At 35.8% G+C, this 57671-nt stretch carries 54 protein-coding genes, 8 tRNA genes, 1 rRNA gene and 3 riboswitches; of the genes, 18 read left to right on the top strand and 45 right to left on the bottom strand.

From position 1 onward, the window contains the following. Window positions 1-168: 168 nt before the first annotated feature. Window positions 169-1818, top strand: a complete 1650-nt coding sequence (locus tag DT250_RS30110; protein WP_149214270.1) for a DUF2334 domain-containing protein — start codon at window positions 169-171, stop codon at window positions 1816-1818. Window positions 1819-1853: 35 nt separating this feature from the next. Here the strand turns inward: DT250_RS30110 and DT250_RS30105 are convergent, their stop codons facing one another. The 6 genes from DT250_RS30105 to DT250_RS30080 form a co-directional block, all read right to left on the bottom strand. Further along, window positions 1854-3359, bottom strand: coding sequence for a DL-endopeptidase inhibitor IseA family protein (locus DT250_RS30105; RefSeq protein ID WP_149214276.1), 1506 nt, complete (start codon window positions 3357-3359; stop codon window positions 1854-1856). 95 nt (window positions 3360-3454) lie between these two features. Further along, window positions 3455-4219, bottom strand: coding sequence for a TatD family hydrolase (locus tag DT250_RS30100; protein ID WP_149214269.1), 765 nt, complete (start codon window positions 4217-4219; stop codon window positions 3455-3457). Between the two features lie 847 nt (window positions 4220-5066). Further along, on the bottom strand, window positions 5067-5423 hold the full coding sequence (locus tag DT250_RS30095; RefSeq protein WP_149214268.1) for a YxeA family protein: 357 nt from the start codon (window positions 5421-5423) through the stop codon (window positions 5067-5069). Between the two features lie 138 nt (window positions 5424-5561). Then, entirely contained in the window at window positions 5562-6398 is an 837-nt protein-coding gene (locus DT250_RS30090) for a YitT family protein (RefSeq protein ID WP_000248044.1), read from the bottom strand. A 117-nt stretch (window positions 6399-6515) separates the two neighbouring features. Then, window positions 6516-6845, bottom strand: coding sequence for a PH domain-containing protein (locus DT250_RS30085; protein ID WP_060486406.1), 330 nt, complete (start codon window positions 6843-6845; stop codon window positions 6516-6518). 147 nt (window positions 6846-6992) lie between these two features. Beyond that, window positions 6993-7970 (bottom strand): LacI family DNA-binding transcriptional regulator, encoded by a 978-nt coding sequence (locus DT250_RS30080; protein WP_149214267.1) that lies wholly within the window; start codon window positions 7968-7970, stop codon window positions 6993-6995. Window positions 7971-8275: 305 nt separating this feature from the next. On the opposite strand from DT250_RS30080, the gene DT250_RS30075 reads away from it, so the two are divergent. Beyond that, the gene (locus DT250_RS30075) at window positions 8276-8371 is read left to right on the top strand and encodes a DUF3948 family protein (protein WP_001060007.1); all 96 of its coding nucleotides are present in this window, start codon (window positions 8276-8278) and stop codon (window positions 8369-8371) included. A gap of 73 nt (window positions 8372-8444) precedes the next feature. Here the strand turns inward: DT250_RS30075 and DT250_RS30070 are convergent, their stop codons facing one another. After that, window positions 8445-9050 (bottom strand): lysophospholipid acyltransferase family protein, encoded by a 606-nt coding sequence (locus DT250_RS30070; protein ID WP_000277788.1) that lies wholly within the window; start codon window positions 9048-9050, stop codon window positions 8445-8447. A gap of 336 nt (window positions 9051-9386) precedes the next feature. Here DT250_RS30070 and DT250_RS30065 point away from each other — a divergent pair, with 336 nt between their 5' ends. Continuing rightward, on the top strand, window positions 9387-9482 hold the full coding sequence (locus DT250_RS30065) for a DUF3948 family protein (RefSeq protein ID WP_001060007.1): 96 nt from the start codon (window positions 9387-9389) through the stop codon (window positions 9480-9482). 60 nt (window positions 9483-9542) lie between these two features. Here DT250_RS30065 and DT250_RS30060 read toward each other — a convergent pair whose 3' ends face one another. After that, complete coding sequence (locus tag DT250_RS30060) at window positions 9543-9683, bottom strand: YrzO family protein (protein WP_000894064.1); 141 nt, start codon at window positions 9681-9683, stop codon at window positions 9543-9545. Window positions 9684-9704: 21 nt separating this feature from the next. Continuing rightward, window positions 9705-10673: a DMT family transporter gene (locus DT250_RS30055; protein ID WP_142954002.1), complete on the bottom strand. Its 969-nt coding sequence runs from the start codon at window positions 10671-10673 to the stop codon at window positions 9705-9707. A 127-nt stretch (window positions 10674-10800) separates the two neighbouring features. Between DT250_RS30055 and DT250_RS30050 the strand changes: the two genes are divergently transcribed. After that, window positions 10801-11667, top strand: coding sequence for a LysR family transcriptional regulator (locus tag DT250_RS30050; protein ID WP_048542928.1), 867 nt, complete (start codon window positions 10801-10803; stop codon window positions 11665-11667). Between the two features lie 255 nt (window positions 11668-11922). After that, entirely contained in the window at window positions 11923-12024 is a 102-nt protein-coding gene (locus DT250_RS30045; RefSeq protein ID WP_001060018.1) for a DUF3948 family protein, read from the top strand. A 218-nt stretch (window positions 12025-12242) separates the two neighbouring features. Here DT250_RS30045 and DT250_RS30040 read toward each other — a convergent pair whose 3' ends face one another. Continuing rightward, window positions 12243-13190, bottom strand: a complete 948-nt coding sequence (locus tag DT250_RS30040) for a helix-turn-helix transcriptional regulator (RefSeq protein ID WP_087984958.1) — start codon at window positions 13188-13190, stop codon at window positions 12243-12245. Window positions 13191-13333: 143 nt separating this feature from the next. Here DT250_RS30040 and modA point away from each other — a divergent pair, with 143 nt between their 5' ends. From modA to DT250_RS30025, 3 genes are all read left to right on the top strand, one after another. Further along, window positions 13334-14140 (top strand): molybdate ABC transporter substrate-binding protein, encoded by an 807-nt coding sequence (gene modA, locus DT250_RS30035; protein WP_149214266.1) that lies wholly within the window; start codon window positions 13334-13336, stop codon window positions 14138-14140. 5 nt (window positions 14141-14145) lie between these two features. Then, entirely contained in the window at window positions 14146-14820 is a 675-nt protein-coding gene (gene modB, locus DT250_RS30030; RefSeq protein WP_149214265.1) for a molybdate ABC transporter permease subunit, read from the top strand. Between the two features lie 300 nt (window positions 14821-15120). Continuing rightward, window positions 15121-15972: a GRP family sugar transporter gene (locus DT250_RS30025; RefSeq protein ID WP_000353549.1), complete on the top strand. Its 852-nt coding sequence runs from the start codon at window positions 15121-15123 to the stop codon at window positions 15970-15972. A gap of 238 nt (window positions 15973-16210) precedes the next feature. Here DT250_RS30025 and pnuC read toward each other — a convergent pair whose 3' ends face one another. Further along, window positions 16211-16843, bottom strand: coding sequence for a nicotinamide riboside transporter PnuC (pnuC, locus tag DT250_RS30020; RefSeq protein ID WP_098856583.1), 633 nt, complete (start codon window positions 16841-16843; stop codon window positions 16211-16213). A gap of 187 nt (window positions 16844-17030) precedes the next feature. Here pnuC and proC point away from each other — a divergent pair, with 187 nt between their 5' ends. The 4 genes from proC to DT250_RS30000 all read left to right on the top strand — a co-directional run bounded on the left by proC (window position 17031) and on the right by DT250_RS30000 (window position 22749). Next, entirely contained in the window at window positions 17031-17834 is an 804-nt protein-coding gene (gene proC / locus DT250_RS30015; RefSeq protein WP_149214264.1) for a pyrroline-5-carboxylate reductase, read from the top strand. Window position 17835: 1 nt separating this feature from the next. Continuing rightward, entirely contained in the window at window positions 17836-18669 is an 834-nt protein-coding gene (locus DT250_RS30010; RefSeq protein WP_088609475.1) for an aldo/keto reductase, read from the top strand. 153 nt (window positions 18670-18822) lie between these two features. Beyond that, window positions 18823-18927, top strand: a riboswitch (SAM riboswitch). Between the two features lie 132 nt (window positions 18928-19059). Then, window positions 19060-20700 (top strand): peptide ABC transporter substrate-binding protein, encoded by a 1641-nt coding sequence (locus DT250_RS30005; RefSeq protein WP_149214263.1) that lies wholly within the window; start codon window positions 19060-19062, stop codon window positions 20698-20700. A gap of 408 nt (window positions 20701-21108) precedes the next feature. Further along, window positions 21109-22749: a peptide ABC transporter substrate-binding protein gene (locus DT250_RS30000; RefSeq protein WP_147786519.1), complete on the top strand. Its 1641-nt coding sequence runs from the start codon at window positions 21109-21111 to the stop codon at window positions 22747-22749. A gap of 42 nt (window positions 22750-22791) precedes the next feature. Here the strand turns inward: DT250_RS30000 and DT250_RS29995 are convergent, their stop codons facing one another. The 4 genes from DT250_RS29995 to DT250_RS29980 form a co-directional block, all read right to left on the bottom strand. Further along, window positions 22792-23931, bottom strand: a complete 1140-nt coding sequence (locus DT250_RS29995; RefSeq protein WP_149214262.1) for a YhgE/Pip domain-containing protein — start codon at window positions 23929-23931, stop codon at window positions 22792-22794. A gap of 58 nt (window positions 23932-23989) precedes the next feature. Beyond that, complete coding sequence (locus DT250_RS29990) at window positions 23990-24571, bottom strand: TetR/AcrR family transcriptional regulator (RefSeq protein WP_149214261.1); 582 nt, start codon at window positions 24569-24571, stop codon at window positions 23990-23992. A 65-nt stretch (window positions 24572-24636) separates the two neighbouring features. Next, window positions 24637-24828, bottom strand: a complete 192-nt coding sequence (locus DT250_RS29985; protein WP_075312858.1) for a hypothetical protein — start codon at window positions 24826-24828, stop codon at window positions 24637-24639. Window positions 24829-24839: 11 nt separating this feature from the next. Continuing rightward, complete coding sequence (locus DT250_RS29980) at window positions 24840-25739, bottom strand: helix-turn-helix domain-containing protein (protein WP_149214260.1); 900 nt, start codon at window positions 25737-25739, stop codon at window positions 24840-24842. Between the two features lie 172 nt (window positions 25740-25911). Here DT250_RS29980 and DT250_RS29975 point away from each other — a divergent pair, with 172 nt between their 5' ends. Continuing rightward, entirely contained in the window at window positions 25912-26379 is a 468-nt protein-coding gene (locus DT250_RS29975) for a YusW family protein (RefSeq protein WP_088061704.1), read from the top strand. Window positions 26380-26408: 29 nt separating this feature from the next. On the opposite strand, the gene DT250_RS29970 is transcribed toward DT250_RS29975, so the two are convergent. From DT250_RS29970 to DT250_RS29950, 5 genes are read right to left on the bottom strand one after another with little or no spacing between them, the layout of a single operon-like run. Next, the gene (locus DT250_RS29970) at window positions 26409-27998 is read right to left on the bottom strand and encodes a peptide ABC transporter substrate-binding protein (protein ID WP_149214259.1); all 1590 of its coding nucleotides are present in this window, start codon (window positions 27996-27998) and stop codon (window positions 26409-26411) included. Between the two features lie 13 nt (window positions 27999-28011). Continuing rightward, complete coding sequence (locus DT250_RS29965) at window positions 28012-28785, bottom strand: ABC transporter ATP-binding protein (protein WP_149214258.1); 774 nt, start codon at window positions 28783-28785, stop codon at window positions 28012-28014. After that, complete coding sequence (locus DT250_RS29960; protein ID WP_149214257.1) at window positions 28782-29792, bottom strand: ABC transporter ATP-binding protein; 1011 nt, start codon at window positions 29790-29792, stop codon at window positions 28782-28784. The genes DT250_RS29965 and DT250_RS29960 overlap by 4 nt, the downstream gene beginning before the upstream one ends. Further along, window positions 29749-30753: an ABC transporter permease gene (locus tag DT250_RS29955; RefSeq protein ID WP_149214256.1), complete on the bottom strand. Its 1005-nt coding sequence runs from the start codon at window positions 30751-30753 to the stop codon at window positions 29749-29751. Before DT250_RS29955 ends, DT250_RS29960 begins: the two co-directional genes overlap by 44 nt. Before the next feature lie 16 nt (window positions 30754-30769). After that, window positions 30770-31687, bottom strand: a complete 918-nt coding sequence (locus DT250_RS29950; RefSeq protein ID WP_149214255.1) for an ABC transporter permease — start codon at window positions 31685-31687, stop codon at window positions 30770-30772. Between the two features lie 136 nt (window positions 31688-31823). After that, window positions 31824-31929, bottom strand: a riboswitch (SAM riboswitch). A 397-nt stretch (window positions 31930-32326) separates the two neighbouring features. Here DT250_RS29950 and DT250_RS29945 point away from each other — a divergent pair. Then, window positions 32327-32461 (top strand): DUF3951 domain-containing protein, encoded by a 135-nt coding sequence (locus DT250_RS29945; protein WP_149214275.1) that lies wholly within the window; start codon window positions 32327-32329, stop codon window positions 32459-32461. Between the two features lie 18 nt (window positions 32462-32479). On the opposite strand, the gene DT250_RS29940 is transcribed toward DT250_RS29945, so the two are convergent. The 6 genes from DT250_RS29940 to DT250_RS29915 form a co-directional block, all read right to left on the bottom strand. After that, window positions 32480-32983: a hypothetical protein gene (locus DT250_RS29940; RefSeq protein ID WP_149214254.1), complete on the bottom strand. Its 504-nt coding sequence runs from the start codon at window positions 32981-32983 to the stop codon at window positions 32480-32482. Window positions 32984-33232: 249 nt separating this feature from the next. Next, window positions 33233-34483: a multidrug effflux MFS transporter gene (locus DT250_RS29935; RefSeq protein ID WP_001014693.1), complete on the bottom strand. Its 1251-nt coding sequence runs from the start codon at window positions 34481-34483 to the stop codon at window positions 33233-33235. Between the two features lie 126 nt (window positions 34484-34609). Further along, window positions 34610-36328, bottom strand: a complete 1719-nt coding sequence (locus tag DT250_RS29930; RefSeq protein WP_070169275.1) for a DUF3981 domain-containing protein — start codon at window positions 36326-36328, stop codon at window positions 34610-34612. 78 nt (window positions 36329-36406) lie between these two features. After that, entirely contained in the window at window positions 36407-36940 is a 534-nt protein-coding gene (locus tag DT250_RS29925) for an MFS transporter (protein WP_048567287.1), read from the bottom strand. After that, window positions 36937-38373: an FAD-binding oxidoreductase gene (locus DT250_RS29920; RefSeq protein WP_149214253.1), complete on the bottom strand. Its 1437-nt coding sequence runs from the start codon at window positions 38371-38373 to the stop codon at window positions 36937-36939. Before DT250_RS29920 ends, DT250_RS29925 begins: the two co-directional genes overlap by 4 nt. A 112-nt stretch (window positions 38374-38485) precedes the next feature. Next, the gene (locus DT250_RS29915; protein ID WP_149214252.1) at window positions 38486-39250 is read right to left on the bottom strand and encodes a hypothetical protein; all 765 of its coding nucleotides are present in this window, start codon (window positions 39248-39250) and stop codon (window positions 38486-38488) included. A gap of 145 nt (window positions 39251-39395) precedes the next feature. On the opposite strand from DT250_RS29915, the gene DT250_RS29910 reads away from it, so the two are divergent. From DT250_RS29910 to DT250_RS29895, 4 genes are all read left to right on the top strand, one after another. Then, on the top strand, window positions 39396-40304 hold the full coding sequence (locus DT250_RS29910) for an NAD(P)-dependent alcohol dehydrogenase (RefSeq protein WP_149214251.1): 909 nt from the start codon (window positions 39396-39398) through the stop codon (window positions 40302-40304). 80 nt (window positions 40305-40384) lie between these two features. Next, a riboswitch (SAM riboswitch) is annotated at window positions 40385-40499 on the top strand. An 85-nt stretch (window positions 40500-40584) separates the two neighbouring features. Next, a complete protein-coding gene (locus DT250_RS29905) occupies window positions 40585-41397 on the top strand; it encodes a MetQ/NlpA family ABC transporter substrate-binding protein (RefSeq protein WP_149214250.1) in 813 nt (270 codons plus the stop codon). Between the two features lie 12 nt (window positions 41398-41409). Next, window positions 41410-42450 carry a methionine ABC transporter ATP-binding protein gene (locus DT250_RS29900; RefSeq protein WP_149214249.1) on the top strand — a complete coding sequence of 347 codons (1041 nt, stop codon included), beginning with the start codon at window positions 41410-41412 and terminating at the stop codon, window positions 42448-42450. Next, the gene (locus tag DT250_RS29895; protein WP_088061690.1) at window positions 42425-43093 is read left to right on the top strand and encodes a methionine ABC transporter permease; all 669 of its coding nucleotides are present in this window, start codon (window positions 42425-42427) and stop codon (window positions 43091-43093) included. The genes DT250_RS29900 and DT250_RS29895 overlap by 26 nt, the downstream gene beginning before the upstream one ends. 102 nt (window positions 43094-43195) lie before the next feature. Here the strand turns inward: DT250_RS29895 and DT250_RS29890 are convergent, their stop codons facing one another. The 19 genes from DT250_RS29890 to rrf all read right to left on the bottom strand — a co-directional run bounded on the left by DT250_RS29890 (window position 43196) and on the right by rrf (window position 57635). Continuing rightward, window positions 43196-44815, bottom strand: a complete 1620-nt coding sequence (locus DT250_RS29890) for an S-layer homology domain-containing protein (protein ID WP_149214248.1) — start codon at window positions 44813-44815, stop codon at window positions 43196-43198. A 389-nt stretch (window positions 44816-45204) separates the two neighbouring features. Further along, complete coding sequence (locus DT250_RS29885) at window positions 45205-45771, bottom strand: DUF4256 domain-containing protein (protein ID WP_149214247.1); 567 nt, start codon at window positions 45769-45771, stop codon at window positions 45205-45207. Between the two features lie 151 nt (window positions 45772-45922). Next, entirely contained in the window at window positions 45923-47887 is a 1965-nt protein-coding gene (locus DT250_RS29880; RefSeq protein ID WP_149214246.1) for a S9 family peptidase, read from the bottom strand. A 286-nt stretch (window positions 47888-48173) separates the two neighbouring features. Then, complete coding sequence (gene glmS / locus DT250_RS29875; protein ID WP_000334153.1) at window positions 48174-49976, bottom strand: glutamine--fructose-6-phosphate transaminase (isomerizing); 1803 nt, start codon at window positions 49974-49976, stop codon at window positions 48174-48176. A gap of 12 nt (window positions 49977-49988) precedes the next feature. Continuing rightward, window positions 49989-50174 carry a hypothetical protein gene (locus DT250_RS29870; protein WP_001208183.1) on the bottom strand — a complete coding sequence of 62 codons (186 nt, stop codon included), beginning with the start codon at window positions 50172-50174 and terminating at the stop codon, window positions 49989-49991. A 286-nt stretch (window positions 50175-50460) separates the two neighbouring features. Then, window positions 50461-51807 (bottom strand): phosphoglucosamine mutase, encoded by a 1347-nt coding sequence (gene glmM, locus DT250_RS29865; protein ID WP_000521485.1) that lies wholly within the window; start codon window positions 51805-51807, stop codon window positions 50461-50463. Further along, window positions 51800-53275 carry a CdaR family protein gene (locus tag DT250_RS29860; protein WP_149214245.1) on the bottom strand — a complete coding sequence of 492 codons (1476 nt, stop codon included), beginning with the start codon at window positions 53273-53275 and terminating at the stop codon, window positions 51800-51802. Before DT250_RS29860 ends, glmM begins: the two co-directional genes overlap by 8 nt. Next, window positions 53268-54089: a diadenylate cyclase CdaA gene (cdaA, locus tag DT250_RS29855; RefSeq protein ID WP_097907823.1), complete on the bottom strand. Its 822-nt coding sequence runs from the start codon at window positions 54087-54089 to the stop codon at window positions 53268-53270. The genes DT250_RS29860 and cdaA overlap by 8 nt, the downstream gene beginning before the upstream one ends. Before the next feature lie 249 nt (window positions 54090-54338). Next, window positions 54339-55232, bottom strand: coding sequence for an arginase (gene rocF / locus DT250_RS29850; RefSeq protein ID WP_088061671.1), 894 nt, complete (start codon window positions 55230-55232; stop codon window positions 54339-54341). A gap of 209 nt (window positions 55233-55441) precedes the next feature. Beyond that, window positions 55442-56587 carry a glycerate kinase gene (locus tag DT250_RS29845; RefSeq protein ID WP_097891812.1) on the bottom strand — a complete coding sequence of 382 codons (1146 nt, stop codon included), beginning with the start codon at window positions 56585-56587 and terminating at the stop codon, window positions 55442-55444. A gap of 109 nt (window positions 56588-56696) precedes the next feature. Continuing rightward, window positions 56697-56772, bottom strand: a tRNA-Ala gene (locus DT250_RS29840). An 86-nt stretch (window positions 56773-56858) separates the two neighbouring features. Then, window positions 56859-56934: transfer RNA gene (locus tag DT250_RS29835), tRNA-Lys, on the bottom strand. Between the two features lie 5 nt (window positions 56935-56939). Then, a tRNA-Gln gene (locus tag DT250_RS29830) sits at window positions 56940-57014 on the bottom strand. 65 nt (window positions 57015-57079) lie between these two features. Further along, window positions 57080-57163: transfer RNA gene (locus DT250_RS29825), tRNA-Tyr, on the bottom strand. A 17-nt stretch (window positions 57164-57180) separates the two neighbouring features. Beyond that, window positions 57181-57256, bottom strand: a tRNA-Val gene (locus DT250_RS29820). A gap of 5 nt (window positions 57257-57261) precedes the next feature. After that, a tRNA-Glu gene (locus DT250_RS29815) sits at window positions 57262-57336 on the bottom strand. Window positions 57337-57358: 22 nt separating this feature from the next. Further along, window positions 57359-57431, bottom strand: a tRNA-Thr gene (locus DT250_RS29810). Window positions 57432-57435: 4 nt separating this feature from the next. Then, window positions 57436-57510 (bottom strand) — tRNA-Asn (locus tag DT250_RS29805). Window positions 57511-57519: 9 nt separating this feature from the next. Next, window positions 57520-57635, bottom strand: a 5S ribosomal RNA gene (gene rrf, locus DT250_RS29800). Window positions 57636-57671 lie beyond the last annotated feature (36 nt).

The following is a 57671-nucleotide window of genomic DNA, read 5'->3' as shown; positions in this document are numbered from 1 at the left end:
ACCCTTTTATCATAGCAAATAACTATATATATTATCATCATGCTTTAGACCGATTTTGTGAAAAAACAGCTGGTAAATACGTGCAAAAATGTAACTTTCATAGACTACAACGTATTTTTTGTATATAATTTTAAATTGAACTCTACATATAGAATAGGAGCAGACCAAATGAAAAAGTGCATCATACTCTTGTTCAGCATTTTACTACTTATCCCTATCCACACCTCTGCACAAACATCATCAAAACCAAAAGTACTTGTTTTATACAGTACACAAGACGATAAAATTACAAATAATATTCAAATCCTTAATACTCAATTAGGACATTTTACAAACGATATAACTACGAAAAGTTTAAAAAAGGCTAATGAAATTACTAATTCATCTTCTTATACACATATTGTTTATATCGGTGAACAAAAAGAAGAGTTTCCTATTGAAACAAAGCAACTTCTAGAAAATTTCTCAGGCCCAATATTAGTTTTAGGACAAAATGTTGAACAATTATCTCATCGCTTTTCTTTCATTACCCTAAAGGCTGATGATATACGAGTTAATAAAATCGAATATCCAAGCCATAAGCTTAAAAACACTTTAGAAGAGGAACGATTGATTCAATCTTTTGATACAAATGGAACTGTTCTTGCTAACGCTGTAAGTTCAAATAGCAAGAACCCACTAATCGTTCAGCATGAAACATCTTATTACGTCGCAACGCCACACCTCTTTGACTGGATGTCTCATTACGTTGGTGAAATGTTATTTTCTTACTTTGGACAAAAGCCAACGACAAATAAAGTAGAGGCTTATTTGCGTCTTGAGGACGTTCATCCGGCCGCAGATATAAATCAATTAAAAGAAATTGCTGAATTACTAAAAGAGAAAAAGATTCCTTACATGATCACTGTTATTCCTGTATATAAAGATCCTGATACAGGAATAACACTGCATTTAAAAGATAAACCCGAACTAGTCGATCTTTTACGCTATATGCAAGATGATGGTGCAGCAATTATTATGCATGGTTATACGCATCAATTTTATGATAGTGAAACTGGGGAAGGTTTTGAATTTTGGGACGTAAAAACAGATCAACCAATTCGTCAACCGAAGCATGAAAAACCAAAAACAAAAGATGACTTCCCTAATATCGAAACATATAATGCATATGTAAAAAAAGGGGAAGAGTTTGAAGAAAAATATACGACCGATCATATTGAAAAAGGTATTCAAGAACTTGTAGATGCCAAACTATATCCTGTCGCATTTGAAGCACCTCATTACACGATGTCTCAAAAAGGATATGAAATATTATCAAGGTACTTTTCAACTTATGTAGGACAACTACAGTTAAGTGATACAACTTGGAAATCCATGCACTCACCATTCTATACAAGTACCCCATCATTTTTACACGGAATGAAATTAATGCCTGAAACAGTTGGCTTTATTGAAGAAGATAAGCCACATGCTATTGCAAAGATGAAAGAACGTGCTGTATCTGTTGCTAAATTATCCGATGGAGTTATTGGTGCATTCTATCATCCTTACTTAGGTGTGAAACCATTAAAAGAAGTATTAAAGGATCTAGAAAGCATTCCAAATATAGAATGGATTGATTTACAAAAAGAAGCAAATGAAGTGAAAATGCAACATATTCATATTACTACTAATAAAGACGGCATTCACGTTGAAAAACCAACAAGCGCAAGCGATGTAATGGATTATATAAAACAATATGGATTCTTCCTTATACTTGGTTTCTTCATCATTGTCTTTCTATTGTTATTAAGACGTGGGAAAAAATTAGAATCTTAATACAAAACCACCAAGCATTTTGCTTGGTGGTTTTTTTAACTTAAACTAAAACGTGGCATATTATTAATAACCCATTGATTATTTTCATAAATAAATTCAACTTCTACTTTTTCCGTTACATTATCATAGTCATTATACGTTTCTACCTGCGCTTTTATTTTTCCATCCTTTAACTCGGCAGAAATAATTTTTGTAAACTTAGTTGCTGCTTTTGATCCTGGATCTCCAATAGCATAGTGCATTTTTCCATTTAACTCTTTAATATACTTACTCTTCATATACTCTGCTATAAATGGTTTTGAGAAGTACGTAGATAGCGTAGTTTCTAAAGTATCCTTCGTATTATAAATAGGATTCACTAATTCCCCGTATGAAAAATCCCCTACTCGTTTTGGATTTCCTGTTAGTGCAGCCATTTGAACATTAGTAAGTTCCTTCTGTGCATTCCATACTTTCTGTAACATAACATCATCTGCTAATTTCTTATCTTTTTCTTCATTTGATTTCTTTGTATCTAGATTTAAAATAGTTCCATTATCCGTATAGAGATACATATCTCCTGCTACAAAATATAAATAGGATTTAGTTGGTTCAACCGCTTTATTATAAATTACTTTTTCATTCCCACCATTCATTTTCTTCTTATATACTCCATCCTTTTTTAAATAATAAAAAGTATCCCCTTTCACATTCATCTGCAAAGCATCCTTTACCAATAACTTTTCGTTATTTTGTTGAATGTCTATTTCATATATGCCATGCTCAGCTTCATTTGTTTCAAAAGGTAACGAAAAGTCGACAACAGCATATAATTTTTCATTATTATAAGTAGCACTAGATATTGTTGCATAATTTTCTTTTGACCAAGTTTTATTATCTTTTGTCACTTGCGTTCCACGATTTTTATTCCAATGTAGAATACTATCGTCTATCGTTTGAGACCAACCTGAGTTTTTAAATGCCGCTTCTTCTTCCTGCCCCGTTTTCAAATCCATTTTTACTATCCCTACAATATCAAAACCACCATGCTCAGAATATTTTTTCGGATAAAATAAAGTTTGATCTTTTATATAAACATAATTTGTATCCGCTTTTAACGTGTCTAGCTTTTTGTTAGATATATCATACTTCATTAAAGAAGATAATCCCGCATTCTTATCTTCATCCGTATGAATAAAATATAAAGCTTTGTTTTTTATATTTATGTAAGAAGCATTTACACCTTCCACTACACGTTCCGAAGTCTGAAATTGATCTTTCGTACGATAAATGCCTCCTGTATTTTTATCACTATTTACCGCATAGTAAATCCATCCATTACTCTCTACCATCTTCCCTTTATTAGAACTGTTTCCAACCGCATTCCCATTTTTCTCATTTTCTTTCATCTGTTTTTCAACTACTGGATCAATTTGTTCTTCCTTCTTTTCCTGTGTTGTGTTTGGATTTATAACCTTTTTTTCTGCCTCACACCCAAACGCTACAAGTGAAAGTGCACCGACCATCATTGTAATAGCTATTTTTTTATACGCTCTCCCCATTTTCTTCCCTACTTCCTTCATCAAATTAAACACATCATAAATTATAGAAAACATTAGAAAAAATATCCATAATAAAAAGAATAAGAGTAACTCTCCTATCCTTTCAAGTAAAATTGAATCGTATTTTCATATATCGTTTTCGCAACCTTATTAACAGATACGTTTTTTATAACACTAATTTCCTTTAATACCTCTCGAATCATTCTCGGATGCGTCATAACATCCTCGTGAAATTCCCACGGTCCATCTGTTTCTACCATCATATATTCAAGTGGATAATACGAAACAATTTTTCTAATTTTGTCCTTATGTAAAACATCTGGTGTGATAGAAATATAATAACCGTTCCTCATCATCCGTTTCATTGTTGTTTCACTTCCTTTAAACCAATGAAAGTGTGCACATGAAACTTTATATTTCTCTAGTAAATCACATACAATATCAGCATCTTCATACACTGCATGCAATATAATGGGTAAATCATATTTACTAGCTAGTTCAACAAATCGTTGTAACACTGATATATATGATTTGATAGTAATACGCTCATCTTCTTTTCTTAAATAATACGGTAAGCCTACTTCACCAATCGCAACTATGTCTTCTACATGCCCTTCAATTAATTTATAAATTTGCTCACATTCTTCTTTATGAATCGGTTGCTCCGGATGAAAACCTATTGCTGGATGTACAAAAGGATATCGCTTTGCTAAAGATAAAGTTTCTTTACATGATTGATAATTCATAGATACCGCGATAAGCCCCTGTATCTCTTTACTATGTTCCACATCTTTAAGTAATCTACTTTTTTCTTCATCCTTATATTGGTCAACATGTATATGACTATCAATCCATTTCATCTTTATTCCCCCATAAAAAAAACAAGAAAGGATCTCCCTTCTTGTTTTATCATCTATATTATTTAACAATTAAGTTTGTTATGATATCAAATAATCCAATACATACTACGGCAACAGTAAAGTAGCTACAGAAATCTTTAATTGGAAACTTCACTACTTCTTCTTTACGCATCCCAGTTTTCTCCCTTCTTACTATATCCCTAATTATTTTATCTATTTGTATCTATTATGCAAAAAATATGACAAATTTACTATCGAATTAACTTACGTAAACCTTACAATGTTGTAAGGTTTATAAAAAGAGCCTCATCTAAATACAGATGAGGGCTATTAAAAAGTAGTTGGTTTTTCATTCTTCATTAATATTACAAACAGAAAGTAATACAGTGAGACTTTCTAATTACACTATATGAAATGCACTATCTTTTAACCATCGAATTACATTACAGAAGACTTACATGTTTGTAAGCTATGTGTAATGTAATTCGATAGTTTCTCTTACCTATATCTCGTACACTAAAGTTAGAAAGCAAGCCAAATAAGAAGAACACTCACATAACCAAATTACATTGCTAGTAGCTACTCTTCTTATACCTTTCACTCATGCTACTACAATGTACCCCCTTCCCCTTTATATAACAAAAAGAGCCCTAGTCCATATGGACTAGGGCTCTTTCATGAACCCAAAAATACCCCTACCTAGTATTTGCTACTACAATGTACCCCCTTCCCCTTTATATAACAAAAAGAGCCCTAGTCCATATGGACTAGGGCTCTTTCATGAACCCAAAAATACCCCTACCTAGTATTTTTATTTTCGACAAAAAATAGGTGGGGGTATAATCTGCTATCTCATCGTTAAAAGTTTACTCTTCGCATTAATAGGAATATTTACAGCTTCAATTTCTTCAATCGCCTCTCCGTAGCGTCCTTTTGCATACACCTTTAACGCTTCATCCCTCTTTAACATATACTTAACAGTCTTCTTTATTTTTTGTTCTCTTCCACGTTCGTCAAATGCAATAAATTCATATTCATACCACTCATCACCAATATGCTGGCCAATTGTATTCACGACCGTATAGTATTCTTTCGTCTTATAAAGTGGATTATATTTATCGATAACTGGTCCAAGTTTCGTAGGCAGTAACATTACTACTATCACTATCATCGCTATTATAGTAGTGATCATTTTTTTCTTCATAATCAATCTTCCTCCTCTGCAGGATATATATACATCCATTTTAAAAAGAAGGAATAAAATCTACTATTGAATCTCATTACATTACACTTACATTATTGTAAGAATTAAAAAAGGTGAACGAATTTACTCGTTCACCTTTTAGCTCGCTTTAAAGCCACCGCCAAGTACATCGCGTACATCATGAATAACAACGAAAGCATCTTCATCTACTCGACTAATAACCTGCTTTAACTTAACAAGCTCTTGTTTATTTATAACAACATATAACACTTCTTTATTTTTACCAGTATATCCGCCGCGTCCTTCTAATACAGTGACACCGCGTGTCATGTTTTTCGTAATAGTTTCACGGATTAAATCCGGTTGATTTGAAATGATTGTAACAGCTGTTTTTGTATCCATTCCTTCTACAATGAAATCAATCACTTTCGCTCCGATGAATACTGCAACAAGTGTGTACATTGCTTTTTCTTGCCCTATTATAAATACAGAACCAGCAATTACCACAATATCAATAATAAGTACGCCTTTACCAACGCTCCACCCTAAATATTGATTGGCTAACCGAGCTAAAATTGCCGATCCTCCTGATGTACCTCCAGCTTTGAACATACAGCCTAATCCGACACCGACAAATAAGCCAGCGAATAGGGCTGCTAATAACGTATCACTATTTACATGATACTCAATATGTTCCGTAACATATAAAAACAAGGATGTTTCTACAATCCCTAAAATTGTATAAACCATCGTTTTCTTATCAAAAAATTTATAACCAATAGCTAGTAAAATTGCATTTATAGCAAAGTTTACAATCCCCGGTGACCAATCAAATAAATAGTACGTAACAACCGTTAAACCAATAATTCCACCCTCTGATAAACGGTTTGGAATTGCAAAGTAATTAATACCAATTGCGAATAATAATGAACCAATTGTAATTAGTGTTATTTCCTTTATACGTTGATTAACCATAGTTCATACCTCCCCCCATTTGACATTGTATCACTATCTCCTAGAGGTTTAGAAGTTGTTTTTATTGCGCATTTTTACTCTTACAGATCGGGATATTATGTTTAAACAAAGGGGTGATTAATTATTCATATTCGCTCTAACTGTACGGACAAATCGCTCCACATTCCCCTTCTGAATATACTTAGCTCGAATGGTTTCATGATTACAAGTACATTCGAAATGCGGACGAAAATCTATGCTATCTATATGCAAATATGAATAATCTTTAAATGTTGCAGGATAGTATGGAAATTTCCCATAAAAGAGAAGACGTCTAGTAGTAGCAGCAAAAATCCCTTGTTGATACGATAGCGTAAAATTATCCTTCTCAAATATCCCTACGACAAAAGCCAAAATCTTTTCATCATCCTCTATATGCTTTTTCATACTCAATAAAAGTTCATTCATGCATATCCCTCCAAATACTATTCTTGAAAAGAATCCATGGATTATTACAGACCGGTGTAACTCCTTTATAAAGTATGAAACGCGTTTCCTGTCAAAGATATTTCAAAAAAATAATCCGTTATGCAATTTACACATAACGGATTAAAACTAAACAGTAGAGCGTTCCACAAGTTCGTATGGAATTTCCACCTTTTCTTGTTTAGAACCCTCACCACTTATTTGCCTATAAAACATTTCAAAAGCCTTTTTACCTATCTCCTTTAAATTTTGATCAATGGTTGTAAGTTGTAACACTTGCGAAATAGGTTGATTATCAAAGCCAATAATCGCTAAATCCTCAGGAACTTGAATACCTAATTTTTCAGCTTCTGTCATAACCCCAATCGCAACTTCATCTCCTGCTACTATTAATGCTTCGGGAAGATGCTGCATCCCCTTTAATTTATGAGCCACTTTCACACCATCTTCTAATGTAAAACATTCTGTAAAAATCCATTCTTCATTCACTTCTTCATCTATAGATTGCAATTGCTGTTTATAAACATCAAAACGCTTTTGACTACTCGGACCTAATTTCCTCCCCGTACAATAACCAATTTTTTTATAACTTTTCTCAATCAAATAATCCATTCCTAATTGAAAAGCTGCCGAATGATTCGTATATACACTTGAGATATTTGAAATATCATTATCTTCACAAGCAACGATTGTCCCATAGGAAGCATACGGCTCTATCGTTTCCCAATCATTCGCACGAGAACAAATAATAAGGCCATCCAATTGTTTTGTTTTTAACATATGTAAACTTTTCATTTCTTCTTTTTTATTATAATTCGTTTGGCAAAGTAGCACTCTGTAATTATGAGCTAACGCCACCTCCATCATCCCGCCCACCATCGCATCAAAACATGGATGATTAATATACGGTAAAATTACACCAACAATATTCGTTTTCCCTTTTGATAAATGAACGGCATTTGCGTTTTGTGAGTAATTCAACTTCTCAACTATCTCCATAACCGCTTTCCTTTTTTCTTCACTTACATATGGGTGATCATTCAACACTCTCGAAACAGTTGTAACTGAAACTCCCGCCATCTTTGCAATATCTTTAATATTGGCCATACACTCACCTCTACTTTTAACTTAATGAATTCCACGAACATATGTCAAACTTTCTCATCATTACACCTTCATTCGTTTTTCTTACAAAAGTGTAATTTTCCTGTAAGCTAATTCGATAGTTACTCTCCTCAATATTTCATACAATTAAGTCAGAAACAGGACAACAACTATTCGAAAGGGAGCGGATTCATATGATGAACAAAATGAAATCAAACAATTTTTTAAATGCAATGGGCATGGTATTTTCCGCTCTAATCGATGCTAAAGCTGTTGCTTCTACATTAAACAAGTAAGGAGAATGCATCATGAATAACATCACTTTTAACAAATTAGATTTTTTAGGACTAGCTAGTGGCTCTCTTCTTCTTACTGCTTTTATTTACGCCGCTACGCTTGTATAACTTTTGTGTCCCCTTTCCCCTTTATTATAAATAGTAATAGAAAAGACGACCGTCTATGCCCGGTCGTCTTTTCTTACTTTTGATTTGATTGCAAAGTTTCCTTTAGCTCATCAAACTTCTCATTTAATTGATCTGTCATCATTTTCATAGCTGTCTTTCGATCTATTTGTTCTTCAGCATCAATTTGAATTGGGTCGCCAAAAATTAATTGTGCCTTTTTCCCTTTTATTAATTCTTTTACACTTGATGGACCAACATAAGCTGCCGGTACTAACGGGACATTAGAACGCAATGCAATCGTAACAGCCCCAGCTTTTAATGAAACGTCTTCTGTTGATCGTGTCCCACTCGGAAAAATCCCTACTACTTTCCCTTCTTTTAATAGGCGTGACGGAATTTTGAGTGTACTCGGTCCTGGATTCGCACGATCTACAGGGAATGCATTCACATTTTTAAAGAACCAATTTTTGAACTTCCCTTCAAATAACTCTTTTTTTGCCATGTAATGAATTTGGGTCGGGTACATCCCTGTGGCTAACATTAATACATCCATAAAACTTGTATGTGTACATGCAACAACATATGGGCCACCTTCTGGTAACTTTTCTCTTCCTTGCACTTCTACTTTCCCAGCTGTTTTAAATATATATTTCAACAAAAATGTAATTGGTTTATACATTTGTTTCGTTCCTTTCTGAATATCCGAATTATAATCATTTTCTTATAACGATTATAACACTAAGTTTTAGGAGTTGGTAATAATTTTAAGTATTAATTGTTACATTTCAATTCTTACAAAAGTGTAATTTTCTTGTAAGCTAATTCGATAGTTACTTCCCCAAATATTTCATACAATTAAGTCAGAAAGAAACAACAACTATTCGAAAAGGAGCGGATTCATATGATGAACAAAATGAAATCAAACAATTTTTCAGATACAGTGGGCATGGTATTTTCCGCTCTAATCGATGCAAAATCTGTTGCTTCTACATTAAACAAGTAAGGAGAATGCATCATGAATAACATCACTTTTAACAAATTAGATTTTTTAGGATTAGCTAGTGGCTCTCTTCTTCTTACTGCTTTTATTTACGCTGCTACGCTTGTATAACTTTGTGTCCCCTTTCCCCTTTATATAGAAAAAGACGACCGTCTATGCCCGGTCGTCTTTTTACATTTTTCTTTCTTTCAATTCTTTTAAAAGCTGTATCAGCTCAGCTTGTTGTTTTATCTTTTTACGACCATTTCGGTTAATTGCTGCAAGCTCGCAGGCAACTCCGACGGCGAAGAAAAACAATAAACTTTCTAACATGTGAAATCCTCCAATTGCCTATTAAACAGCTTGACGTAATTGCTCTTCTTGTAAACTTCGCTTGTTTATATTTTCTTCTTTTCTCTGACAAACGTTATTGCGAATAAGTGCTGCAATAACAAGTAAAGTCCCTATAATATCAAACATTGTTATTCGATATCCTTGCATCATCATAATAACTAAAGTCGTGATTGGTACAAAATTAATAAATAAAATCCCATTAATGGACGATAAAATTTTCACACCATAGTTCCAAGCAAGTAACGCTACGATACCTGGTAATGTCATCATAAACAATAAATCATATTTCACGATAGAAATCGTTCCCATATTCGGAACCGATACGTATCCAAACGATGTAATGATTACAGTTATAATCCCTGTGACAGTCGTACCGAATACACACGTCAACGTAGAATAACGTAATGTTGACCAATCGCTACACGTTTGACCACCCATCGTATAAATAACCCAACCTACAACCCCAACAAATATAAAGGCCAGCGAAAACATGTTATCTTTCAATGTTAAAAAGAAACTCATATCACCTTTCGTAATAACGAATACAGCCCCTACAAAAGCGATAATCATGCTCGTTATCATATACTTTTTCGGTTTTACATGCTTATATCCCCATAGAATACAAATAGAAATCATCGGCATCAGTGCTTCCATAATGGAGGCTACCATCACACCTGATTTTCCCATTAACATTTGACCTAAAAATATAAGTACATTATATACAGTAAACGCCATCGTTCCGAAAAAGACGAGTAACTTTCCTCTTCCCTCTAAACGAAATGCCTGTTTTCCTTCTTTCATTAACAACAATACAATCAGTACGATCGCCACTGCTCCATAGCGAATAAGCGAAAAATAAAATGGATCTATGTATTCTAGCGCATGATCAGCAACCGGAAACATTGCTCCCCACGACATACTTGCAATTAAACATGCTAAAGCCCCTATTATCATTTGACCTTTTTTCACCACAATCCCCCACTTCTTTCTATTTGCACAAAGAGAATTGTAAAAGAAAAAATATATCACGTAAAATGATTCAAAATGATGTTAACTATCATTTATAATGATAGTTAACATCAAGGAGGATCACATTATGGAATTAAGAGATTTACAAATCTTCCAGAACGTTGCCGACAAAGGTAGTGTAAGCGGCGCAGCAAAGGAATTAAATTACGTACAATCAAATGTAACTGCACGTATTAAACAACTAGAGAACGAACTAAAAACACCGCTCTTTTATCGTCATAAACGAGGCATGACTTTAACAGCTGAAGGAAGAAAAATGCTCGTTTATGTTAATAAAATTTTGCAAGATGTTGACGAGCTAAAACAAGTATTTTTAGATAGTGAAACTCCCTCTGGCATATTAAAAATCGGTACAGTCGAAACAGTAAGTACATTACCTACCATTTTATCTTCTTACTATAAACGCTATCCGAATGTCGATTTATCATTACAAGCGGGTCTAACAGAAGCATTGATTAGAGAAGTACTTGATCATCAATTAGATGGTGCCTTTATATCAGGGCCTATTAAACACCCACTAATTGAACAATACGATGTTAGTACAGAAAAATTAATGCTTGTAACACAAAATAAAGCTTTTCATATAGAAGAATTTACAACAACGCCCCTACTCGTTTTTAACCAAGGATGTGGATACCGTTCCAAACTAGAACGATGGCTTAAAGATGAAGGTTTGCTCCCAAAAAGAATTATGGAATTTAATATATTAGAAACGATATTAAACAGTGTTGCACTCGGCCTTGGAATTACACTCGTACCACAGTCTGCTGTCCACCATCTTTCTAAAGCTGGTAAAGTACATTGTCATGCAATCCCTGAAAAATATGGTAGTATTTCAACGGTTTTCATACGCCGTAAAGATAGTTATATGACGAATTCAATGCGTAGCTTTTTAAAAACAATTGAAGAGCATCATCATATCAATATGCTTTAAAAGACATTCTTACATGAATGTCTTTTTTTCTTACAAAAATGTAAGTCTCCCGTAAGCTAATTCGATAGTTGCAGGCGATCATATTTCCTATAATTAAGGCATAAAGCAGGGCAACAACAATTCGAAAAGGAGCGGATACGCATGATGAACAAAATGAAATCAAACAAATTTTTAAATACAATGGGCATGGTGCTATCCGCACTTGTCGATGCAAAAGCTGTTGCAACTACATTAAATAAATAAGGAGAGATTATAATGAACAACATTACATTTAACAAATCAGACTTTATCGGACTTGCAAGTGGAGCGACTCTTCTTACAGCCTTCATTTACACACTTGCTCAAGGTCTTGTTTAATACTTTGTTTCCCCAAACCCCTTTATATATAGAAAAGGCTGCTCGTCTTATAGACAAGCAGCTTTTTAGTTTGTCCCGCTTTAATGGGCAGTAAGACCCCCACCTCAAAATTCAGCGAAAGCAAAGAATTTAGGTGGGGGTCGGGCCGCCCATTAAAGTCCGATTGGTGAGGGCTGATAATCAGTGGGGGATGAAGAAAACCCCCACTGATTAAAGTTTCACTTTATTTCATATATAACTTGACCTGTTTTCGTCATATCGTATCCGCCAATCGCTTTTAATTCATTATGAAATTCTTCCGATTGCAGAATATCTTTCACGACTTCGATCAGCTCTTCATTTTCTTTATTCTTCAAAATCACTAAATCATACTGTTCTTTCATGATTGGAATAAAGTCTACATTTACAATCTGTGAAAACTTTTCTGAACCTACTCCTACGTCAGCTTTTCCATTTGCGACTTGCGTGGCAACACCAAGATGATTCGACTCTTCCCATTCATATCCACTAATACGCTCTTTATTTAATTTTTGAATGCGCAATTGTTCATCCACTAACACCCTAATGCCAGAACCTTTTTCTCGATTTACAAATCGTATAGATGATTGAGATAAATCAGCCCATGTTTTTATATTTTTCGGATTTCCCTTTTGCACATAAAACCCAACGTTCCTTGCTAATAAATTAATCATCGTACATGGTTGACCCACTAAAATACGTTTTACATACGGAACATTATATGTACCTGTTTCTCCATCAAACAAATGTAAGCTAACGATATTTCCTTCTCCTTGATACATTTTTACTAAACTCGTTAAACTACCTTGATATGCCCTTAATATGTTTGAACTTGGCAGGCGATTTTCTATACGTTTTGCCAACATATCTAACGTTAGTTCTTGTCCGCTAATAATACATGTATCCAAGCCCCTACTATCTTCGCTCTTTACAGGAGTACCTTGTATTTTCCCTGTTTTCATTTGCTTTATATATTGTTCTAAATCTGTTGCATCAATGCGCATCTGTCTACCAATTCTATAAGAAGGAAGTTCTCCTTTTTTAATTAGATCGTATACAGTTAATTTTGATACCTTTAATCGCTTCGCTACTTCTTCCGTTGTGTAGGAATGATGATCCATAGACGATTCCTCACTTTCTTCCTTCATTGTAACAAAGAAAAGAATATTTCTCCTATATTAAAAAACAACTATATCGTTCAAATTATATTCAATTATAACTAATCATATCTAGTTATAATTAGATATAATTAGATATAATTGAATATATCAAAACGAAAGGGGATTTTTTTATGAACAAGTTTACATTACGATCCATCGGAGCACTTATACTTTCTTTTCTTCTTATATTTAGTGCCGCATGTACAAGCGGCGAAAAGAAAGAGAAATCAACTGCTAAAGAAGGAAAAGCAGTAGAACTTACTATATCAGCTGCTGCAAGCTTACAAGATGCACTAAAAGAAATTGAAACAAAATATAAAGAAAAAGAACCTAATATTAAACTTTCTTTTAACTTCGGTGCTTCTGGTGCACTTCAACAACAAATTGAACAAGGCGCGCCTGCTGATTTATTCTTCTCAGCAGCCGAAGATAAATTCCAAACTCTTGTAAAAAAAGGATTCATTAATGAAAAAGAAGGGAAAAATCTTCTTGGAAATGAACTTGTTCTAGTTATCCCAAAAGATAGTTCTCTTACGAAAATTCAAGATTTAAAAGATGAAAAAATTAAGAAAATCGCACTTGGTACACCTGAATCTGTACCCGCGGGAAAATACGCAAAGGCTTCTCTCATACATGAAAATCTTTGGAATGACATTCAAAATAAAATCGTATTTACAAAAGATGTTCGCCAAGTGTTAACATATGTAGAAACAGGTAATGTCGATGCTGGTATTGTATACAAAACAGATGCTCTTATTTCAAAAAAAGTAAAGATTGGTGAGACAGCAGCAGCTACTTCGCATGAGCCAATCCACTATCCTTTAGGTGTTATAAAGGAATCTAAGCATAAGAAAGAGGCGACTTCATTTTATGAGTATTTGCAGTCAAAAGATGCACAATCTATCTTTAAGAAATATGGATTTACAGTCCTATCATAATTGCCATGAGCTTTGATGCCCTTTTGTTACCGATCTTTCTATCTTTACGAGTAGCTGCATGCGCCACCATTATCGTTACAATTTTAGGGACGATTATCGGGCGAGCGCTAGCACGCTCCTCATGGAGATATAAAATAATATTAGAAACTATTTTCTTATTACCAATGGTACTTCCACCAACTGTAATCGGCTTTTTTCTCATTATCATTTTTGGAAATAATAGTCCCATTGGAACATGGATAGAATCAATATTTCAGCAGTCCATTATGTTCACATCTACTGCTGCGATCATCGCTTCTACAGTTGTTGCATTTCCACTCATGTATCAATCAGCAAAAACGGGATTTTCTATTGCAAATATACAAATTGAAGAAAGTGCTCGCGACCTTGGTGCAAGTGAATATCAAGTTTTTCTGCACGTTACACTTCCGCTTGCATTTCCCGCCTTACTAAGCGGAATGATTTTGAGCTTTGTTCGTGCGCTCGGTGAGTTCGGTGCTACACTCATGTTTGCTGGGAACATTCCTGGTAAAACTCAAACAATCCCAACTGCAATTTACATGGCGATTGATGCGAGTAATATGCAGCTCGCTTGGACACTTGTAGTTATCACTATTAGTATGTCACTCCTATTTCTGCTATGTATTCAGCTTATTAATAAAAGAATTACTAACTCTTAAAGCAGCTTTTTTCGAAGCTGCTTCTTTATTTCTTAGGAAATAAAATATACCATCGGGAAATAACTGAATTTTACCTCTTATTAAAATATACATTTTATTTGAATTCACTTTCTAAAATAGGCAATTTCCTGTTATTATATGGAGGTGTTTCAAAAAATGAAGAAATGAAAACGCATTTATATCGTGAATTCTTCATCCTGTTTTAGCGATCGGTAATCTTCTACTCTAGTAGTGGGGCATTACCGATCGTTAGAACGATATGTAATTATATTGGTATAGAAAACCGAAGGGAGTCTTGTAATGGACATTTTATTAGCGCTTCTTCCTGCAATTGCATGGGGAAACATCTTATTAGTAAGCGTAAAAATGGGCGGTGGTGCATATAGCCAAACGGTAGGTATGACAATCGGTGCTCTATTCTTCGCAACAATTATGTATGTATTTACTCAACCAGCTTTAACAATGACAGTCTTGATTGTTGGTTTTATTTCAGGTTTATTCTGGGCTTTAGGACAAGTAAACCAATTAAAAACAGTTGAAAAACTAGGTGTTTCAACTACTGTAACGATTTCTACTGGTATGCAACTTGTTGCAACTTCTATCTTTGGGGTTATCGCTTTCCGTGAGTGGACTACTACAACAACGATTGTTCTGGGAACGATTGCAATCCTATTAATCGTAGTTGGTGTTGTATTCACATCATTAGATGACAAAGAAAATGCACAGCCACCAGGACAATTGAAAAAAGGACTTCTTACTTTAATTGTTTCTACTTTCGGTTACCTTGTATATGTAATTATTATTCGTTGGTATAATATCGATGGTTGGTCTGCTATTTTACCACAAGCAGTTGGTATGTTTGTCGGTGCGGTTGTATTGACATCTAAACATAAACCATTTAACAAATATGCAATCCGTAATGCTTTATCTGGTTTACTATGGGGAACTGGAAACTTATTCTTACTTCTTTCATTACCACGTGTCGGAGTAGCAACAAGCTTCCCATTATCTCAAACTGGAATCGTTATCTCAACATTCGGTGCGATTGTCTTCTTAGGTGAGAAGAAAACAAAACGTCAATTGATCTTTATTGCACTAGGTAGTGTTTTAATTATCGGCGGCGCTGTATTATTAGGTATGACAAAAGCATAAACTTATAATCTATTAATAAACCCCTGAAGCATATATGCTTCAGGGGTTTTTCTCTTTCAATTGTTTTCTAAATATAATTATTTACATGCCCCTGTCTTTTATCCCGCTTTAACGGGCAGTAAGACCCCCACCTCAAAATTCAGCGAAAGCAAAGAATTTAGGTGGAGGATCAACTGCCCATAAAAGTCCGATTGGTGAGGGCTGATAATCAGTGGGGGATGAAGAAAACCCCCACTGATTAAAGTTTCACTTTATAGTTGTTCTTCCACTCTAGTAAACCAGCTACACATATAAAGAGATTAATAACAGCTAATATTAGCATGACGTATAAACCTGTGGAAATATAAATCACAATGCTAACCACGTTATACAAAATCCATAAATACCAGTTTTCTAAAATTTTTCGACTTAGCATAAATTGAGCTACTAATCCTAGTACAGCATTTAAAGCATCTAAATATGGACTAGTTGATTCTAAATAACGGATTTGATAATAGCCCCAACCAATCCAAGCAACTAACATAAAGATTATATACAGAGTCCACCCTTTTACACCTAAACGAACTGTTGCTTTTACCTCTTCTCCCCCACTACGTGCAATCCAATAATACCAACCATATACATTAAATATAAATTGAAAGGCTGCCAATACTGCCATTGCATATAAACCTTGCGTAATGAAAATATACAGAAATACCGCAACCGTAATCATGCCAAACAAAAAGTTAGATACCTTTTCCCTCGCTAATAACCAAACATTAATAATCCCCATAACCGATGCGAAAATTTCAATATAACTCGATTGAATATAAAATCCAACCAATACGCAAATAATACTAGAAATAAATAAAAAAAGCGGACTTCTGACCATGATCATCTCTCCCCAGATGTATAATAAATTCCCTATCACCAGTATAAGTAATAGCTCTTTCCTTTACCATGAATTTCCTCCTTCTCGTTATCCATTCCATCTACGGTAAGTCTTTTCTTTTTACAAAATTCTCTTAAAGATGGTATCGTTTTTTATAACATATCTCCACTAGAAAGGAATAAAGGATATGCTAACTAAACATCGAATTCTATTTATTGGTGCTGGTCGTATGGCAGAAGCTATATTTTCCGGATTACTTAAAACAAGCAAAGAATACATCGAAAAAATTATCGTTTCTAACCGCAGCAACGTAGAAAAGCTAGAACAATTACAAGGACGATATAATGTGTCTATCACAACAGATTGGAAGCAGCATGTTACATCTGTTGATACGATTGTTTTAGCAATGCCGCCTTCTGCACATGAAGAATTATTAGCGGAGCTATCTCCGTTACTATCGAATCAACTTGTCGTAACGGTAGCTGCTGGCATTGGTCCATCTTATTTAGAAGCTAGACTCCCTAAGGACACGCCTGTTGCTTGGATTATGCCAAATACAGCTGCTGAAATTGGGAAGTCAATCTCCTTATATACAACAGGACAATCAGTAAACGAGATGCATCAAGAAACCTTGCAACTGCTTTTAAGAGGCATTGGTACTTCGCAACTTTGCACTGAGGAAGAAGTTCATCAGCTTACTGCAGTTACTGGAAGTGCACCAGCTTTCCTTTATTACTTTGCTGAAAGCTTGATTGAAGCAACAACAAGTTATGGCGTCGATGAAGCAACCGCAAAACACCTTGTCATTCAAATGATTTCTGGATCTGCTTCTATGCTTGAACAAACGCAAGATCCGGCTAACCTCCGCGAACAAGTAACAACGCCAGGTGGTTCCACAGCTGAAGGTCTCAAAGCTTTATATGAATATAATTTTTCAGAGGCGGTTCAAAAAGCAGTAGAAGCAACAAACAAAAAAGCTAGGGGGAAATAATATGAGTTTAACAAGTTTAAAAGACTATACTACATTACATAACGGTGTAAAAATGCCTTGGTTCGGTTTAGGTGTTTTTAAAGTAGAAGATGGTTCAGAAGTAATTGAGTCTGTAAAATCAGCAATTAAAAATGGCTACCGCAGCATCGATACTGCAGCAATCTATCAAAACGAAGAAGGCGTTGGACAAGCAATCCGTGAAGCAGGTGTTTCACGTGAAGAATTATTTATTACATCAAAAGTATGGAATAGCGATCAAGGATATGAAACAACACTTCAAGCATTTGAAACTACATTAGAAAAATTAGGTCTAGAATATTTAGATTTATATTTAGTACATTGGCCTGTAAAAGGGAAATATACTGAATCATGGAAAGCGTTAGAAAAACTTTATAAAGATGGCCGTGTTCGTGCTATCGGTGTGAGTAATTTCCACATTCACCACTTACAAGACGTATTTGAAATCGCTGAAATTAAGCCAATGGTCAATCAAGTGGAATACCACCCACGTTTAGCACAAGAAGAATTACACGCTTTCTGTAAAGAACATAACATCCAGCTTGAAGCTTGGTCACCATTAATGCAGGGACAACTACTGGATAACTCCACATTACAAGACATTGCGACAAAATATAATAAATCAACTGCACAAATTATTTTACGCTGGGATTTACAAAATGAAGTTGTAACAATCCCTAAATCTATTAAAGAACATCGCATTATTGAAAATGCAAATATATTCGATTTTGAATTAAGTGCTGATGACATGAAAGCAATTCAAGCTCTAAATGAGGATCGTCGCGTTGGTCCAGATCCAGATAACTTTAACTTCTAGTAGAAAAACCACTGCCATATGCAGTGGTTTTTCTCGTTAAATAAAACTGAAAATTTAAACTATATTTCAATTAGTTGACACTTCATCATCCAAGGTGTAAGATTTTGAATTATCAAAGAAACACAAAAATTAATAAAATTTATTCGTTTACTCATTGTATCAAGAGAGGTGGAGGGACTGGCCCTTTGAAACCTCGGCAACAGGTTCATTTTGAATACTGTGCCACTTCCTGCAAGCATTGTGCTTGAAAGATAGAATGAGGGACTTCGTTTATATACGGGTGCATAACTTGTACGTAAAAATCCCTCTTTCTCAATATGAAAAGAGGGATTTTTTATTTTTCATTTCCCTCATCAGCATCCAAACTTAATTATTTAGGAGGAAAATCAAATGAAAAAGAAGTTTGTACCCGGTATTGCATCAGTTGTAGGAGTAAGTATTTTATTAACTGGTTGCGGTAGTTATAAAAACGAAGCAAGCGGAGCAAATGCAAAAGACGAGGCGCCTAGTAAACAGGTTTTAAACTTATCTTCACCTACTGAAATACGAACAATGGATACAGCCCGTGCTACAGATACTGATTCTGGTCAAGTAATGAGAAACGTATTTGAAGGTTTGTATAATCTTGGTGAAGGTAACAAACCTGTCCCTGGCGTTGCGAAATCTCATGAAGTAAGTGGCGATAAAACGAAATACACATTCCACCTGCGAGATTCAAAATGGTCAAACGGCACTCCTGTCACAGCGAAAGATTTTGTCTTCGCTTGGCAAAGAGCTGTTGATCCAGCAACAGCCTCTGAATATGCATTTCTATTCTTTGATATTAAAAATGCAACAAAAATTAACAACAAAGAACTTCCAGCCGATCAACTTGGTGTAAAAGCAATTGATGACCATACGTTTGAGGTAGAATTAGAACGTCCTGTTCCGTACTTTATAAGCCTAACAGCATTCCCAACATTTCTACCAATTAACGAGGAATTCTTTAAAGCACAAGGTGATAAGTATGCGTTAGAAGACAATACAATTTTGTACAACGGAGCTTTTACACTAAGCGATTGGAAGCATGAGCAAAGCTTTAAATTTAAGAAAAACCCTACCTATTGGGATAAAGATACTGTCAAACTGGAAGAAATCAATTTTAACGTCGTAAAAGAAAAATCTACAGAAGTAAATTTATTCGAGTCAAAACAATTAGATCGTATCAAACTAACATCTGACTTCGTTGATAAATATAAAAAGGATGCTAACTTTAAAGAACGGCCAAACGTAGGGGTACAGTTTCTACGTATGAATCAACAAAACAAAGTACTTCAAAACGTTTCTGCACGCCAAGCAATCGATCAAACAATTGATCGAAAATCCTTTGTAAATACGTTATTAAATGACGGCTCCACACCAACCTCTAGTCTCGTGCCGAAAAACTTTGCAAAAGGACCTGACGGAACAGACTTCCGTACTGCAAACGGCGATTTAACAAAGGTTGATACAAAATCTGCTCAAGAATTATGGAAAAAGGCAAAACAAGAACTTGGGTCTGAAAAAATAACATTAGAACTATTAATAAGTGACGGTGACCTTGAAAAGAAAACTGGTGAGTTCTTAAAAGGACAATTAGAAAAGAATTTAGATGGCTTAACAGTAAATATAAAGCCGCAACCACGTAAACAACAAGTTTCACTTTTATTAAAAGGTGACTACGAAATTGGAATTGACGGCTGGAGCCCTGACTTTGCAGATCCAATTACATTCCTTGAGCTATTTACAACGAATAACCCTTACAACTTAGATCATTACTCTAATAAGGAGTTCGATGAAACAATAGCAAAAGTGAAAACAACTTTAGCCGGTGATGAAAAAGCTCGCTGGGAAGCATTACTAGCATCCGAGAAAATATTATTTAAAGACTCTGTTATCGCTCCTCTTTACCAAAAAGGCGAATCTTATTTAGAACGTTTTTATGTGAAAGGAATTGTGCAAGTAGACTTTGCAGGTCAATTAAAATTCAAATGGGCCAAAATTGAAAAATAAAGCGAAACTTTAATCAGTGGGGTTTTCTTCATCCCCCACTGATTATTAGCCCAAACCAATTGTTTTTTTAGCAAAACATATTAAAAGCAGATTCCCTAATGTGAGGAAATCTGCTTTTTTAATATATTATTCTAAGAAATTAACAATCTATTTTTATTATTGACATATAGTTCTTTCCAGTGTTAATATTCTAAATAATCAAAGAAACAAAATATTTCACCATCAAAATATAACGTCTACTACGTTGAAACATATAACGATAGATTATAGCTCAACATGTATATACATATAGAACACCTGATTACCTACATACACATATCTATAATAGGTTTTCTCTTCTTCTATAGCTACACTTCAAAACGTGGACATTACGACGTTACGAACAACACATTTAGGGAGGAACGAACAATGAAGAAAAAAGTTGTACCTGTTGTTGCATCTGTTTTAGGGGCAAGTCTATTACTAACTGCTTGCGGAGGAAATAAAGATCATGCAAGCGGAGCGAAAGCAAATGATAAAGCACCTGATAAACAGGCAATTAACTTATCATTCGCTTCAGAAATTCCAACAATGGATGTTGCAAAAGCAACGGATGGGGAATCCATGAGCGTAATGCGCAATGTTTTTGAAGGTTTATATGCAATGGGAGAAGATAACAAACCAATTCCTGGTGTTGCTGAGTCGGTTGACCTTAGTCCCGATAAAACAAAATATACATTCCACCTGCGTGATTCAAAATGGTCAAACGGTACTCCAGTTACAGCAAAGGACTTTGTCTTCGCTTGGCAACGTGCCGTAAATCCTGATACAGCAGCTGAATATGCATTCTTATTCTTCGATATACAGAATGCGAAACAAATAAGCCAGAAACAATTGCCAATTGATCAACTAGGTGTCAAAGCTCTTGATGATAAAACGTTAGAAGTACAACTAGACCGTCCTGTTCCCTACTTCTTAAGCTTAACGACATTCTCAACATTCTTACCAATTAATGAAGATTACTTAAAATCTCAGGGCGATAAATATGGTTTAGAAACAAATCATTTAATTTACAACGGTGCTTTCATATTAGATAACTGGAAACACGAGCAAAGCTTCCAATTGAAGAAGAACCCTAACTATTGGGATGCTAAAACTGTAAAATTAGAAGAAATCAACTTCAATGTCGTTAAAGATAAATCTACAGAAGTTAACTTATACGATTCAGGACAAATTGATCGCGTTGCTTTAACTGCGGAGTTTGTTGATAAATATAAGAGCGATCCAAACTTCAAAGACCGCGCTGAAGTTGGCATTCAATTTTTACGACTAAATCAAAAAAATGAAACATTAAAAAATCAACATGCACGCCTTGCTATTAACGGAGCAATGAATAAAAAAGCATACGTAGAAACAATTTTAAATAATGGTGCTATTCCAGCTGAAGGAATGGTTCCTGCGAAATTCGCAAAGAGTCCAGAAGGTAACGACTTCCGTAAAGAAAACGGAAACCTAGTCAAAGATGATGTGAAAACAGCGAAAGAAAACTGGAAAAAAGCGAAACAAGAACTTGGTACTGACAAAGTAACAATCGAACTATTAACAAGTGATAATGCTTTAGCTAAAAAAACTGGTGAATATTTAAAAGGTGAACTAGAAAAGAACCTAGATGGATTAACAGTGACATTAAAACCACAACCACGTAAACAACAGCTGAAACTACTATTAAGTGGTGACTATGAAATCGGTATTGATGGCTGGGGCCCTGACTTCGCTGACCCAATTACATTCTTAGATTTATTTACAACAGATAGTGCTTATAACTTCGATAAATACTCTAACAAAGAGTACGATGCACTCATTCATAAAGTGAAAACAGATTTAGCTAGCGATGAAAAGGCTCGCTTTGAAGCAATGAAGCAAGCTGAAAAAATCCTATTACAAGACGGTGCTGTCGCTCCTTTATACCAACAAGGTCGTTCTTACCTACAACGCGGATTTATTAAAGGGCTTGTAACAACTGACTTCGGTGGTGAATTTAACTACAAGTGGACAGAAGTTACAAAATAATAAAATAAAAAAGGTATCCAATCGCAGGATACCTTTTTTATTTTATACTTCTTTAACTACATAGCTTCTTCTCTTTACTATTCCTTTTATAGATACAGTAATTACTGCTACCAATTGTGTAACTAATATAATGACTAATAATGAAATAATATTTTTCTCTAAACTTACTCCCCCAAATATTATTGTATAATAGCCATTCGCTGCATATGTTGCGGGAAATAATTCACCGATTGTTTGATATGTTTTAGAAAGCATCTCATGTGGTACAATTACACCCGAACTTACAAGTTGTAATGATAGTGAAATTATATTAAAGATCATACCTGCATTTCCGAAAACAGTTATGAACATTTGTGTTAATGAAAGAAAGGCGAAGAAAACTATCGCTTGAAACATCCATATACTCCATACTGCTTCGTGTATTTCAATTTGAAATCCTCTCATCAAACCAATTGTAATACATGCAAGTAAAATTGATACTGTACCGTTAATGACCTGCCTTGATACAAAATTACTCCAACCGTTCTTTACTTCCTTTGCAATTTTTGATAGCTCCATACTCATGATCATCGCTCCTACAAATGAAGCTAATACCATCATTAGTGGTACCATATTAGCCGAAAATCCTTTTGCATCATTTACTTTATGAACTGTAAAGCGAATTGAATCTTCAGTTAAACTTTTTATCACTTCTACATTCTCAGGCCCTGCAGCTTGTAATTTCCCAACAATCGCTTGTTTCTTATAACTTGTTATCTCTTTATTTACATTGTCTCTAATTTGCTTTGCAGCTCCTTCCATCATTTGCTTTGCCATCATGGCATTCGCTTGATTAATGTGGAAGTTTAAATTTGATTTTCCTGTTTCATTTATATCCTTTGAAAAGGAAGCAGGAATTTCAATAATCATATCGTACATATGGTCATTCATTTCTTTATTTGCTTTTTCCACAGACTGTTCTGCTTTCACTTGAAATGGTAAATTTCTCTGTAAGCCTTCTGCTATTTTACTACCTATATTTCCATCTTCATTCACAATAGCGATACGCATTTGATCTACTCTTTCATTCACTCCATCATATGCCGTTAACCAAACACAAAAGAAAATAAGTTGGAACGATAGCGCAACTACCATTCCTATATACGTACCTGGTATTTTTAAAAACTGTTTTAATGTATCCATCTTCCCGCTCTCCTATTTAGCAAGCAAGTACTTACTTGCATTTCATTTTAAATAAATACTAGGGTCTTAAAGCCCTAGCATATAAAACTATATTATTCTCAATAAATTTCTCATCATCGATTTCCATAAGTCGGTTTTCAAAACGCAATTTAGATAAGAAGTAACCAAAATTAATCCATATAAAATTCATTACTTGCGCTTCAATATTTGTATGAATAATCTTTCCCTGTTCCTGCATTTTAGCAAAATATATGATTAATTCTTCTTTTAACCCTTTTGGAATTTTGGAGATTTCCTCATCTAATTCAGGAAATTCCCTCGCCTCACGTATACCGATAGAAATAATATCTTTTATGCTATCTAAAAATTTATGATAATGCCTTGCTAAGTTCTTTAAATCCGTTTCTAATTCCCACACAATTTCTGCCTGTAAAAACCGTTTTAAATGCGGTACATATGAAAATTCAGCAATCGCGGCTTCAATAACACCCTTTTTACTTTTAAAATTGCGGAATATCGTTACTTCATTAACACCAGCACGCATTGCAATTTCTTTCGTTGTTGCTGCTGTATATCCCTTTTCTTTCACCAATTCAATTGCTGCTTGAATGATTTTTTCTGCTGTTTTTGAGCGCGCCATAAAATCCTCTCTTCCTCATGCAAGTGATCACTTACATTTAGATTATATACTTTTTCTAATCGTTGTCAATAATCCTCTTCCCCTTCTTTTTGCATCGAACTAAAACTCATCATAAATATAAACATAAACATCAAATATGTTCTCCACGTCAAAGAAGGTATATGCCCTGACCACAGATAGCTAATGAAATAGTTAATTCCCATAATACAAGACGATACTACTAAACTAATACTTATTAGTTTTGCATATTTGAACATATCTTTTCTCCTTACTTTTCTATCTCTTCAAATTGCAGATTTATTGGCTCTTCTAGTAGTGTTTCATAAAAATTTTCAGCCAAATCTGTTGAAGGAATTTTTTCATCCACTTCATCAAATCGAATACGATCTAGCCACACACAACCTTCCCCTGATAATAGGACACCAAATGCTATACCAAGTGCTTCTTCTTTTATATCTAATACAACCGAGTACGATTGCCAGTTATTCGTATTTTTAATTGGGCGATTTTGCATGTTATCCATAGCGAGTGGTTCTGTATCTTTTCCGTCTACTCTCATCCACAATCCTGCCCAATCTCTTACGTTCTCACTCTTAACAAATGCTGTTAAACGTAATCTTTTACCTACATATTTATCTGCTCGGAACATTTGCATTAATGTTGAAAATCCTCCGTGCGTAACATTTTCTTTTGCTTTTATGTATGCAGATACTTTTCCTTGATGTGCAACTTCATAATCTAAGCCCATCTCATACTCAGCAGGATGACTTCCACTTAAAATCCATCCTTTCGGTATACCTTTTTGCATTGAAATACCCTCTCTTTCTATATAAAATGACTGGAAGTACTTTCGATATTTCTTTGGTGGCAATTGAAACATTCTTTTAAAAGCTCTCGTAAATGCCTCTTGTGAGGAAAAGCCGTATTGTACTGCAATATCAATAACAGCCCTCTCCGTTGACACTAAGGCTTGCGCAGCATGAGTTAACCTTCTCTTTCGAATATAATCCGTTACACTCATCCCAACATATCTTTGAAAGATGCGATGAAAATGGTACATCGATACTGCACTGTGAGACGCCACTCTTTCTGTTGTAAGCTCCTCATGTAAATGATCCTCTATATATTCAATTGCTTGTTTTATCATCTCTTTATATTCTTCATGCATGTTAGTACCCCCTCACAACTTCAATTTACCATATACATACAAATCATTTTTGATTTAAATTGCGGATTATCCCTTGTGGCTATAGGGTAATAATTTATTTTCACCTCATACATAATTACATGATTTTGGGAAAAACTTGTATAGAACGAATTTACATAAGGAGGAATTTTTAATGAGAATTTTACTATCAGTTTTATTAGCTCTTATGCTAGTACCTGCATTAACAGGATGTAAAGCTCCTGTTAAAGAAGACACAACTTCTAATAAAAAGACTACAGAAGAGGCAAAGAATGAAGCTCCTGCTGATTTAAAACTAAACTTCAATGAATTCGATTTAAAGGCAGACTACCAAGATACAAAGAAAGACTACGAAGCTGACTATAAAAATGTAGCAGCAGATAAAAAAATGGAAGCAAAAATTGAAGATCATAAAGCAGATGTAAAATTAACAGGAGACGAGGCTATCACAAAATTAAGCCCACTTCTACAAGAATTAAAATTTAATAAAGATACTCCCGACCAAGAAGTAATCGATCAAGTAGTAAACGTGTTCAAACTTGATAAAGACTACCAAAAGTTCGATTTAGAAGTTGTCTTCTCTGATGGAACGAAAAAGGAATATAAAAGAGAAATAAAATAAAGAAGTAGGCCGTTGCCTACTTCTTTATTTTACTTTTTAGCATATCGTAAGCTCGGTTGAGATCCTACGTAGTATTCTAATCCAGATACAGATGATTTTTGTAAATAAGAATCTGTCGGGAATACAAGTGGGATTAAAGGATACTCTGTAAACATAATATCTTCTGCTTGATGTAATAAGTCAAAGCGTTTATTTTCATCTTGTTCTAATTTTGCTTGATTAATTAAATTATCGAAGTCTTTATTAAACCATTTCGCATAGTTATTTGGACCATCCCCTGCATAAATTTCTAATTGAGCAGCTGGATCTAATGTAGATCCTCCCCATCCCATATATGCAATTTGGAAGTCACTTTGTTTATACATATCGATATAACTTTTCCACTCTTTACCTTCTATTTTCACATCTACCCCAAGATTTTTCTTAAACATTTCTTGAAGTGTTTCAGCTATTTTTTTCTTATCTGAATATTTCACTGTTACTTCTGGAAGAGTAGTCCATCCCTCTTCTTTCATTCCTTCTTCTAATAACGTCTTAGCTACTGCAGGATCATATTTAAAATAGTCACCTTTCTCTTTACGGAAGTCGCGGCCACTTTCTGTTTTTGCTCCTTCTGGTACAAATCCATATGCTTCTTTTGCATTATTCTTTAATATTTTCTCTACGATAAACTTGCGATCTACAGCTATTGCAAAAGCTTTACGAATTTTCGCATTTGTAAATGGTGGCTTTTCTGAATTAAATGAATAAATATGAGTTGAGTAGTCTTGCATTTTTTTAAACTCTTTATTGTTTTGTTCCTTTTCAACTAAATCTGTTGGTATGTGAGATAGTAAATCTAATTCTCCAGATTTGTATAATTGATACGCTGTTTTACCTTCAGGAATAATACGGAATTCGATTTCTTTTGATGCTACTTTTTTATCATGAAACTCTTTATTTTTTTCTAAAATAATCGATTGATTATGCTTCCATTCTTTCAATGTAAAAGGACCGTTTGTAATTAATTCTTTTGGATCTACTTTTAGTTTACCTTTTTCATCAATAGATTTTTTATTAAGTGGAATATATAACGACTGAGATAATGTTCGTTTAATAGATGTTACCGGATGTTCAAATTGTAGCTTTAGAGTTACATCATCTACCGCTTGAATTCCTACTGCATCTTCTGCACCTTTCCCTGTATTAAATGCTTCTCCACCTTTAATGAAATATAGTTCTGTTGCATTCATAGAACCCGTTTTAGGATTTAATATTCTCTTCCAAGCAAATTCAAAATCTTTTGCTGTTAACGGGGAGCCATCAGACCATTTTAATCCTTTTTTCAAATAGAATGTATACTCTTTTCCATCCGCTCCAGCTTCCTCTTTCTCTACTAAATCCTTTTCAAACTTCCCGTCAGTTGTCTGTCTGTACAAAGTTGCAAATAAGTGCTCAATTACATAATTAGAGTTATTATCCGTTGAAATTGCTGAATCTAGCGTATAAGGATCACTACCAAGATTCGTTACAAAACGGTCTCCTTTACTAGCACTTGCTTTTGAAGTATCTTTCTTGCCACAAGCGACAGAAGTAATTGCTAATACGGTCATAATGACAAATAATAAAAACTTCTTCATCTTACATTCCCCTTTAACCTAAAATTTTTGGTGTTGATGCTAATAATGTTTTTGTATAAGAATGTTGAGGATTACGGAACACTTCATCCGTATTTCCAAATTCAACAAGTTCTCCTTTATATAAGACAGCCACTTTTTCACATAAGTAGTGAACCATCGGTAAATCATGTGCGATAAATAAATATGTATAGCCTTGTTCCTTTTGAATCTTTTGCAACAAGTGCACAATTTGGATTTGAAGTGAAACATCTAACGCTGAAATTGGTTCATCCAGGATTAATACTTCTGGCTCACATAATAACGCCCTTGCAATAGCGATCCGTTGACGTTGTCCTCCGCTAAATTCGTGTGGGTATCGATCAATATATCGCCTATCTAATCCAACACGTTCTAGCGCATCACCTGCCACCTTATCTTTCAATTCTTTATCACCTAAACCGAATGAAATATATCCTTCTGTTACGCTATCGCGTACTTTCCAGCGCGGATTTAATGCAGCTGTTGAATCTTGAAAAATGAATTGTACTTTCTGCAAGAAATCTTGCTTATGAGCTGACTTCAACTTGTGAACAACTTGACCGTTATAATCAATTTGACCAGACGTTGGGCTCTCGATCCCAGCTATGAGCTTACCAAGTGTTGTCTTTCCTGAACCACTTTCTCCAATAATGCCAAGCGTCGTTCCTTTCGGGATAGAAAGTGATATATCTTTTAGCGCTATGATTTCTTTCTTTTTACTTCCATACGTTTTCGTTACTTGCTTTACAGTAATTAAATCTGTCGTCATGAGGCATTCACCTTCTCTTTTGATTTCACTTCGTTATGATCTAGAACATGTTGCCAACAATGTGAACTGTGTTCCCCAGAATATGCTGTTCTATCAGGGAAACGATGAATGCATTCTTGTATTGCTACTGGGCATCTATTTACAAATGGGCACCCAAAGCTATTTAGCGTTTCAATTGATGGTGTTGTTCCCTCAATAGCTCTAAGTACCTTTTCGGAATCATCCATATTCGGAATAGCTTGCAATAAACTTTTCGTATATGGGTGCTTAGGTGAATCTATCACTTCTTGTATCGTCCCTTTTTCAACAACACGTCCTCCGTACATCACAACTACTCGATCTGCTACTTCACGTACAAGTGCCAAATCGTGGGTAATTAATAAAATACTCGTATTTTGTTTTTCTTTTCGCTCTTTTAATAACCCCATAATTTGCTTTTGAATCGTTACATCTAATGCAGTTGTAGGCTCATCTGCAATAACGAGCTTTGGATGACAAGCAAACGCAATTGCTAAACAAATACGTTGTCTCATACCTCCGCTTAATTGATGTGGGTACTGTTCAAAACGTTTCTCTGCTTCATGTATCCCTAAATCCGTTAATAAATTAATCGCAATTTCTTTTGCTTCTCTTTTCGACTTTTTCTCATGTTGCAAAATCACCTCTGTAATTTGCCTTCCTACTTTCATCGTCGGATTTAAAGAGGACAGAGGGTCTTGAAAGATAAACGAAATGTCTTTCCCTCGAATTTGATTCCATTCTGATTCTTGTAAATTCGTTAATCCTTGAGATTGGAAAGAGATGCTTCCGTCATCGATGTGAATAGATTCTTGATTTAATCCGACAATAGATTGTGCTGTAACACTTTTTCCTGAACCACTTTCTCCTACAAGTGCAACGATTTCACCTTCGTTAATAGAAAAGGAAACATGCTTCACAATTGCTTGCTTACTATTCTCTTTTTCAACGGCCAATGTTACGTTTTCTAAAGATAAGAGCTGTCCCATGTCTTTTCTCCTTTCGATTCCGTTTGACGATTTTTGGATCAATTGCATCTTGCAAACCATCACCAATTGCATTAAATGCGAACATGATGAGCGCAATCATCAGCGATGGGAAGAAAAGTTGCCACCATTCCCCACTTAATAGTGTCCCGAGCGCATCATTCGTCATCGTCCCCCAGCTCGCTGCTGGTGATTGTACCCCGAGTCCGATAAAACTTAAAAATGATTCTGAGAAAATAGCTGCGGGAATTGTAAATGATAAATTTACGATAATAATGCCTGTTAAGTTCGGAATGATATGTCCGTATATAATCTTCATATGCGATGTACCTAATCGCTCTGCTGCAATAACAAATTCTCTTTGCTTTAAAGATAATACTTGCGCCCTAACGAGACGTGCCATACCAATCCATCCTGTTAATGCAAGAGCAATAATAATTGTAAAAAGTCCTGGTTTCATAATGATTAGTAGTAAAATAACAATTAATAAATATGGAATACCGTATAATACTTCAATCCCTCGTACAATCCACTCATCAATTAACGTTCCAAGGCGATTACGCCCTCTCACATATCCACTAAATCCCCCAATCAGTACACCAAGTCCTATATCAAGAACGGCCGCTATTAATCCAACTACTAATGAAATTTTCCCACCAGCCCAAGTACGTGCCCAAATATCCCGACCTAAATCATCTGTTCCGAACCAATGCTCACTACTAGGAGGTAAATTTGTCGCCTCTTTTACTTGTTCACTCGCGGTAAAAGGGGTTAAACTTTCACCGATAAGAGAGAAAATAATAATGAGTAATAATGTCACCGCTCCTAGAACTGCGATCGGATTTGATACAAACTTACGAAACACTTCTTTTTTTCGGCTAATCGTTTGCTGCTCTTTATTTATCGTTAATTCTTTTTTCTCTTCATTCGTTAATAGCTGTTTATTGATTTCATAAGCTCCCATTTAAATGCCCCCCTCCTTACGTAATAGAACGAATACGCGGATCAACAATACGGTGAATAATATCTGTAATGAAAATACAAGAAATTAATAATGCACTATAGAAAATTGTTGTTCCCATAATTACTGGATAATCTCGGTTAAAAATACTATCTACAAAATATTTTCCGAGCCCAGGAATTGCAAAAATCTTTTCAATAATGAACGTACCTGTTAAAAGCCCAGCCATTAACGGTCCAACAAATGTAAGTACTGGAACAATCGCATTTCGAAGAGCATGTCTTATAATGATTTTCTTAATTGGTATACCTTTCGCTCTCGCTAGCTTAATATAATCGCTCTGCAAAACTTCAATCATATTAGAGCGAACAAATCTTGTAATAACCGCGATTGGCCCTAATGCTAATGCGAATGACGGTAATACCGTATGTTCAAATGTGCCCCAAGACGCTACTGGTAAAAGTTCAAATTGTATAGCAAATACTTGTATAAATAATGGTGCTAAAATAAAACTTGGAATAGATATGCCGAGAATCGCAAGTAAACTCACACTATAATCAATTACTCTCCCGTGATAGAGAGCAGCAAATGTACCCGCTGCAATTCCGACTAACAATGAAATAAAAAGTGCTTGTAAGCCGATGATCGCTGATGGACCAAATCCTGTCGTTATAATTTCTGATACACCTTGCCCCGTCGATTGAACAGATTCACCAAAATCAAAATGAACTACGCCGTCTAAATAAGCAACATATTGATTCCATAGCGGCTCATCAAGGTGATACTTTGCTCTCATGTTCTGCACAACTTCCGCCGGAAAGATCTTTGCATCCGATGAAAATGGATCCCCCGGAATAATGTGCATAATCAAAAATGTTACTGTTGTAATAATCCATAGTGTAAACACCATAACTGATAGTTTTTTAACAACATACACTCCAATAACCTCCTAAACTCATAAATTTACTTTGTTTTATTAGCGTATCTTTCCCATTACTCCCTTTCCTCTTCTTAAAACACAAAAAGCCTTGATCTTAAAAAATAAGATCAAGGCTTAATAAACGAAGGCCCATCACTTATCTTTCAAGACTTGCTTGCTGGAATTAGCACGGTGTTCCTGTTACAGAACCCGCTGCTGAGGTGTCATAGGGCCAGTCCCTCTACCTCTCTGGATAAGTAAATTGCTATATTATTATTTGGTTCAAATTGTATATTTCGAATTATAATTCTGAAAGAATGAAAAGTCAATCAAATTGGATATATTTAGAAAAATCAGTTTTCGCTCCTTTTATCGAAATTACAGTTTTCTCTTATAATAAAAAGAAATAATATTAAAGAAGTTATAAGATGGATCCCTTGCTTCTTGCTACTATAGGATTACCATTAACAATCGCTATACTTGTCATCATCGGTGTCTATAAAGTGAAACTTTAATCAGCGGGGGGCATCCCCCACTGATTATTAGTTGAACCAATCGGGCTTTTACGGGCAGTGGATCCCCTACCTAACTTCTTTGCTTTCACTGAATTTTGAGGTGGGGGTCTTACTGCCCGGCAAATAGCGGGATAAACTCTTTATTAAAAAGAAACATATCACTTCTTTTTATACTCCATTCGATAATATTACCGGACAAACAATCTCTGCATTTCACGAAGAACAGAAGGTATTAGTATCCGAGGATGAAGACGGAGATGGTAAGAAGAAAAAATAACCTTGCGCGTACGCAAGGTTATTTTTTCGTTTCTGCTTGAAAACGTTTATAGTATGTTGATGCTGTTGCAAAGTTAATTTCTATATCACGAATCAATGATGAGTCTTCTTCTTTAGCTAACTTCTGTAATTTTTTCATTGCTTGTTCCGATTCATTCAAGAAACCAGCGTATACCTCATGTTCTTGCTCTTTCGACTTTGGAACACGAATTTCTTTACGTATATTATCAATATCTTCTAACATGCTAGTCGTTACCTTTCGCACATCTTCTTTATATGTAGCATTCGTTATTTCCTTACCGCCCTTTTCTTTTGCCACTTCAAATAACTGTAGTGCTTTATTAATTTCTTTATTCATTTTCATATCGTATTTTTCATGTACTGCACGGTATTCTTTCATCTCTTCTGTTTGCTCAGTAGATTGCTCTACCTTTTCTTTCGGTTCTTTCGTATCTTTATTTCCATTACATCCTGCTAGAAGGATCATACTTCCCATTACAGCAATACCCAAAACCTTCTTCATCTCGTCTTCTCCTTTTATCTACAGCTACTACTCATTATAGTTTCTTTTATCTCCACTTGTTATTATACCGAGAACATCCTACTTTTTACACTTAAGACGCTACCTTAATATACATGCCTACATTTTTGTCACAGTATCGTCACTTTATGCAAATAACTTTTGCATCACCTTACAAAGCTGTATGAGTTATTTCAAAGAAATGAAAAAAGAGCTGATTCAAAAATATTTGAATCAGCTCTTTTTTATAATTTAAGCTTCTAAATTTTGTCTTTGTTGCAGTTCAAACTGCTTTTCACTTCTTCTGGCCATAAATAGATAACATAATACAGCACCAATTTCACAAAGAGCTATCACAACCCCCATCGGTAATGCGGTATTGCTTCCGCCAATACCTACTAATGGTGCAACAAGTGCTCCTGAAATGAACTGTAATAAACCTAATAAAGCCGATGCCGTTCCTGCAGCTTGTTTCTGGTTTCTCATCGCTAATGAGAAACCAGTTGTTGATACAACCCCGACACTTGATACAACAAGGAATAACGAACATAAAACACCAATTAAACCTATTCCTAGTACAATTGTCAGTAGTAAAGATAAACCACCAACAGCTGCAATAATAATACCGGAAACGAATAACGTTTTCTCATTCACTTTCCCTGCTAAACGGCCCGTAACCTGACTAGCAATAATAATACCGATACCGTTAATCGCAAAGAATAAGCTAAATTGCTGTGGTGATGCTCCGTATATGTTCTGCAACACAAATGGTGAGCCCGAAATGTAAGCAAACATTGCCGCCGTTACTAGCCCTTGTGATAATGCATATCCCATAAACAAACGATCTTTTAACAGTTTTCCATACGTCGCCAATGTCCCTGACAAACCACCTGTTTCTCTTTCTTCAGGAGGTAATGTTTCACGTAATACGAAAGTAGCTGATATTAACATGAATACACTAATTGCTCCGAGAACGATGAAGACACCGCGCCATGTTGTGAACTGTAGTAATTGTCCCCCTATAATCGGTGCCAAAATAGGCGCTGCTCCGTTTACTAACATGAGCAGTGAGAAAAACTTCGTCATTTCAGAACCTGAATACATGTCACGTACCATTGCACGTGATATAACAATCCCGGCCGATCCTGAAGCCCCTTGTAAGAAGCGCAATAACACTAAACTCCAAATAGATGGTGCAATAGCACAAAGTAAAGAAGAAGCAACATAAATAATAAGAGCGATAATAAGAGGTTTGCGCCTTCCGTAAATGTCACTAATTGAACCAACAAATAATTGTCCTACTGAAAGCCCAAGCAAACATGCTGTCAATGTAAGCTGTGCAAGAGATGCGCCTGTTTGTAAATCATCTGTTAATTTTGGTAAAGAAGGCAAATACATATCAATAGATAATGGCCCAATCGCCGTAAGTGTCCCTAATACAAGAATCATCCATAACCTATTTGTCTTGACAGGTTTATATATTTCGTGATTAACTCCATTCACTTTTCCGTTCACCCTTTCCGATAAATACTAAATCGTAACAATTATAGTTACAACATAAACATACGTCAAGTATAGTTCATTTTCCTGTTTCATACCGTAAAAAAAAGCGATAGAATTTCTATCGCTTTACTTTTTCAAATTGCTATTTGTAAATTTAGATACGGAAGACATCGCCTCTCCTGTATCTAAATATGTGATTTGAATTGGATCTCCCACTTCTGTAAACATAGCATATGGGAATTTCTTCACCGGTATCATAAATACTTTTTGTTCATTCTCTAACAGTACATACACAATTGTATTTTCACCTGATTTTTCTTTATATACACGTTGTACAACGCCTTCTTTTTGTGCTTCTTTACCATTTGAAGTCGGTCTAAATGAATCTCCACTTCCACTCAGCGCATTTTTATAATTCTCAAGCGCTTCTTTTTGCGTCGAACCTGTTGCAAATATTTTCGCATTAGAAGCATAGATAACTGTATGAGCACGTACTAATCCCCCGTCATCAATAACAGGTACAATCCAAGAAGGTTTACCATACACGTTATAAATAACCGGCATCGTTCCATGCCATTTCTCTCTCTTAAAGGAATTATCCACTACTTCCGAAGCAGCTGAACCATCCATAATCCCCTTCACTTCTTTTCCGTTATAGTAATACAACTTACCTGTACGCGCATCGATAAGCGAGTAACCTAACGCAGAATCTACTCCCTCTTTTGGAGAGGTGAAATCAGTAAAGTAATATAACGTTCCATCCTTACCGAAAATTGGTGTAACTCCTTCTTTCGTTCCCCACTCAGTCGGAATCTTCATATCCGTTTGCGAGAATTTCGTATTCCAAAATCCGTGAATATATTTACCGAAGTACGTATTTAATGTAGATGCGGTCTCGTGATTTAATACACCATCAACAAATTTAGGCGCTTTTCCTTTATCATATCTTTTCACTTCACCTGTTTGTGCATCTACTACTACAACGCCCTCTACCTCAAATCCAGATCTTCCTGAAATAAATTCACCATACGTCATTGTATAATACGGTTTCCCTTTATCATCCACTTCAAATTTAGGTTTCCCTTTAAAGATTAGATTTGGTTCTGCTTGCCTTACAACACGCTCTAAATTATTCCCGAAGAACATGCTCGGCACATATTTCATTTTATAACCAAGATGCAGTTTCGCTTCCGCATCAGGATTCGTACCTGACATCGTTACGTACCCTGGAATTGTCTCAGCTTTACGTGCTTTAAAAAAGCCTGAAACTTCAATCGGTGCTACATATAAAGCCTCACCATTTACCATTTGTGGCGTTAATTCCCCTAGCTCAAAATAAGCTACTTTCGGAATATCCCCAAATACTTTTTTCATTTTATTCTCCGCTGTCTTTGGCGGCACTGTAAACGGTTGATCATTTTCAGTAAACGGCTCTGAAATATCTTTCTCGATCTTCACAACAGAATCATATTTTTTTTGCGTGATTACTATATCGTGTAAATAACCAAAATAGCCGTAACTTGCGAGTAAAACAAACATCAGAAGTCCCTTTAACGTACCTTCTAATTTCCCTATTTGATTTTGTGAAAATAAAACAAGCCCAATTAAAACTGCTACTGCAACGGCATAATGAGTAAGAATCGAATCTGCTCGATCATCGATTAGCCAAAGATATTCATAGATTGCAATACCTATCCAAAATAATACAGGAATAACTAAAATGGATGATTTCTTACCCTTTACAACCTTCTCATCCCCTTTCTTATCCACTGCTCGAAGTTTACTACCGCTTCTTGTCCATGGAATCAAAAACAAAGTGAGAATAGCTAAAATTAAAAATTTCATCAAAGGCAATGTCCCCTTTTCTTTTATTTTCCCTTTTAGTATAACAAATAAAGGGTATTCAGGTAAAAATGGGGATGATTATATTTTTTTACTACTTAATACAATCCCACTCACTACATATAAGATAGATGCAATATAAAAAATGGTGCCAATCGTAAAGAAATCTACTAAATATCCCGTTGCAATAATTGCTATTGCTCCTCCAATCGATGTCCACACATGATATTTTCCAATCTCATAACCAGCATTTTCTTGCACAACCTTTCGTGCTAACGACGTCTTCTCGGTATTACGCTGCACAGCACCTAAAACTCCCATTACAATTTGAAGAATATACACATGCCAGACTTCCGTGGCAATCGGGAAACAAAGCATTAATATTGCCATGGACCAAGCATATATAATTAATAATTTTTGATCGCCTACTCGATCAGACATCTTTCCTACTAATGGATATACAAGTGCTGAAGTTAAAGCAAATAAGCCATACGCCCAGCCAAACTGCGAGAAGCTATTCCCAACATTCCGAAGCAATAGAATGTAAAAAGGAAATACCATACTTCCCGCCATCATAATTATGCTTTGTGACGCTACAAATCTTCTATATGTCATTTCGTATACTCCCTATAAAATAAATTCACAAATCTCTCTTTCGGATCCGCTTCTTTTTTCTTCTGAAGAAATTCTTCTATACGAGGATATGCCCTCTTTAACTGCTCCTTCGTTGGATACGAATAGTACGGTAAATAATAACTACCATTATGTTTTAAAGTAACATCAATCATTTTCTGAATGACATCTTCTGTTTTCTTTATTTCACCCTCTGAGCGTCCTTGGTTAATTAAAAGAACTAGCGCAAACATATCATCTTTCGCATAGGATAAAACTGCATTTTCATTCTTTTCCACATAACGAATCGTAATATTGAGCAAATTAAACTCTTCTTCATTTAATACGTTACGTAAATCATCTATGTATTCCGTGAAGAAATCTATAGGCACAAAGTATTCTTGTAACACTTCTGTTCTATTCGGATTTTCATATTCCATAAAGGCACTATCTGACCTCATAACATTATTTCGCGTCTCATACGCTCCATCTGTACGCTCAAAATAACTTCTTTGTATATCCCAAAATGTATTCTTTCCCCAATCGCTATAACGGGATAATCCGAGTAAAAATTTCGGTGCAGCTATAATAGTTTCCTCTTTTAATTCACTGTACTCTTCCCTCATATTTTGATTTTTCGCCAATGTATAACCTGTCACATACATCTCTTTTAAAAATGAATTGGGGGCAACAGAAATACGGGCTAAGTGCATACGAACATTTTCATCTCTTTTCACTTTATCTTTGAAATAAGATGTGTATTCTTTATAATCTATCATTCTCGTATGCATTTCATATAATTCATCATCAGTTAACTTTAATGTCACATCTAAAATGACACCAAATAACCCGTAACCACCTATGACATATGGAAATAGCTCTGCATTTTCTTCTCTACTTATATTACGTACCGTACCATCTGCCATTAACAATCTGAATGACTCTACTGTATCAATCAATGCTTCATGACGAATATCACGCCCATGTACATTCACACTTAATGAACCACCAACAGTAAAAATGTTTTGAGATTGCATTACTTGAACCGCAAGACCATATGGATTGATTTTCTGTTGAATGTCATTCCATGTGACACCGCTTTGCACCCTAATCCTCTTCTCTTCCGGATCAAATTCTAATATTTTATTATACCCCTTCATATCAAGCATCGTGCCGTTCGGATAATACGTCTGTCCTCCTTGGCTATGTTGCATACCTGCAATGGAAATTTTCTCTCCGGAAGTATTTGCATCTTTCACTACCTGTTTTAATGAACGTTCATCCTCAGCATTTTCAACACGTTTAATTTTCGTTGGAAGCAACTTTCCTACATCGCTCATAATAGGGTGCTTTAGTTGCTCTTTATATGTATTTACAGATGTTGCAAGCAACACTGTATAAGCCACAATGACCACCGCTATCTTTCTTTTTTTCAAATGACACTCTCCTCTTCTACAGTTTTCCCTCTTCATATTGTACCTATTTTCCTATGAAGAAAGTATACAAAAAAGAGGGCACCTTATTTTAGGTCCCCCCTCATCAAAATTATTACTTTGCTGCCGGCAATTGTATTGGGTCAAACTTTTCGTACGACGTATATTTTGCGTTCGTAATAATGTGTGCTTTATCCTTGCCGTTACTACTCATAATCATGTCTATCTTTGCTGATTCATATTTAAAATCTTTTGTAATGATATATTCTGCATCCACTTCTTCTATCTTCGCATTTTGTGCTTGTAACATTTTCTTCTGTGTTTCATCCATGCTAGTTAACATACTTTCTGTTTCTTGCCCTTTTAATGTAAATTTCAGTTTATATTTATCTCCGCTTTTCTCCATCTTTATTTTATCTAAAACTACTGCTGGTACTTCTAACTTATCTATAATATCTTGAGTCGCTTTCATTCCACCAGCGTTTAATTGCTCCTCTGGTACGGTTATAACTTCTCCTGTATTAGGGTTTTTTACCTCACCAGCAACTTTACCATCCACAGTATACACTACAACATCTGTACCGGAAATATTCATTTCAGAACGAGAATTCTTTGTCTTTGGCTCTAATTGCATCTTAGCCTTTAATATATCCATCTCTGTTCCCTCAGCTTTTACCCCTACACCATATGTCATCGTTACATGCTCTTCATTTTTAAAAGCTTCGTTCGTTTTCTTGAAAACATCCTTCGCTGCTAATTCTTTTTCTTTTTGAACTGATTCTTTTTTCGGTTCATCCGTCTTTGCTGTTTTCTCATTACTACACCCTACCCCTAGACTGATTGCAAGTACTAAACTTGAAACAAAAATAATTTTTTTCATAATGTCGCCCCCTTCCCCAAAATAATATCACCTCTTTTCCTATGAAATCTATATAATTTTTAATCTATATTCGCTATATAGCGACATGTTTAATGAAGGTTTTAAATATGATGTAAATAACAACAACTCATTTCAGGAGGTCATTATGAAGGCGATCATTTGCACACAGTATGGACCACCTAACGTTCTTCAGCTTCAAAATATAGAGAAACCTACACCTAAAAAGAACGAAGTATTAATTAAAATTCACGCAACAAGTGTATCGACTGGAGATTGTAGAATACGCGGTTTTAATAGTCCCCTCTTATTTTGGATTCCTATGCGGATCATATTAGGTTTCAGAAAACCGAGAAACCCTATACTCGGCGTAGAGTTATCCGGTGAAATCGAAGAAATAGGAACAGATGTAACTCAATTTAAAAAGGGAGATCCTATCTTTGCATTAACTGGCCTTCATGCTGGTGCTTATGCTGAATATACATGTGTACATGAAAGTGGATTAATAACATTAAAACCTACCAATGTGACGTATGAAGAAGCGGCAGTTATTCCTTTTGGTGGAACTTCAGCATTGCATTTCCTGAGAAAGGGCCGTATAAAAAAAGGGCAACAAGTGCTCATATATGGTGCCTCCGGATCAGTAGGAACAGCTGCTGTACAACTTGCTAAATATTTCGGTACGACCGTTACGGCTGTTTGTAGTAATTCAAATTTTGAACTCGTTCAATCTTTAGGAGCTGATACAGTAATTGATTATACGAAAGAAGATTTTACTAAGCCGGGCGAGCGCTACGATATTATATTTGATGCAGTTGGGAAGTATAAAAAATCCCTTTGTACAAATACATTAACATCCAATGGAAAATATGTATCTATTAATGGAATGATGGCCAAGGTAAGTAAAGAGGATATGATTCTATTAAAAAAACTAGTCGAAACGGAAAAACTAAAGCCCGTTATTGATAGAACTTACCGATTAGAAGAAATTGCTGAAGCTCATATGCATGTGGAAAAGGGACATAAAAAAGGGAATGTTTCCATTACCTTAAAATAAAATATATTCAGAAAATAATATTGACAATTCTATTTGTAAGATTTACTATTAGTACCATATTAAAAAACTACATACACATACTCTTATCAAGAGTGGCGGAGGGACTGGCCCGATGATGCCCGGCAACCGAGCTTATGACGTATAAGCTAAGGTGCTAATTCCTGCAAAACGAGTTTTCGTTTTGGAAGATAAGAGAGGAACCTATTTTGTCTATTCGGCACCTCTCTTATTTTTGAGAGGTGCTTTTTATTTTGGAACGTATATGAAGGGGGAACTATAGATGAAAAAAGTATTATTGAGCATTGTAAGTGGAGCGGTATTATTGTTAGGTGCATGTGGTGCTAATTCTGATAAAGAGGTAAAAGCATTAAATGAGAAAAAGATTACTGTCGGTGTAACGGGTGGACCGCATGAACAAATTTTTGAAAAGGTAAAAGAAGTGGCAGCGAAAGACGGTCTCGAAATTGATGTAAAAGTATTTAATGATTATGTAGCACCGAACGTATCTTTAGATGAAAAAAGCCTCGATGTAAATAGCTATCAAACGAAATCTTATTTAGACGTATTTAAAGCTGAACGCAATATGAAATTAACTGAAGTATTTTCAACAGTAACATTCCCTATGGGCGTATATTCTAAAGACATAAAAGATGTAAAAGACTTAAAAGAGGGCGACGCAATCGCTGTACCAAATGATCCAACGAATGAACTTCGAGCTTTAAAACTATTTGAAAAAGCAGGCGTTTTAAAAGTGGATCCAAAGGCTACAGAAAAAGCGACTGCGAAAGATGTAATTGAAAACCCAAAGAAATTAAAAATTGTTGAATTAGAGGCATCTCAATTACCGACACAACTAAGTGAAGTGAAAGCAGCTGCAATTAATACAAACTTTGCATTAGGTGCAAAATTAAGCCCTGCGAAAGATTCTATTTTCCGTGAAGGAAAAGATTCACCATATGTAAACTGGGTCGTTGTTCGTACTGAAAATAAAGATGATGCTGTTGTAAATAAATTAAAGAAAGCTTATCAATCTAAAGAAGTAAAAGAATTTATCGAGAAAAAATTTGATGGTTCAGTTTTACCATCTTGGTAGGAGCTGACGATAATGATTGAATTAAAAAATGTATCCAAAGTATTTACAACAAAAAAAGGGAATGTAGAAGCTCTTAAACCTACTTCCCTTCAAGTAAAAAAGGGCGAAGTATTTGGAATCATTGGATATAGTGGCGCTGGTAAAAGTACATTAATTCGATGTGTAAATTTATTAGAAAAACCAACGACAGGAAATATCATTGTAAACGGCCAAGACTTAACAACTTTATCAGCAAAAGAACTAGCAAAATCGAGACAAAAAATCGGAATGATTTTTCAAGGATTCAACTTACTTAAAACTGTGACAGTTTATGAAAATATCGCATTACCGTTACGTCTATCTGGTCTTCCCAAAAATGAAATTGAAAAAAGGGTAGAAAAGTATTTACGTATTGTCGATCTTTTTAACCGAAAAGATGCATATCCGAGCGAACTTTCTGGCGGCCAGAAGCAACGTGTTGCCATTGCACGTGCACTATCACATGAACCGGAAGTGTTATTAAGCGACGAAGCAACGAGTGCTTTGGATCCAGAAACAACTGAATCTATTCTCGACCTATTATTAAAGATTAATGAAGAAATCGGGATCACAATTTTATTAATTACACATGAAATGAATGTTATCCAGCGTATATGTGACCGAGTTGCTGTTATGGAACATGGAGCAGTAGTTGAAAGCGGGACTGTGAAGGATATCTTCACAAACCCACAGCATACAACAACGAAGAAATTCGTAAACAGTGCATTTGCAGCTAAAATTCCAGAAGAAGTACAAAAAGAACTTCAAAGAACCGGAGAAATCGTAACACTTTCATTTATAGGGAACTCTTCTGGCGAACCAGCGTTAGCTATCGCTACAAAGCGCTTTCAAGTGTATCCGAATATTTTATCCGGTAATATTACACAGCTAAAACATGAAGCATATGGGAAACTGATTATTCATATGCAAGGTGAAAAAGCTGAAATAGACCGTGCTTTATCATTTTTACAAGAGCAAGGGATCATCGTAGAAGGAGGTAGAACAGATTATGGGAAACAAGTCCTTTTTGGATGAATGGGGTAAAGTCATATGGGAAGCAACCATTCAAACATTTCAAATGACATCTATTTCACTATTCATCTCTATCCTTATTGCACTACCACTTGGCGTCACGCTTGTTTTAACGAGACCTGGTGGACAGCACGAAAATAAAATCATTTATCCAATTCTTAATACAATTATTAACGTTATTCGCTCTCTTCCATTTATCATTCTACTATTCTTTATTTTACCTTTTACAAAGTTTCTAATGGGAACATCCATTGGTGTGCAAGGTGTCATCGTACCACTTGTCGTATTCACGGCCCCTTATATTGCACGATTAATGGAGACAGCTTTATTAGAAGTGGATCGTGGTGTTATTGAAGCTTATCAAGCGATGGGCGTTTCTACTATAAAAATCATTTGGCACGTTATGGTGAAAGAAGCTCGTCCCTCCCTTGTACTTGGATTAACAATTGCAACGATTGGTTTAATCGGTGCAACAGCAATGGCTGGACTTGTAGGTGCTGGCGGTCTTGGTGATTTAGCATATCGATTCGGACATTTACGCTACGAACCTGAAGTAATGTATGCAACTGTCTTTATTTTAATTATCCTCGTTCAAGGGCTACAATCTTTAGGGAATGGTGTTGCACGAAGATTGAAGAAAGATTAAAAAAGAAGGTATCTCACCAGGGTGAGATACCTTCTTTTTATCTTTTAAATCCACCTTCAGAATGAATGACTTGTCCAGTAATCCATTCTGCTTCTTAACGATTTAATTTTTATCCTTCTTATATACCATGTAACTAGGTTCATTATAAACCCACTCACCTGTACCAATTCTTAACCAGCCACTCTTCTCTTCATATACTGTAGCTTTTTCACCTTTGCTGGCTTTTCTAACAACAGAGTAGCTAGCACCCGCTCCGCTACGAACATTTACCCCAATTCCATTAATTTCAACTGTACCAATTCCTTTTTGAACACTACCAGTTTCAATTACTTGAAGCATGTTTAAAATGAATGCTGCTGTTTCACCACGAGTCGTCGTGCCTTTAGGGACATACAGATTATCCCCCATACCTTTCACAATACCCAAACCGTATAATCTTTGTACTGCTTCTTTATAGATAATTTGATCTTTATCTGCAAATGGTAAGTTTGCCAATGGTCCACTTATTTTTTTATACTCTAAAGCTTTATTTACAATAACTGCAGCTTCTTCTCTTGTAATAGGTGTGTTAGGGTCAAAATTACCATCTCCTCTACCAGAAATGATACCTACACTTGCAGTACGTTTAATACCCTCTCGTAAAGTTGGATTTACATCGTTTAAATCTTTAAACGTTGCATCTCCAGCTGGAAGACTTAAAGAATTAGAGATTAACTGAGCAAACTCAGCTCTTGTTACAGATCTATTAGGCGCAAAAATGCCATTTCCTTCTCCGACCATAATACCTCTTCTATTCAAATCACGAATAGCTGGCTCATACCAACCTCCTGTTATATCGTCTGTTGGTTGATAAAATTTATTATAATATCCTTCAACACCATTTACGAATGGAACCCATTGTCCACTGTTAATCATAATAGCAGGACAGATTTTACCACTCCATTTTTGGTGTTTTACAACATTATTTAATGGGACACCTGTTTCTTTCATTAAATAAGCTGCAAGTTTCTTAGCGTTATCTACTGCCTTATTATAGTCACCATCACTGTTAACTGCAATTTCAATTGCAATAGATTCTCTATTACCTGAACCATCACCGTCTCCTGCGTGCCACCCGTTCTCGTTTAATGGTAAGTGTTGATAAATCTCCTTATCATCTACTGTAAAGTGCCATGATGCAGCTCGATCTGTTGTCCCTGTTGCTTGGTTATATAAGTATTGAGCGTGGTTTTTAGCTCCTGCTCCTACGTTTTTATTATCAGTTTCATGAATTGTAATATACTTTGGAACCATATGGTTTTGGGGACGAATATTCTCGTTACCAGTTGGAACAATCCATTCAGTGAATGGGACGCCATTTATAGTACTAGAAACTTTAGGAGCTGAAAAAGAAAGACTACGTTTTGTTCTATTTGAATTGTTAGGAACCGTTAATGTACCTGTTTCTTCATACATACCTTCTGAACCTTGAAGACTGTCCACTTTCTTATTATCGACAGTACCTCCACCACGTCCGTCTACTCCTTCAAAACTCTCTTCAATACTTTTTAAAGCCTGTTCATCTGATACCTGAAGTTGATCTGTTCCACCTTGTTCCAGAGCACTTATAGATTGATAGTTATTTACTGATTGTTGTTCCTCTGCGAACGATATCATAGATGAAGATAATACCGTTAGTCCTGCTGTTAATGCTACTACCTTTTTATGAAATGTAATACTCATGTTTAATTTGATATATCTTGCTATTTTAGATATATCTTCCTCCTTTAATAGACTTATAAAAATTCGCGAAAAGAACCTCCAAAATACCCTTTTGAATGTTGAAAACAATACTTAACATTTTACTCGATATCCCGTTTGTTTTCTATGAAATCTCTAAATTCTTTAAAAATCCTGACAACAAATAAAAAAGAACTCCTATTTTTAGAAATCCTTTTTTTCTACACCTCTGTGTATAAGTTTACTAATATGCTAGATATTAATTAATTTTACATAGCATTATAGTTCTTACATAAGTTAATCAAACCAATATAAATAACTCTAAGTAACAATTATAGAAAAGAGCATGTTTTAAAAAGATTAATTAAAACATACTCTTACTTTTTTCAAATTTAGACCTTTAGCGAACCACGAAATCCTCTAGCAGCATAATAGGAATCTGCTCCATTGTGGTACACGAAAACGTGTCCGAAGCGATAATCGCAAAATAGAGCACCGCCGAGTTCTCGAATGTCTGAAGGTGTTTGTACCCAGCTTGATGATTTCATGTCAAAATCCCCAAACTGTTGCAACTCTCGATATTGTTCTTCCGTTAATAGTTCAATGCCCATAGCAGTTGCCACATCAATAACGTTATTTTCTGGTTTATGTTTTTTTCTTGCCTCTAACGCTTCAAGATCATAACAAAGACTTCTGCGGCCTTTAGGACTCTCCTTTGAACAATCATAGAAAGTATACTCGTCCTTCTCTTCATTATAACCAACAACATCCGGCTCACCGCCAGTTACTTCCATTTCATGAATTGACCACAATTTTTCAGTATTAGTAGCCAGCTTCGCTTCAATCTTATCCCATTCAAGACCTTCATGGCGGTTCATGTTTTTCTCAAAACGAGCTTGTAATACTTTTAATAGTTCTTCACGTTGTTCTACAGATAACTCATTTTTATTCTCTGTCATATTAGTCCTCCGAATTACGTTTCCTTATAATCATTTACATTTTTTCAATACTAGTTTGCATGCAGTTTACAATAAATTATATAATTTGTTGTATCTCTTTTTCAACAATCTGACACGATTGCAAAACGAAAAATCCCTGTGTGGATATCCATTATATAGTACGAAAATCTTTCATACTTTCCCCAAGAATATAGTGTGAAAACCACATCAAATTCTGCTTCATAATAGCTACCTTCATTCCTGGCTGATTAGGACTATATGCCATTCCTTTAAATATAATTAACTCTGTATCGACTTCCATATCTCTTAACCCTTCATATAGCTCATATGCATTTGTAATTGGAATTCTTGTATCCTTTTCCCCATGTTGAATTAAGGTAGGCGTACAGGCTGATTTAATATATGTCATTGGTGATGTTTTCTTGTATATCTCTGGATCATTCCATGGAGTATTTCCTAAATACATGCTAATAAAGTAAGGGATATCTGTATTTACATAATGGGTACTCCAGTTCGTAATGCCGCCCCCAACTGAAATAGCTTTAAATCTACTGCTACATGTAGAACAGATAGCTGATATATATCCCCCGTTACTCCATCCCATAACTCCTACTCTCTCTTTATCTACAATCCCCTTTTCAACTAGTTCATCCACTCCAGATATAATATCATCATAATCAGCAATTCCTTGTTTTCTATAGTTTGCTTTTAAAAATTCATTACCATAACCAGAACTTCCCCTATAGTTTGGCTCTAAAACAATAAAGCCTTTTTCGATAAATTGTTCAATCGGATATTTCTCATTAAAACAGTCTGAAAATATCGGAAAGGATGCCCAATTCGGACCACCATGAATTACTACTAATAAGGGATATTTTTTATTTGCCTCAAACTCTACTGGGGTTGATAAAACACCTTCTATTTCAAGACCATCACTACTTTTCCATGAGATGATTTCTCTGTTACTTTTAAGCCTTCCTTCGAAAAAGCTATTTTCGTTTGTTATTTTTTTATCATTCAAATAGATTTCAAAGGTTTCATTCGTTATAGCCTTAGTATATGTTATATGATTGCCATCCCTTGTTATAGAGGCATCCATTATAAAGCCATCTACTGTTTCGCTTAACATTTCCATAGTGCCATCCTCACGTAGCAAGCCAATACGGTAATTCGTTTTATCCTGCCATCTAATTAAAATCCCTTTAGCTGTCCACTGTAATGGCATAATCGTACTATCAAAATCGGTTAAAGGTTGAATTACCTCTCCCGTATTCATATCATATATCTCTAATGTACTATCTTGTATATGGTTTCTATAGTAATCCTTCTCTCTTATGCTTGCTGCGTAACATATTTTGCTGCCCTTAGGAGAAAAGCAGACGCTCCCTCCTAACAACTTATCCATATTCATTTTTTGTAGTTCCCCAGCTTCAACATCTAATATGTATAGATCACCATTCATATAATCGTTTAAACTTGGTGTAGCCATACATACAACCTTTTTCCCATCATTTGAAATATCAAAGTTATGTATATAAAAATCCTTACCATCCGTTAGTTGATAAACACCGCTAACCTTCCGTTCCTGTTTATCGTTTTGTTTCACTTTTTCTATTTCAATGTAGTATAAACAATTATTCTGATGTTCCTTACCTACATGATGGAAATCTCCATATCGTTCCTTACGTTTCTTTATCTCCTCACATTCTTTTGACTGTGCAATATAATAAAAACCTTTACCAGTAGGCTCCCATTTGAATGTATTAACTCCTTCCTTCTCATCCGTAATTTGAACCTCACTACAACCGTCTATTGACTTAACAAAGATCTGATTTTTATTAGCTCCGTCACCGCCTGGTCTAAGGTATGCAATGCTCTTAGAATCTGGAGACCATAATGGATGTGTACTATCTATATCCCCATTTGTTAGTGGGTAACTCTTCCCTTTATCTTTCTCATATATCCATACATGATTTCTATACGTATTGTCTTCCCAGTTAGCTGACTTCTTTACAAATGCTACGTTTTTGCTATCATCACTTATGTTTGTACTTGATAAGGCCGATAATGAAATAATCTCTTCTATACTTAAATATGTTTTTGCTTTCACTTTCATATAATAAGCCCCCTTGTAATGTCCATGAATCTATCGGCTCTTCTCTTCATAATAAAGAAAATTGTTCACTGATACTTAAAATAGTAACGGAAAATTCAGATAAATAAAAATGGTTCTATTCCAAATCCGATAAAGTAAAACTTTCATTAGTAGGGTGCTATCCACTTAGCAATTTTAGATGTTCTTTTTTGGCACAAAAATACCCCTTTAGATAACATATCTAAAGGGGTGCAGATTCGTAAATTTATTTCAAATCCACAACTATATTTATTAACCTACTAATCTCCTACTCAACAGTAACAGACTTAGCTAAGTTACGTGGCTTATCAACGTCACATTCGCGGTGAAGTGCCGCGTAGTATGAGATAAGTTGGAATGGAATAACTGCTACTAGCGGTGCTAGCGCTTCGTGTACAGCTGGTAATACGAAGCTGTCACCTTCCATTTCTAAGCCTTTCATTGAGATGATACATGGGTTAGCTCCGCGTGCTACTACTTCTTTCACGTTACCACGAATTCCAAGGTTTACGTGCTCTTGTGTAGCAAGTGCGATAACTGGTGTACCATTTTCGATTAAGGCGATTGTACCGTGTTTTAATTCTCCTCCAGCAAATCCTTCTGCTTGGATGTAAGAGATTTCTTTTAGCTTTAACGCACCCTCTAATCCTACGTAGAAGTCTACGCTACGTCCGATGAAGAAACAGTTACGAGTTGTTGCTAAAAATTGTTTTGCTAATGCGTCCATTTCTTCTTTTTGATCACAAAGTTCTATCATTGCATTTGCTACAAGTCCTAATTCGTGTGTTAAATCAAAATCAAGAACTTCGCCTTTTGCTTTAGCAATGTCCGCAGCTAAAATTGAAAGTACTGCAAGTTGTGCTGTGTACGCTTTCGTTGATGCAACTGCGATTTCTGGTCCCGCATATAATGGAAGTGTGTAATCAGCTTCACGAGAAAGCGTAGAACCAGGTACGTTTGTAATCGTTAATGCTTTATGACCCATTTCATTTGTTTGCACAAGTACTGCACGGCTATCAGCTGTTTCACCACTTTGTGAAATGTAAATGAAGAATGGTCTTTCTGTTAATAATGGCATGTTATAAGAGAATTCACTTGCTACGTGCACTTCAACTGGCATTTTTGCAAACTTCTCGATAAATTGTTTTCCAACAAGACCTGCATGATAACTTGTTCCACATGCAATGATGTAAATACGATCGCTATCTAAAATCGCATTGCGGATGTCTGCATTCAGTTCAATCTCGCCATTTTCATCTTGATACTTTTGAATTATATTACGGATTACAAGTGGTTGCTCATCGATTTCTTTAAGCATGAAATGAGGGTATGTTCCTTTTTCAATATCACTTGCGTCTAATTCCGCTGTAAACGGTGCACGTTCAATCGTTTCACCTTGTAAGTTTTTAATTGTAATACTTTCTTTCGTTACGATTACGATTTCTTTATCCATTAACTCAATAAATTGATCTGTAACTTGTAACATCGCCATAGCGTCGCTCGCCACAACATTAAAGTTGTCACCAACACCTACTAATAGCGGGCTTTTGTTTTTAGCAACATAAATCATGTTTGGATTTTCAGCATCAAGTAATCCGATTGCATAAGAGCCATGTAAAAGAGATAGCGTATTACGGAACGCTTCTTCTACACTTAGTCCTGTGCTCACTTGTTGTTCCATAAGCTGTACGATAATCTCTGTATCAGTTTCACTTACGAACGTTACATCTTGTAAATATTCTTTTTTCACTAATTCATAGTTTTCAATTACACCGTTATGAACTAGTGTAAAGCGTTTTGATGTACTTTGATGCGGATGCGCGTTTACTTTGCTTGGAACACCATGTGTAGCCCAGCGTGTGTGACCGATTCCCACGCTTGCTGCTACGTTCTCATCTACGATTTCGCGAAGTTTTGCAATACGACCTTTTTCTTTGTATACAACAACACCGTTCTCTGCTTGTACTGCAATACCTGCTGAATCATATCCACGATATTCTAGCTTTTCTAAACCTTTTAATAAAATTTCCTTTGCATCTTGCTCTCCAATAAATCCTACGATTCCACACATGTTTAGTCGCCGTTACAAATGCTTACATTGCTCTGCGAACATGTAACGACATAGTCCGATACCATTTTTATTTATACTAAAAAACGGATTACATATTGCTAGCCCTGTAAGCTTGTAACGGCTTTCACCTTCCTCTCGATTGGGTTTAAGTCCGTATATACTTATACAGCTAGTTTGTATCCGTTCCTTTTCTCTCATCACACTTTCACCTTTGTCCACTAAGTCACCTTAATGATTTAAGTAAAAGCTTGCGGTTGTGATGAACAACCGGGAGTCATCCGCCGAAATCTCGATAAACTCCACCTCGTCAACTACACTACTTGTAGTTCTGGCGCTTCTATAATTTACAATATTTCCTTTGAGAAAAAGAACAAGACCATCTTATAACAAACATAGATAAACCGTCAATGAAATTTTTTTCATCGTCTATAAAACATATGAAAAAGGAGCACTTCTTGTGCTCCTTTTCAATAAATTTATCAAATTATTCAGCGCCAACTTCAGCTTTTACAACTTCTACAATGCGATGTACATATGCGTCACACACTTCTTGTGTTGGTGCTTCTGCCATTACACGAATAAGTGGCTCTGTTCCAGATGGACGAACAAGAATGCGGCCATCACCGTTCATTTCTTCCTCTACCACACGAATAATTTCTTTAATTTTTTCATTTTCTAATGCTAGTTTTTTATCTGTTACACGAACGTTTACTAGTAATTGTGGGAATTTTGTCATCTCACCTGCAAGCTCAGATAATGGTTTTTTCGTCATTTTCATGATGTTCACCAGTTGAAGTGCACTTAACATTCCATCACCAGTTGTAATGTAATCAAGTAAGATAATATGACCCGATTGTTCCCCACCTAAGTTGTAACCACCACGCTTCATCTCTTCCATTACGTAACGATCACCAACTGCTGTTTTATCACTTGTAATATTATTAGCTTCAAGTGCTTTGTAGAAACCTAAGTTACTCATAACAGTTGAAACGACTGTATTATGCTTTAGTTGACCAGTTTCTTTCATGTACTTCGCACAAATAAACATAATTTGATCGCCATCAACGATGTTTCCTTTTTCATCTACAGCGATTAAACGGTCACCATCACCATCAAAGGCAAGACCGATATCAGCGCCTTTATCTTTTACTAATTTAGCTAATACTTCTGGATGCGTAGAACCTACTCCATCGTTAATGTTCATGCCGTTTGGTGAAGTTCCCATTGTTGAAATATCAGCCTCTAAATCCGCAAATAAGTATGGAGCTAAAGAAGACGTAGCACCATGCGCACAATCTAAAGCGATATGTAAACCAGAGAAATCTTCCTCTACAGTTTGTTTAATATATTGTAAATATTTTTGTCCGCCTTCAAAATAATCACTTACTTGTCCAAGGTTCGTACCTGTTGGACGTGGTAACTCATCAACTTCTTTGTCTAATAAAGCTTCGATTTCTGCTTCTTGCTCATCTGTTAATTTAAAACCGTCTGAACCGAAGAACTTGATTCCGTTATCCTGTACTGGATTATGAGATGCAGAAATCATAACACCTGCTTGTGCATCTAACGCTTTTGTTAAATAAGCAACACCTGGTGTAGAAATAACACCAAGGCGCATTACTTCTGCTCCAGTTGATAATAGACCTGCTACTAAAGCTCCTTCTAACATATGTCCTGATATACGTGTATCACGGCCGATAATTACTTTTGGACGATCTGTATCTTTTGTTAATACATAACCACCAAAACGTCCAATTTTGAACGCTAATTCAGGTGTTAACTCCTGGTTCGCAACCCCACGTACTCCATCTGTACCAAAATATTTACCCATTATGATTCGCTCCTTTTTCTGGCTCTTTTTGATTATCTACTGTTGGCTCTTGACTAGTTTCTTTTTCTTTATTTTGTTCCTGTTCCTTTTCCGGGTCAGGCTTAGGCTTATGTTCAGGTTCAGGATTTTTTGGTTTTTCAGTTTGATTATCTTGGTTATTATTTGAATCTGGTTTTTCACCGTTACCCTGTACTTCTTTATCTGGATTTTCTTTCTTCACAATTGTGACTTTGGCACTTTTTTGCTTTGGCTCTATTGAAATATTACCAGGACCGCTCACTTGAATAGAAACATCCTTCGTCCCCGGAGATACATTTTGCAGATTAATGGCTGCTGTTATTTGAGCTGCTGTTATTTTATCTACTATACTTGTTTCTCCTGAAATATCAACGCTTATCTTCCCATCTTGCGGCGAAAGTAGCTGGGCCGTAACATCTTTAGAAAGTCCATTTTTTTGAATTGATATACCATCAATCGTTCTTGTTTTCGTTTGTTTTGTTTTTTGCACTCCTACCGAAACCTTCACTTGATTCGGTTTTGCACTTGTTACACCCTTTGGCAATAAAACAGAGGTATCGAATGTTGTAGACTCTGTCAATTGACTAAGATCTACTTCGACCCCCTCTATCGATTGTATATTATCCAAGATATCTTTTGGACCTGCTATCGTTACTTCTCTCGGCTCAATGCTAATATTTGTAACGGCCAATCCTTCTGGTAAACTCCCCTTTTTCGTATACGTTACAGGAACAGTTTTTTCAGTATTATTGGCCGTAGCTTGCGTCGCCACATTCAATGTTACACTAATTTTAGATGGACTCGTTCTTACATTTAAACGTTTTCCTTCTCTATTGTATAATGTAACTTCAGCTGTTTTTGTAACAGTTTTATTAACACCTTTTAAATCAATATACGCCTTAGCAGATGAAATACTTTCAATTTCTTCTTTCGTCCCAACTACCTCAACAGTATCAGGTTTAATGTTTGATTTTTCGAGAGTAGAACCCGCTGGCATTTGATCCTCATTTGATAATTTTAAGTCTACATGGACGTATTTTCTCGCTTTTTCATGTAGAGTAATTTTAATTGTTGATGGCTGAACTGTTCCTTTCACATCATCTGGAAGCCCGTTCGTTTTCAAAGAAACTTCATAAGTTCCTTTTTCGCTATCTCTCAAATCAACTGGTATATCAAATTGTTTTTTTGCTTTTGCTGTAGCAACTGCTGCTTTTGGGCCCTCTAACTTCACCTTAACGCCCTCTGACGGAATACCACTTACAATATATTTCTCTTCATCATACTTAAGGTTAATGGCATAATTAGTTAAGGTTTCTTTCGCATCATTTGCGAAAGGCATTATCCCCGATGTCGTATTTTTTTCAGTTAAAGTCGCTGACATAAAAAGCATACACGCCAATAGTAATGAGATCCCTTTTAGAAACCAATGATTCTCCATTAACTTATCCATGACGCTTTCTCCTCCAATTCCATAAAGACGAAGAAGTCGTTTTTTCGTTCACACTAAATTCAGCTAACAACATATCTTTCAGTTGTTCTGTCTTCAAATCACGATGCAACTTACCATTTTTCGTTAAAGAAATTTGGCCAGTTTCTTCCGACACAACTACTGTAATACTATCAGTAACTTCACTAACTCCCATTGCAGCGCGATGCCTAGTTCCTAGTTCCTTAGAGATAAAAGGACTTTCCGATAACGGAAGATAACACGCTGCTGCTTTAATGGTACTTCCTTGCATAATTACTGCTCCATCGTGAAGAGGTGTATTAGGAATGAAAATATTAATGAGTAATTCCGATGATACGTTTGCATTTAGCGGAATACCCGTTTCCACATAATCACCCATACCAGTCTCTTTTGACAAAGTAATTAATGCACCAATTCTACGTTTTCCCATATATTCCGTCGCTTTCGCTATCGCTGTTGCAACGATTTCAGGCTCATCGTCCTCCTGAGTTCCAGTACGCGAAAATAAACTCCCGCGTCCTAGCTGCTCAAGTGCTCTTCGCAATTCTGGCTGGAAAATAATAATAACGGCTAAAAATCCCCACGTTAATACTTGCTCAGTTAGCCAATAAAGCGTATGTAATTCAAGGAAAATACTGATCATCCGAACGACAATAATAACTGTAATCCCTTTTAAAAGTTGAACAGCTTTCGTCCCTCGGATTATGAGAATTAGCTTATATATAATAAACCATACAACGGCAATATCTAATACCGTACTAAGATATTTCAAAATGGTCGTATCTTCAAAAGGCATGCTAACCCTTCCTCCTACTTACGAGCAATTCTATCCATATATTGAAATATTGTTTTATGCTCTATCTGTATGTATTTCCAACAACTAGTTAATTATACCATACATGAAACAAACGACAATTACAAACAACCCTCCTTTAGTCTAAATTGGTAAGATGTCAAACATTATTATCGTACAGTATAATATAAATCATTATTATACGCTTATTTTCAAATAAAAAAAGCAACTTCTCAGTTGCTTTTCTTACATTTATTTTAGTTTTTCACCGAATAAAGAACCCATTAAAGCAACTGCTGTTGTTGCCGTTCTGTTTCGCTCATCTAAAATTGTATTTACTTCAACAAACTCAGCAGATGTAACAATATCAGCTTCCGCTAACATTTCCATTGCTAAATGGCTTTCACGATAAGATAGGCCACCAATTACAGGCGTGCCAACTCCTGGTGCATCATGAGGATCAAGACCATCTAAATCTAATGATAAATGTACACCATCAGTATGAGATAAATAAGCGATTGTTTCTTCCATAACGGCCGTCATACCCATACGATCAATCTCGTGCATCGAGAATACTTTAATACCTTCATTGCGAATAAAGTCTTTTTCTCCTTCATCTAATGCACGTGCACCGATAATGACAACATTCTCTTTTTTCACCTTTGGATATGCCCCGTATAAATCTACAAGCGTTTGATGTCCATACCCTAAACTTGCTGCAAGTGACATGCCATGAATATTTCCAGATGGTGAAGTTTCTTCTGTATTTAAGTCACCATGTGCATCGTACCAAATAACACCTAAATTTTTATAATGTTTCGCAACACCAGCTAATGTACCAATTGCGATACTATGGTCACCACCTAATACAAGTGGAAAACGTCCCTCTTCTATAATATGATCCACCTTACTTGCTAATTCGTTACATACAGTTGCAACTTGTGTAAGGTTTCTTAAGCTTGTATTTACATCTATTTCTTTTTCTCTCTCTATACATATATCTCCCATATCTTTAACGTTATATCCAATTTCTTCAATTCTTTCAATTACGCCTGCATAACGGATTGCACTCGGCCCCATATCTACCCCGCGACGCATCTGTCCTAAATCCATTGGAACTCCAATAACTGAGATTTCTTTTTTCATAGATAGTATCCCCCTTTTATGCCTTCACTAAATATTTTAAATCTTTTATATAGTCTGACTCAACTCGACATTTTTCTGTATGGATATACAAATTATTCACTTGTATTCGCCTTAAAAACCCAATTTCAAGACTATTCTATGTATAAAGTTAACTTAATGAAACAACTACCATCATTATTATTAAATAATAATAAAAAACACTCCTACATTTAGAAGTGTTTTTCTGATGCTATTTTCCATACTGCGGCAATATTCTTTGCTGTCATTTCGATATTCTCTTCCGCTACTTTATATGCCTCTTCTAATGTCATAGGACTCGCTGTAATACTAAATACTGCATCGATTCCTTTTTCATGAACAGCTGGATAATTCGGAGATACAGATCCTCCAATAGCAATGACAGGAATACGAAAATGCTTTGCACGCTCCGCAACACCTACAGGTGCCTTTCCATATGCTGTTTGTTCATCTATTCTCCCTTCGCCAGTTATAATTAAATCTGCTCCTTCTATATGCTTATCAAAATTTGTATAGTCTAATACAATTTCAATTCCTCTCCGCAAGTTTCCCTTTAACACTGCAATAACAGCTGCTCCCATTCCTCCTGCGGCTCCTGCGCCAGGTATTTTAGATACGTCGCAAGATAAGTATTGTTTAAGGATACTCGCATAATGCTTTAAATTCTCATCCAGCTCTTTCATCATCTCTGCATTCGCACCCTTTTGCCTCCCAAATACGAAAGATGCTCCTCTTATTCCAACTAACGGATTATCTACATCACATGCTGCTTCTATCTTTATATGCAGTAAGCGTGAATCCATGCATGAAAAATCAATAGCGACAATCGAATGTAACGTTCCTCCAGATGGCTCTATTACTTCCCCTTTTCCATTTATAAACCTGACCCCTAAAGCTGACAACATACCTGCTCCGCCATCATTTGTAGCACTTCCGCCAAGTCCTAAAATAATGTGCTCAGCTCCTTCGTCTAGCGCATGTAGTATAAGCTCTCCGGTTCCTTTAGTCGTTGTAATAAGTGGGTTTCGCTTTTTAACCGGAACATGTTGTAATCCTGATGCTGCTGCCATTTCAATAAACGCTGTCTTTTTATCTTTAGACATACCGTAAAAGGCTTGTACACGTTCTCTAAGCGGTCCTGTCACATGAAGAGGTATCATTCTTCCATCTGTAGCATCCACAAGTGAATCAACCGTTCCTTCACCTCCATCTCCAATTGGTATTTTTACGTACTCTGCTTTAGGAAAAATTGCTCCAAATCCTCTTTCAATAGCTTCACATACTTTTATAGCTTTTAAGCTTTCTTTATATGAATCAGATGCAATAACAACTTTCACAATTATCCCCCATCCTTTACTTTTACATTTTCTTCATTTTAAACGACAAGTATGAAAGTTGTCTTTTTAAATACAAAGAACATACCATTTGCTATTTAAAATAGCTTTTTGGTGGAGCCTAGCGGGATCGAACCGCTGACCTCCTGCGTGCAAGGCAGGCGCTCTCCCAGCTGAGCTAAGGCCCCAAAGTTATAAGGCGGTAAGACGGGATTCGAACCAGCGACCCCACCTTGGCAAGGTGCATTCTACCACTGAACTACTTCCGCGAAAATGGTGAGCCATGAAGGATTCGAACCTTCGACCCTCTGATTAAAAGTCAGATGCTCTACCAACTGAGCTAATGGCTCGTAAATGGCTGGGCTAGCTGGATTCGAACCAGCGCATGACGGAGTCAAAGTCCGTTGCCTTACCGCTTGGCTATAGCCCATTAATATTTACTAGTATGGTTATCTTTTCAAAAAAATAAACCCTCTCAGGTTATTTTAAAGAAAATGGTGGAGGGGGGCAGATTCGAACTGCCGAACCCGAAGGAGCGGATTTACAGTCCGCCGCGTTTAGCCACTTCGCTACCCCTCCGACATTTAAAATATATATGGTGGAGGATGACGGGATCGAACCGCCGACCCCCTGCTTGTAAGGCAGGTGCTCTCCCAGCTGAGCTAATCCTCCAAAAGTGGTGACCCGTACGGGATTCGAACCCGTGTTACCGCCGTGAAAGGGCGGTGTCTTAACCACTTGACCAACGGGCCAAAAATTTCAAAACTCTTCCCAAGCTTCCAACCGGGCTTGAACCGGTGACCTCTTCCTTACCATGGAAGTGCTCTACCAGCTGAGCTATGGAAGCATAATGGCTCCGCAGGTAGGACTCGAACCTACGACCGATCGGTTAACAGCCGATAGCACTACCACTGAGCTACTGCGGTTTAATAATTGCTTGGCGACGTCCTACTCTCACAGGGACAAGGTCCCAACTACCATCGGCGCTAGAGAGCTTAACTTCCGTGTTCGGTATGGGAACGGGTGTGACCTCTCTGCCATCATCACCAAACTATGAAGGCATATTCCTTCAAAACTAGATAACATT

Origin of the sequence: Bacillus sp. AR2-1 (genome assembly GCF_008368755.1) — a bacterium.
Taxonomy (GTDB): Bacteria; Bacillota; Bacilli; order Bacillales; family Bacillaceae_G; genus Bacillus_A; species Bacillus_A wiedmannii.
The sequence above is the reverse complement of the archived record's forward strand: the minus strand, read 5'-3'. Positions and strand labels throughout refer to the sequence as shown.

Excerpts from the sequence above, each read along its gene's own strand:
- DT250_RS30110 (WP_149214270.1), top strand. The coding sequence starts at position 169 with ATGAAAAAGTGCATCATACTCTTGTTCAGCATTTTACTACTTATCCCT.
- DT250_RS30105 (WP_149214276.1), bottom strand. The coding sequence starts at position 3,359 with ATGGGGAGAGCGTATAAAAAAATAGCTATTACAATGATGGTCGGTGCA.
- DT250_RS30100 (WP_149214269.1), bottom strand. The coding sequence starts at position 4,219 with ATGAAATGGATTGATAGTCATATACATGTTGACCAATATAAGGATGAA.
- DT250_RS30095 (WP_149214268.1), bottom strand. The coding sequence starts at position 5,423 with ATGAAGAAAAAAATGATCACTACTATAATAGCGATGATAGTGATAGTA.
- DT250_RS30090 (WP_000248044.1), bottom strand. The coding sequence starts at position 6,398 with ATGGTTAATCAACGTATAAAGGAAATAACACTAATTACAATTGGTTCA.
- DT250_RS30085 (WP_060486406.1), bottom strand. The coding sequence starts at position 6,845 with ATGAATGAACTTTTATTGAGTATGAAAAAGCATATAGAGGATGATGAA.
- DT250_RS30080 (WP_149214267.1), bottom strand. The coding sequence starts at position 7,970 with ATGGCCAATATTAAAGATATTGCAAAGATGGCGGGAGTTTCAGTTACA.
- DT250_RS30075 (WP_001060007.1), top strand. The coding sequence starts at position 8,276 with ATGAATAACATCACTTTTAACAAATTAGATTTTTTAGGACTAGCTAGT.
- DT250_RS30070 (WP_000277788.1), bottom strand. The coding sequence starts at position 9,050 with ATGTATAAACCAATTACATTTTTGTTGAAATATATATTTAAAACAGCT.
- DT250_RS30065 (WP_001060007.1), top strand. The coding sequence starts at position 9,387 with ATGAATAACATCACTTTTAACAAATTAGATTTTTTAGGATTAGCTAGT.
- DT250_RS30060 (WP_000894064.1), bottom strand. The coding sequence starts at position 9,683 with ATGTTAGAAAGTTTATTGTTTTTCTTCGCCGTCGGAGTTGCCTGCGAG.
- DT250_RS30050 (WP_048542928.1), top strand. The coding sequence starts at position 10,801 with ATGGAATTAAGAGATTTACAAATCTTCCAGAACGTTGCCGACAAAGGT.
- DT250_RS30045 (WP_001060018.1), top strand. The coding sequence starts at position 11,923 with ATGAACAACATTACATTTAACAAATCAGACTTTATCGGACTTGCAAGT.
- DT250_RS30040 (WP_087984958.1), bottom strand. The coding sequence starts at position 13,190 with ATGAAGGAAGAAAGTGAGGAATCGTCTATGGATCATCATTCCTACACA.
- modA (WP_149214266.1), top strand. The coding sequence starts at position 13,334 with ATGAACAAGTTTACATTACGATCCATCGGAGCACTTATACTTTCTTTT.
- modB (WP_149214265.1), top strand. The coding sequence starts at position 14,146 with ATGAGCTTTGATGCCCTTTTGTTACCGATCTTTCTATCTTTACGAGTA.
- DT250_RS30025 (WP_000353549.1), top strand. The coding sequence starts at position 15,121 with ATGGACATTTTATTAGCGCTTCTTCCTGCAATTGCATGGGGAAACATC.
- pnuC (WP_098856583.1), bottom strand. The coding sequence starts at position 16,843 with ATGGTCAGAAGTCCGCTTTTTTTATTTATTTCTAGTATTATTTGCGTA.
- proC (WP_149214264.1), top strand. The coding sequence starts at position 17,031 with ATGCTAACTAAACATCGAATTCTATTTATTGGTGCTGGTCGTATGGCA.
- DT250_RS30010 (WP_088609475.1), top strand. The coding sequence starts at position 17,836 with ATGAGTTTAACAAGTTTAAAAGACTATACTACATTACATAACGGTGTA.
- DT250_RS30005 (WP_149214263.1), top strand. The coding sequence starts at position 19,060 with ATGAAAAAGAAGTTTGTACCCGGTATTGCATCAGTTGTAGGAGTAAGT.
- DT250_RS30000 (WP_147786519.1), top strand. The coding sequence starts at position 21,109 with ATGAAGAAAAAAGTTGTACCTGTTGTTGCATCTGTTTTAGGGGCAAGT.
- DT250_RS29995 (WP_149214262.1), bottom strand. The coding sequence starts at position 23,931 with ATGGATACATTAAAACAGTTTTTAAAAATACCAGGTACGTATATAGGA.
- DT250_RS29990 (WP_149214261.1), bottom strand. The coding sequence starts at position 24,571 with ATGGCGCGCTCAAAAACAGCAGAAAAAATCATTCAAGCAGCAATTGAA.
- DT250_RS29985 (WP_075312858.1), bottom strand. The coding sequence starts at position 24,828 with ATGTTCAAATATGCAAAACTAATAAGTATTAGTTTAGTAGTATCGTCT.
- DT250_RS29980 (WP_149214260.1), bottom strand. The coding sequence starts at position 25,739 with ATGCATGAAGAATATAAAGAGATGATAAAACAAGCAATTGAATATATA.
- DT250_RS29975 (WP_088061704.1), top strand. The coding sequence starts at position 25,912 with ATGAGAATTTTACTATCAGTTTTATTAGCTCTTATGCTAGTACCTGCA.
- DT250_RS29970 (WP_149214259.1), bottom strand. The coding sequence starts at position 27,998 with ATGAAGAAGTTTTTATTATTTGTCATTATGACCGTATTAGCAATTACT.
- DT250_RS29965 (WP_149214258.1), bottom strand. The coding sequence starts at position 28,785 with ATGACGACAGATTTAATTACTGTAAAGCAAGTAACGAAAACGTATGGA.
- DT250_RS29960 (WP_149214257.1), bottom strand. The coding sequence starts at position 29,792 with ATGGGACAGCTCTTATCTTTAGAAAACGTAACATTGGCCGTTGAAAAA.
- DT250_RS29955 (WP_149214256.1), bottom strand. The coding sequence starts at position 30,753 with ATGGGAGCTTATGAAATCAATAAACAGCTATTAACGAATGAAGAGAAA.
- DT250_RS29940 (WP_149214254.1), bottom strand. The coding sequence starts at position 32,983 with ATGAAGAAGGTTTTGGGTATTGCTGTAATGGGAAGTATGATCCTTCTA.
- DT250_RS29930 (WP_070169275.1), bottom strand. The coding sequence starts at position 36,328 with ATGAAATTTTTAATTTTAGCTATTCTCACTTTGTTTTTGATTCCATGG.
- DT250_RS29925 (WP_048567287.1), bottom strand. The coding sequence starts at position 36,940 with ATGACATATAGAAGATTTGTAGCGTCACAAAGCATAATTATGATGGCG.
- DT250_RS29915 (WP_149214252.1), bottom strand. The coding sequence starts at position 39,250 with ATGAAAAAAATTATTTTTGTTTCAAGTTTAGTACTTGCAATCAGTCTA.
- DT250_RS29910 (WP_149214251.1), top strand. The coding sequence starts at position 39,396 with ATGAAGGCGATCATTTGCACACAGTATGGACCACCTAACGTTCTTCAG.
- DT250_RS29905 (WP_149214250.1), top strand. The coding sequence starts at position 40,585 with ATGAAAAAAGTATTATTGAGCATTGTAAGTGGAGCGGTATTATTGTTA.
- DT250_RS29900 (WP_149214249.1), top strand. The coding sequence starts at position 41,410 with ATGATTGAATTAAAAAATGTATCCAAAGTATTTACAACAAAAAAAGGG.
- DT250_RS29895 (WP_088061690.1), top strand. The coding sequence starts at position 42,425 with ATGGGAAACAAGTCCTTTTTGGATGAATGGGGTAAAGTCATATGGGAA.
- DT250_RS29890 (WP_149214248.1), bottom strand. The coding sequence starts at position 44,815 with ATGAGTATTACATTTCATAAAAAGGTAGTAGCATTAACAGCAGGACTA.
- DT250_RS29885 (WP_149214247.1), bottom strand. The coding sequence starts at position 45,771 with ATGACAGAGAATAAAAATGAGTTATCTGTAGAACAACGTGAAGAACTA.
- DT250_RS29880 (WP_149214246.1), bottom strand. The coding sequence starts at position 47,887 with ATGAAAGTGAAAGCAAAAACATATTTAAGTATAGAAGAGATTATTTCA.
- glmS (WP_000334153.1), bottom strand. The coding sequence starts at position 49,976 with ATGTGTGGAATCGTAGGATTTATTGGAGAGCAAGATGCAAAGGAAATT.
- DT250_RS29870 (WP_001208183.1), bottom strand. The coding sequence starts at position 50,174 with ATGAGAGAAAAGGAACGGATACAAACTAGCTGTATAAGTATATACGGA.
- glmM (WP_000521485.1), bottom strand. The coding sequence starts at position 51,807 with ATGGGTAAATATTTTGGTACAGATGGAGTACGTGGGGTTGCGAACCAG.
- DT250_RS29860 (WP_149214245.1), bottom strand. The coding sequence starts at position 53,275 with ATGGATAAGTTAATGGAGAATCATTGGTTTCTAAAAGGGATCTCATTA.
- cdaA (WP_097907823.1), bottom strand. The coding sequence starts at position 54,089 with ATGCCTTTTGAAGATACGACCATTTTGAAATATCTTAGTACGGTATTA.
- rocF (WP_088061671.1), bottom strand. The coding sequence starts at position 55,232 with ATGAAAAAAGAAATCTCAGTTATTGGAGTTCCAATGGATTTAGGACAG.